Here is a 55,648-nt window from a genome sequence, read left to right on the forward strand (position 1 = left end):
GGTCGCCCTGCTTGTCGGCGACGGCGGTGTAGCCGGAGACGGCGCCGGTGGCCGAGGCGGCGCCGGGCACCTGGCCGGCCTGGTCCAGTAGGCGCTGGGTCAGCCGGGGCGCGGCGCCGGGGTTTCCGGCATCGTCGTCGGACTTGTGCGGCTTTATGGCGACATCAACGCCCGCGAAGCCCTTCTCGGAGCTCTTCTGGTAGGCGCTGGAAATGGTGTCGGTGAAGACCAAGGTGCCGGAGACGAAGGCCACGCCGAGCAGAACGGCGAGCACGGTCATCATCAGCCGGGCCTTGTGCGCGAGCACGTTGCGCAAGGCGGTACGGAGCATGGTCAGTCCAAGTGAGGGGGCGGCTTGGGGAGCGTCAAGGGGGTGTGTACGGGCGCGGTCGGGCCGACGGGTGCGGGTCAGGCCGACAGGTGTGGTCGGGCCGACAGGTGCGCCCGGCTCAGCTGGTACGGCCCTTGGCGTCGAAGCGCTTCATCCGGTCCAGGACCGCCTCGGCGGTCGGGTCGCGCAGCTCGTCGACGATCCGGCCGTCGGCGAGGAAGACCACCCGATCGGCGTAGGCGGCGGCGACCGGGTCATGGGTGACCATGACCACGGTCTGGCCCAGTTCGCGCACCGAGTTGCGCAGGAAGCCGAGGACCTCGGCGCCGGCGCGCGAGTCCAGGTTTCCGGTCGGCTCGTCGGCGAAGATGATTTCAGGCTTGCCGGCCAGCGCGCGGGCCACCGCGACGCGCTGCTGCTGGCCGCCGGAGAGCTGGGCGGGACGGTGCTTGAGCCGTTCGGACAGGCCCACGGTCTGCACCACCTGGTCCAGCCACGCCTTGTCGGGCTTGCGGCCGGCGATGTCCATCGGCAGCGTGATGTTCTCCAGGGCGTTGAGCGTGGGCAGCAGGTTGAACGCCTGGAAGATGAACCCGATCTTGTCGCGCCGCAGTTGGGTGAGCTTCTTGTCCTTGAGCGAGGTCAGCTCGACATCGCCGATACGGGCCGAGCCGCCGGAGACCGTGTCCAGGCCCGCCATGCAGTGCATGAGAGTCGACTTGCCCGAACCCGACGGGCCCATGATGGCGGTGAACTCGGCCTGCTGGAACTCGACGGAGACACCGTCGAGGGCGACGACCTGGGTCTCGCCCTGCCCGTAGACCTTGGTGAGGTCCGTGGCCCGCGCCGCGGCGGTGGCGCGGGCGGCGGCGGCCTGGACGCCGGAGGGGGTCGTGGTCACGGTGGGGGCTCCTGTCGTGCGGTCGGGGCTTCAAGGCGTTCCTCCCATGGTCCTCGACGTAAAGAGGGCCGGGATCCGTCCGCACTCCGGTTTCGGTACGGGACTCGGGGCGTATGCCCCGGCCCCCGCGTCCTCCTTGGGGAGGAGAAGGACCCCCGTCCGGGGGCGTCGAGATTGCGTCAATCCCCGCTGTGCGGGTGGTGCGGCATATGGGCAGGTCCGATGGACGCGGGTGTGTGCGGTTGCCCCGACCCGATGCTGATGCACCCTCAGTTGCCAATAAAATAAGACAACCTCGGTTCGTCGATCCGCTGTTCGGGGGCGTGCCCCCGGATAGGCTCGTGGTTGCTCTCCTATGGGGAGGGACGTACGCGCTCGTACGGCCCAGGGAGCCGCTGCCCGGATGGTGGAATGCAGACACGGCGAGCTTAAACCTCGCTGCCCCTCGCGGGCGTACCGGTTCAAGTCCGGTTCCGGGCACACCCAGACCTTGTTGCCGCACGCTGCGTGCGCACCCGGTCGCCCAACGTCTACCGCGCGGGGCCCGCATGGGCCTCGCGCCGCTCGCGCGCGCGTGGAAATATCCTCCCTGGGCACTAGGGTGCTTTCTTTGCTTACCTATTACTCTGTAGTCAAGGTCGCGCAGGGCGGCCATGGAGGAGTGAGATGAGGAGCAGCAACCCGGTCTTCTCGCGACGGGGGTTCAGCCGCGACGGCGGCTACGCGGGCTTCGGCGCGGCACCGCAGGCCGGGGGCCCCGCCGCAGTCCAGGGCAACCCGTACGCGCAGACACAAGCACCGACCAACCCTTACGCGGCCGGTAACCAGCAGAATCTGACGCCCGAGCAGCTGCAGCAGATGTACGGCGCGCCGCCGGCGGGCCCGCTGCAGACCGGCCGTATGACGATGGACGACGTCGTCATGCGCACCGGCATGACGCTGGGCACCGTCATCCTCGCCGCCGCGGCCGCCTGGATCATGGAGCTGCCCGTCGCCGTCGGCTTCGGTGCCGCGCTCGTGGCGATGGTGCTCGGCCTCGTCCAGTCGTTCAAGCGCAAGGCATCGCCCGCGCTGATCATGAGCTACGCCCTCTTCGAGGGCCTTTTCCTTGGCGTCATCAGCCAGGTGTACAACGAGCGCTGGTCCGGCATCCCGATGCAGGCCGTGCTCGGCACGATGGCCGTCTTCATCGGCGTGCTCGCCGCGTACAAGACCCGGCTCATCCGGGTGAACGCGCGATTCCAGCGCTTTGTGCTGGGCGCTGCCATCGGCTTCCTGCTGCTGATGTCGGTCAACCTGCTGTTCGCGGCCTTCGGCGGCGGTGACGGCCTCGGCTTCCGCAGCGGCGGCATGGGCATCCTGTTCGGCATCATCGGCGTGCTGCTCGGCGCCGCGTTCCTGGCGCTGGACTTCAAGCAGGTCGAGGACGGCGTCCGCTACGGCGCTCCGCGCGAGGAGTCCTGGCTGGCCGCGTTCGGTCTGACCCTGTCGCTGGTGTGGATCTACCTGGAGCTGCTGCGGCTGATCTCCATCTTCCGGGACTAGATCTTCGGGGTCTGGTCTTCGGGGATCCTGTCCTCGGGGACCACGTTCTCCGGATGACCAGTCTCCAGGTGATCAGGTCCTCCAGGTGATCACGAAGGGCCCGCGGGGCAAGTCGCCCCGCGGGCCCTTCGCCATGTTCCGTTGTGTCGGGGGAGGGGATGGGGGAGGTCAGAGCAGCTTGCGCGCGGCCCGCCTCAGATCGTGCTCATGAATGATCGCCTTGGCGTGGCCGTACGCGAGCTGGTGTTCACCGCGCAGCCAGCTGACCTTTTCCTCGAAGCGGAAGAGGGCAGGTCCTTCGTCTACGGTGCGCAACCAGTCGGCGACTTCACGGCCGGTGCATTGGGGGATTCGGGAGAGCAGGTTCCGGTGGGTCTCTTCGGAGAAGGATTGGGACATCGGCGCCTCCGACGCGTCCGTTATCCAGGCCGTTCTTCATGGCCCGGGTGCGGTCCTTCAGCTCACCGTGCCTGACTGTTCGGCCGTTGGCAACAGTCCGTGGGTGGCGCATAGGCTCGCGATGTGAATGATGTGACCCCTCTGCTGACCGCCGTCGACCGCCTCGCGGACCGCCTGCGCGCCCTTCCGCAGTCCCGTCTGGGCCGGGGCGTGGCGGCCGAAGGTCTGGCGCTGGCAAGGGAATTGTCGGTGCGGGCCCAGCGGATCGAGGAGCCCGGGAGCGGCTCGAGGATCATGCCGGACGCGGGGATGTTCGCGGTCGCGGACCAGGTGGCGGTGGCCGGTCATGATTTGGCGCATGCGCTGGAACGCGCGCCGGAGGGCGGTGGACGAGGCGGGGCCGGGGGCGCCGGGGAGGCGCTGGACTCCGCCGTGGCGCTGGTGGAGGCCACGGCCGGGCGCTGCGGCCTCTGAGCGGTAGCTGCCGCGGTCTCTCGGCGGTTCTTGGCGTCTCCCGGTGGCTCTCTGGGGGCCGAGAACGGGCCTGAAGCCCCCTGTGAGGGCTTTGTGAGGGGTTTGTGGGCCCGTCCGGGGGCCGTTCGGCCCGTCGGGGCCCCGGGGTCGGGCTCGGGGGCTGAGGGCGGCTTCGGGGACCGGGCCGGTGGGGCTACAGCGTGGGGCTACAGCGAGGCGATGACGCGGTCGGCGAGGACGTACACCTGCTCGTCCCCGCAGCCGAAGGTCAGCGCGTAGGCGCCGAGCACGCCGGAACTGCCCAGCAGCACCGGGGTGGGGCCTTCGAGCAGCGCGTCGGCCAGCCGCTCCGCCGTCTCGCGGTGGCCGGGGGTCATACAGACCGTGGTGCCGTCGGCGAAGACGTACACATCGAGGGTGCCCAGCGGGCCGGGGCGTACGTCGGCGAGCGGGATATGGGCGTCGGCCAGCGCGGTGAGCCGGGCGACGGTCCGGTCGTGGTCGGCGACGCCGGGGTGCGGCGAGAAGTCGGGGTGCGAGGGGTGGCGCCGGCGCGCGGCCGCCAGCTCGGCCGACTCCACGGCCTCGGCCGCGGGCTCCGCGTCCAGGCGCTCGGCGTCCAGGCGCTCCGTGCCCAGGCGCTCCGTGTCCAGGTCGAGGTCCACCTCGGTCTCCGTGCCGACCTCCGGCGCGGCCTCGGGCTGCCGGTCCGGCTCTCCGGCGGGGTCCAGGGTGTCGGGGCCGAGCGCGTCCAGGTCCAGCAGCGGCTCCACGCCGCCCGGGTCGGCCTGCCGGGGTACGTACGGGATGAGGTCCGTCTGGGGCTCCTCGCCGAGCCCTGCCAGCCTGCCGAGCAGCGGATGCGCGTCGGTGGCCGACGCGGTGTCCCGGGCCTCCTGTGCGGCCCAGAACGCCCGCGCCTCGGCCAGCTCGCGCTCCCGCTCCTCGGCGAGCGCGTCGGCGACGGCGGCGCGTATCTCGGCGGCGGGGGAGGCGGCGCGGGGCGCGGGGACCGCGACGGCGTCCGGCTCGCCCGCCCGGTCCGCCCCGCCGTCCCGGCAGGCGGTGGGAGTGTTCGCCGCGAGCTCGGCGCGCAGCTCGGCGATCTGTCGCCGTACGCCGCGGGCGGTGAGCAGGGCGGAGGTGCCCACGGCCGTGGCGGTGGCCGCGGCCAGGAGGGCGGCAAGAGTCATGGGGCTCACTGACTTAACTCCCGGTTCCGGTAGATCCCCCGAATTCCTACCTCAGCTTGGCCTGCGGTGCCGACCCGTGTCAGTGCATAACATCACCAAGTGGACGGAAATCGGGCTCGGCAGGTGCGGAGGATGCCCGGGATACCGCCGCTGAGCTGGGCTTACACCACTCCCCCAGGACGTTGGTCACATCCTGGGGGAGATTCGGTCACGACTCATCTGCTGGACTCAGCCGCTCCGCTCAGCTCAGGTTCAGCTCAATTCAGCCGCTCGTGCTCGTGGTCGCGCTTCGCTTCCGCCGCGGGCAGGTGCCGCCCTCGCGCGGCGGAGCCGCATATCGATAGGGGCCCTCGGGCGCCCCTGCCCTCCGCTCAGCTCAGCCGCTCCAGCACCATGGCCATGCCCTGGCCGCCGCCCACGCACATGGTCTCAAGACCGAACTGCTTGTCGTGGAACTGCAGGGAATTGATCAGCGTGCCGGTGATCCGGGCGCCCGTCATCCCGAAGGGGTGGCCCACGGCGATCGCGCCGCCGTTCACATTGAGCCGGTCCAGGTCGATGCCCAGGTCCCGGTAGGACGGGATGACCTGCGCGGCGAACGCCTCGTTGATCTCGACCAGGTCGATGTCGCCGATCGACATCCCGGCGCGGGCGAGCGCCTGCTTGGACGCTTCCACCGGCCCGTAGCCCATGATCTCCGGCGAGAGCCCCGAGACGCCGGTGGACACGATCCGCGCCAGCGGCGTCACGCCCAGCTCGCGCGCCTTGGTGTCCGACATGATCACCAGCGCCGCGGCGCCGTCGTTGAGCGGGCAGCAGTTGCCCGCGGTGACCAGCCCGTCGGGGCGGAAGACCGGCTTGAGGCCGCGTACGCCCTCCAGCGTGGTGCCCGCGCGCGGTCCGTCGTCCTTGCTGACGACGGTGCCGTCCGGGGTGGTCACAGGGGTGATCTCGCGCTCCCAGAAGCCGTTCTTGATGGCCTCCTCGGCGAGGTTCTGCGACCGTACGCCGAACTCGTCCATCTCCTCGCGAGTGATCCCCTTGAGCCGGGCCAGGTTCTCGGCGGTCTGGCCCATCGCGATGTACGCGTCGGGGATCAGGCCGTCTTCGCGCGGGTCGTGCCAGTCCGTGCCCTCCTGTTCGGCGCGCGCGGCGGTGCGGGCCTCGGCGTCCGCGAAGAGCGGGTTGTGGGTGTCCGGCAGCCCGTCCGAGGTGCCCTTCACCGAGCGGGAGACCATCTCGACGCCCGCCGAGATGAAGACGTCGCCCTCGCCCGCCTTGATCGCGTGCAGCGCCATCCGGGAGGTCTGGAGGGAGGAGGAGCAGTAGCGGGTGATGGTGCAGCCGGGGAGGTGGTCCATGCCCATCTGCACGGCCACGATCCGGCCCAGGTTGTGCCCCTGCTCACCGCCCGGCAGACCGCAGCCGAGCATGAGGTCGTCGATGTCGCGCGGGTCGAGCTCGGGGACCTTGGCGAGCGCCGCCTGGACGATCTCGGCGGTCAGGTCGTCCGGCCGCAGGTCCTTGAGGGAGCCCTTGAAGGCCCGGCCGATGGGGGAGCGGGCTGCAGAGACGATCACGGCTTCGGGCATCACGTGGCTCCAGGGGCGCGAGGGCTGGCGGGACTCTGAGGGAAGTTACCCGCACGTATCACGAGGGTCACGGCATCGGGGCTGTGATGCGGACCTCTTTTTCCAAGCGTATGCTCAGCGCCGTTTCGGGCCCTGGGCACCTGCACTGCCATGAGCGGCCTATCGGGCCGCCGGGGGCGGGCCCGTGGAGGACGGGGCCTCGGCCGCGCTCGGGGCCCCGGGCGCCCGCTCCCCCGAGGTGCGGCCGTCGCGGCGCAGCAGCCGCGCCCAGGGGCCGCGGGCCGCGGTGACCTCCGTGCCGCCCTCGGCCGCCGCCGCGGCCGCGGCCTTGGCCACCGGCAGGATGCCCACGTCACGGGTCTCCTCGGGCTCCTCGGGCCACAGGCCGAGCGCCCCGCACAGCGTCGGCAGCACGGCCATCGCGGCCGTGGCGTACCCCTCCGCCGAGGGGTGGTAGTTGTCAGGACCGAACAGCTCCCGCGGGTTGGCCGCGAACTCGGGCCCGAGCAGATCGCCCAGCGAGACCGTACGACCGCCCTGCTCGACCACCCCGATGGTCTGCGCGGCGGCCAGCTGGCGGCTGAGGCGGCGGGCGACCCAGCGCAGCGGCTGGTAGACGGGCTCGATGGTGCCGAGATCAGGGCAGGTGCCCACCACCACCTCACAGCCGCTGTCGCGCAGCCTGCGCACCGCCTCCGACAGCAGCCGTACGGACTGGGCGGGCGGCATGCGGTGGGTGACGTCATTGGCGCCGATCATGATCACGCAGATGTCGGGGCGGGCCGCCGGATCCTGGAGCACCAGCGTCACCTGGCGCTCCAGATCATTGGACTGGGCGCCGGGCTGGGCCACGTTGTGCAGGTCGACGGGGCGCTCGGCGACCGCCGCGAGCCCGGAGGCGAGCAGCGCGCCCGGGGTCTGGCTGGGCCGGTGCACGCCCTGCCCGGCGGCGGTGGAATCACCGAGGAAGGCCAGCCGCAGCGGCGGCCGGCCGGAGAGCAGGACGAAGTCGAAACCGTATCGGCCATCGGCACGCGGGGGCGGGTCCTCGGACCCGCCGACCACCCGCTTCGCGTGGGAGACCTCGGTGAGCAGCAGGACGGCGGCCACGCCGCCCAGCAGCCCGATGCCGCCGCCTCCGTATGCCGCCGCGGCGGCGATCCGCCGCGCGACCCTGGCTCTCGACATAGACATGGCTCCGGCCCACCTCCGTCCACGCGCCTTGCTCCTTTGTACCCTTTTTTGTACGACTTGCTAACCACTTGCCGCCCGGCTTGTTGCCGCGTTCGCGCCCGGGCGCGACGCGCCGGTCAAGCGGTCACGGTGCGCAATAAGCTGGGCAGCACGGGCCCGCGACAGCGGCCGCCCTGACCGCGGAGATCCCGCTGATATCGGACCTGGAGCAGGTGTGCAGTACTACGATTCGATGATTGAGCTGGTCGGCAACACCCCGCTGGTAAAGCTCAACAGCGTCACCGAGGGCATCCGGGCCACCGTTCTGGCCAAGGTCGAGTACTTCAACCCGGGCGGCTCGGTGAAGGACCGCATCGCCGTACGGATGATCGAGGCCGCCGAGCGCTCCGGCGCGCTGCAGCCGGGCGGCACGATCGTCGAGCCGACTTCCGGCAACACCGGTGTCGGGCTGGCCATGGTCGCCCAGCGCAAGGGCTACAAGTGCATCTTCGTCTGCCCCGACAAGGTGTCCACCGACAAGATCAATGTGCTGCGGGCGTACGGCGCCGAGGTCGTGGTCTGCCCGACGGCCGTGGACCCCGAGCACCCCGACTCGTACTACAACGTCTCGGACCGCCTGGTGCGCGAAACCCCGGGCGCCTGGAAGCCCGACCAGTACAGCAATCCCGACAACCCGCGCTCGCACTACGAGACGACCGGCCCCGAGCTGTGGGAGCAGACGGAGGGGAAGATCACCCACTTCGTCGCGGGCGTCGGCACCGGCGGCACGATCAGCGGCACCGGCCGCTACCTCAAGGAGGTCAGCGACGACCGGGTCCAGGTCATCGGCGCCGACCCCGAGGGCTCGGTGTACTCCGGCGGCAGCGGCCGCCCGTATCTGATCGAGGGCGTCGGCGAGGACTTCTGGCCGACGGCCTACGACCGGACCGTCGCCAACCGGATCGTCGCGGTCTCCGACAAGGACGCCTTCCAGATGACCCGGCGGCTCGCCCGCGAGGAGGGGCTGCTGGTCGGCGGATCGTGCGGGATGGCCGTGGTCGCGGCGCTGCGGGTGGCCGAAGAGCTCGGCCCCGACGATGTGGTGGTCGTGCTGCTCCCCGACAGTGGCCGCGGCTACCTTTCTAAAATTTTCAACGACGAGTGGATGGCGGACTACGGCTTCCTGGAGGAGGAGGGCCCGGCGGTGCGCGTCGGCGATGTCCTCCAGGGCAAGGAGGGCGGGCTGCCCTCGCTGGTCCATATGCACCCGGACGAGACGGTCGGTCAGGCGATCGAGGTGCTGCGGGAGTACGGCGTCTCGCAGATGCCCATCGTCAAGCCGGGCGCCGGGCACCCGGATGTGATGGCCGCCGAGGTCATCGGCTCCGTGGTGGAACGCGAGCTGCTGGACGCGCTGTTCGCGCAGCGCGCCGCGCTGACCGACCCGCTGGAGAAGCACATGAGCGCGCCGCTGCCGCACGTCGGCTCGGGCGAGCCGGTCGAGGACCTGATGGCGGTGCTGGGCGGGGCGGACGCGGCCATCGTGCTGGTGGAGGGGAAGCCGACCGGGGTGGTGAGCCGGCAGGACCTGCTGGCGTACCTGGCGAAGGGCCAGCGCTAGCCGCAGCTTCGGGGCGCAACTCCCGCTGTGGAAAAGGTCGTAGGCCCTTCCGGTAAGTGGTACGTGGGTGTCACGCGCTCGCAGCACGGGCTTAACACAGCTCCGGCAGATTAGCGGGTGTCGGAAAGGACGACACCGACACCCGAAAGCGGCGACAAGGACCTCCGGAGCGGCTCCCGGACCTCCATGGTCGCCCCGGACGTGGCAGCCAGGCCCTGACCCGGCCCGCGTCCCTCGCGGGGACCGCCGTCGTCCCGCCCTCGGTGCTCACACCGGGGTGCGGCGGTTCCCGCGACATATTCATCCCGTCGTTCACTCGGCTACTCGTCCCACTCGCTGTGCGACTTCTCGCGGCGCAGGCGGCGCAGCCAGGCGAACCCTCCGGACGCGTGCACCGCGTTGACCGCGACGATGCCGGCCCAGGTCACCACCAGCCCGGACAGTCCCGTATTGACCGCGGCGATCGCGGAGAGCGGGATGGCCAGCACGAGCGAGGTCGCGACGAAGGCGAAGCGCTCGCCGAACCCGATCCCGACACCGGCCCCCTGGCCGGGCCGGCCCGTCCCGTGGGGGCGGGTGCCGCGGGCGGCGGCCATCTGCTGCTCGGCCAGCTGCCGCCGCACATGGCGGTCCGCGGTGTCGTTGAACCGCTGCTCGACCTTCTCCATGAAGGAGTCGACCAGCTCCGTCTCGTACTCGGCCCCCAGCTCCTTGCGGGTCTGGAGGGTCGCGTCGAGTTCGCGCTTGAGATCGGCGTCCCGGCTGTCCATGCTCCGACGGTACGGTCTCAGGGACGTGTTGTCGGTGGGGCTAGCCCCCCGAAACGTGTGGGGGGACAGGTACCCGTACCTCCCGGCCCGCTGTGGAAGGAGCCAGTCCGTGTCCGCACCTCTGCTTACGTCCCTCGCCGAGCCGGGAGGCGAATCGGGAGGCGACCGCCCCGACGCGCTCACCGTGGGCGGCCGTGCCTGCTCCCGCGAGGAACTGCTCGGCGCCGCGGGCGCGGTCGCGGCCAGGATCGCCGGGGCGCCGGTCGTCGCCGTACGGGCGAGTCCGACGGCGGAGACGGTGACGGCCGTGGTGGGCGCGCTGCTCGCCGGGGTGCCCGTGGTGCCCGTACCGCCGGACTCGGGGCCCGCGGAACGGGACCACATCCTCCGGGACTCCAAGGCCGCGCTGCTGCTGACGGGTTCACCGACGGGTTCGCCGACGGAGGAGGACACCGGGCCCGCCGCCCCCGTCGAGACCGTCCCGGTGGACCTGGCCGAGCGCGCGGCGTGGAGCGGGCCGGAGCCGGACCCGGAGTCGACGGCGTTCGTCCTCTACACCTCCGGCACCACCGGCGCGCCCAAGGGCGCCCTGATCTCCCGGGGCGCGGTCGCCGCCGACCTGGACGCGCTGGCCGGGGCCTGGGCCTGGACGGCGGAGGACACGCTGGTCCACGGCCTGCCGCTGTTCCATGTGCACGGGCTGGTGCTCGGTGTGCTGGGCGCGCTGCGGGTGGGCAGCCGTCTGGTGCACACCGGCCGGCCGACCCCCGCGGCGTACGCGGCGGCGGGCGGCAGCCTGTACTTCGGCGTGCCGACGGTCTGGCACCGGGTCGTCCAGGACCCCGACGCGGCCCGCGCCCTGTCCGGCGCCCGGTTGTTGGTGTCCGGCAGCGCCCCGCTGCCCGCGCCCGTCTTCCGCGATCTGGAGCAGCTGACGGGGCACCGGCCCGTAGAGCGCTACGGCATGACCGAGACGCTGATCACCATCAGCACCCGCGCGGACGGCGAGCGCCGCCCCGGCTATGTCGGCACCCCGCTGTCGGGCATCCGTACCCGCGTGGCCGCCGAGGAGGGCGCGGAGATCGGCGAGTTGCAGCTCACCGGTCCGACCCTGTTCGACGGATACCTCAACCGCCCCGAGGCGACCGCGGGTTCCTACACCGAGGACGGCTGGTTCCGCACCGGCGATATCGCCGCCATCGAGCCGGACGGTTTCCACCGCATCGTCGGCCGGGCCTCCACCGACCTGATCAAGTCCGGTGGCTACCGCATCGGCGCGGGCGAGGTCGAGAACGCGCTGCTGGACCACCCGGCGGTGCGCGAGGCGGCGGTCGTGGGCGCCCCGCACGAGGACCTGGGCCAGCAGATCGTGGCGTATGTGGTCGCCGACGGGGTGAGCGAGGCGGAGCTCATCGACTTCGTGGCCGGACAGCTCTCCGTCCACAAGCGCCCCCGCAAGGTCCGCTTCCTGGAGGCGCTGCCGCGCAACGCCATGGGGAAGCCCCAGAAGAAGCTGCTGCCCCCGGCCTGATCCCGGCCTGAGGTACAGGGCTGGGCAGCGCGGTCCGGGTGGGGCCGCGCTGCCTTCGAGGCGGCGCTATCCCTTGGTGAGGCCGTTCCGCTTCGCCCAGTCCCCCGCCACGTCGTCCGGGTCCTTCTTCTCCACGTCGACCAGCTTGTTCAGCTTGGCCAGCTCCTGCGTGGTGAGCGCGCCGCCCAGCCGGGCCAGGGCCCTGCGGACCTTGGCGTCGGCCTTGGCGCTGCGGATGACGGGGACGATGTGCTGGGCGGGGATGAGCTGCTTGGGGTCGGCGAGCATGATCCAGCCGTTGGCCTGGATGTCGGGGTCGGTGCTGAAGAGGTTGGCGACGTCGACGTCGCCCTTCTTCAGGGCGCCCTTGACCAGCGGACCGGAGGCGTCCAGCGACTTGAACTCCTTGAAGGTGGTGCCGTAGACCTCCTTCAGGCCGACCAGGCCGACGACCCGCTTCTTGTCCTCCGCCGGGCCGCCGAAGACCAGCTTGCCGTCGAGCTTGTGGAGGTCGGCGAGGCTGCGCAGCCCGTGCTTGTCGGCCGTCTCCTTGGTGACGGCGAAGACGTCCTTGTCCTCGGCGGCGGCGTAGGGGAGGGCTTCCAGGGCGGTGGGGAGGGCGACGGCCAGGGCGTTCTGCAGATCGCCGGCCTCCGTCTGCTTCGCGGTGTCGTCGAAGTGCAGCAGCAGGTTGCCCTGGTATTCGGGGAGCAGGTCGATATCGCCCTGCTGGAGGGCGGGGATGACGATCTCGCGGGAGCCGAGGTTGGGGCGGACGCTCGCCTTGACGCCGGCGCCGCGCAGCGCCTCGGCGTAGAGGTAGCCGAGGATCTGGTTCTCGGTGAAGTTGGCGGTGCCGACGACCAGGCCGCCCGAGCTGCTGCCGCCGCCGGAGCCGCCACCGCCGGAGCCTCCGTCGAGCGAGGTGACGCCGCCGCAGGCGGCGAGGGTGGGGAGGGCCGCGGCGCCGAGGAGGCCGCCGAGCAGAGCCCTGCGGGTGGGGCGGGGAGTCCGGGAGGCCCGGGGGTCCAGGGAGGCCCGGGGGTTCAGGGAGGCCCGGGGGTTCAGGGAGGCCCGGGGGGTCAGGGAGGCCCGGGGGGTCATGGGGGTCATGCGGGACTACTCCTCAGTGCGAGTGGGCGTGCGAGGGCGCGGGGCGGTTGCGGAACAGCAGGCGCTGCACTCCGGCCAGCGCCAGGTCCAGGGCGATGGCCAGCACGGCGACCAGCACCGCCCCGCCCAGCACCTGCACCAGGTCGCGCTGGGCGAGCCCGTCGAAGACGTACCGGCCGAGCCCGCCGAAGCTGACGTACGCGGCGATGGTGGCGGTCGCCACCACCTGCACGGCGGCCAGCCGCAGCCCGGTCATGATCAGGGGGAGCGCGAGGGGGAGCTCGATCTGGAACAGGACCTGGTGGGCCCGCATGCCCTGGCCGCGCGCGGCGTCCTTGACCTCGGGGTCGACGGCGGCCATGCCCGCATAGGTGTTGGTGACGATGACCGGCACCGCGAGGGCGACCAGCGAGATGTACACCGGCCACATGCTCAGCCCGCTGGCCAGGAAGACCAGGGTGACCAGACCGACCGTCGGCAGCGCGCGCCCGAAGCCGGCGAGGTTGATGGCGAGGAAGGCGCCGCGGCCGGTGTGGCCGATGAGCAGGCCGACGGGGAGGGCGATGAGGGTGGCGACGAGGGTGGCCAGAAGCGAGTACTGGAGGTGTTCCAGGAGGCGGGTGGCGATGCCCTCGGGCCCGGACCACTGGGATCCGCTGGTGAGCCAGTGGACGAGGTTCTTCAGCAGCTCGATCATGTCAGGCACGCCTCCTCAGCCACGGGGTGCACAGCCACTGGACGGTCACCAGTACGGCGTCGGCGACCAGCGCGAGCAGCAGGGACAGGGCGACTCCGGCGACGACGGGGGTGGGGTAGTTGCGCTGGAAGCCGTCGGTGAAGAGCTGGCCGAGGCCGCCGTATCCGATGTAGCTGGCCACGCTGACCAGCGAGATCGCCATGACGGTGGCGACCCGGACGCCCGCCATGATCACCGGGAAGGCGAGCGGCAGCTCGACGGTGAGCAGGGTGCGCAGCGGGCGGGTGCCCATGGCCTTGGACGCCTCGCGGACCTTGGTGGGGACGCTGTCCAGGCCCTCGACGGTGTTCCGGAGCAGCACGACCAGCGTGTAGATGGTCAGGCCGGTGATCGCGGTGGTGCGGGTGAGGCCGGTGACCGGGAGCAGCAGCACGAAGATCGCGATGGACGGGATGGTGAACAGGACGTTGGACAGCCCCAGCAGCAGCCCCCGCAGCGGCCGTACCCGGTGCGCGATCACGGCCAGCGGCAGCGCGATCAGCAGCCCGAAGAGTACGGAGGGGATGGCGGTGGACAGATGGTCGACGGTGAGCCGGACGAGGTCGTCGCGGTGGTCGGGAAACCAGTCCCAGTCGATGGTCATGCCGTCACGCTCGCGTCGGCGTCCTGGGCGTCGGGGTCCTGGGGGTCCTGGGGGCCGGGGGTTTCCTGAGGCGCGGCCGTGGCGGCCGTGGCGGCCCGCGCGGCCGCGGCGTGGCGCCGCCCCGCGTGCTCATGGATCAGCTCGCGGTCGGTCACACCGGTCAGAACGCCGTCCGCGTCCACCCGGGCGACCAGCCCGGCCGGGGAGGCTATCGACTCGTCGAGGGCGGACAGCAGGGAGTCGCCGTCCCGCAGCGCGCGTACCGGCAGCAGCGGGGCCCGGTCGCCCTGCGGGCCCTCGGTGTCCCGCCAGCCCAGCGGCTCGCCGCGCTCGGAGGTCACCAGCAGCCAGCGCCCGCTGTCCTCGTGGGTCGGCGCGGGGCGCTGCGGTACGTCGGCGAGCGTGGAGAGCGAGAGCAGCTTGAGGCCGCGCTCGGCGCCGAGGAAGCCCGCGACGAAGTCGTCGGCGGGGTCCGCCAGCAGCTCGGCGGGCGGTGCGCACTGCACGAGGTGGCCGCCGGTGCGGAAGATCGCGATCCGGTCGCCGAGCCGCACCGCCTCGTCGATGTCGTGGGTGACGAAGACCACGGTCTTGCGCAGCTCGCTCTGCAGTCGCAACAGCTCGTTCTGGAGCTGCGTCCGTACGACCGGGTCGACCGCGCCGAACGGCTCGTCCATCAGCAGCACCGGCGGGTCGGCGGCCAGCGCGCGGGCGACGCCCACGCGCTGCTGCTGTCCTCCGGAGAGCTGATGCGGGTACCGCTTGCCGGCGTCGGCGGTCAGGCCCACCAGCTCCAGCAGTTCGGCGGCGCGCGCCCGCGCCTTGCGGCGGCCCCAGCCGAGCAGCAGCGGGACCGTGGCGATGTTGTCGAGCACCGTGCGGTGCGGGAACAGCCCGGCCTGCTGGATGACGTAGCCGATGCCGCGCCGCAGCTCGGCGGCGTCGGCCTTGCGTATGTCACGGCCGCCGACGCTGATCGTGCCGCTGCTCGGGTCGACCATCCGGTTGACCATCCGGAGGGTGGTGGTCTTACCGCAGCCGGAGGAGCCCACGAGGACGGTGATGTCGCCCTCGGGGAGTTCGAGATCGAGGTTGTCGACGGCAGTGGTGCCGTTCGGGTAGTGCTTGCTGACGTGCTTGAAGCTGATCATCCGCTTCCCCTTGCCCTGTCTGCATATAGTCATGCACAGTCATAGGCGAGTGAATAGAAGTCAAGAGTTTGGCGTTAATCAACGGTGACTTCTGCTCACAATGCGGGACGGAATGCATGTCTCCGTCCGATAAGGGTGCGGATGGAAGGGGCTCCTCTGGATGTTGTCTCAGATTCTGGACTCGGCGGGCACGGCGGGTGACGCCGCGCCGCGTATCGTGCTGGACGGGCGGACCCTGCGCGTGGTCGATGTCGTACGGCTCGCCGACCGTACGGGCCGCCCCGCGGCGCCCGATCCGGCCGCCCTCGCCCGCGCCGAGCACGCCTGGGAGACCGCGAGCCGGCTGGCCGCCGGCGGGCGCGTCTACGGCCGCAGCACCGGCGTCGGCGCCAACCGCACCGAGGACGTCGGGGCCGCCGATCAGGACCACGGCCTGCGCCTGCTGCGCAGCCACGCCGGGGCCATCGGCGCGCCGCTGCCCGCCCGCGAGGTCCGCGCCATGCTCGTCGTACGCGCCAACCAGCTCCTCGCGGGCGGCGCCGGGCTGCGCCCCGCCGTCGTCACCGCCCTCGTCGAGGCCCTGGCGCGCGGCGCCCACCCGGTCGTCAACGAACACGGCGCGGTCGGCACCGGCGACCTCGCCGCCCTCGCCCAGACCGGCCTCGCGCTCGTCGGCGAACACCCCTGGGACCTCACCGACGCCGCACCGGGCGGCGGCGCCCCCGCGCCCATCGAGCTCGACAGCAACGACGCCCTCGCCCTCATCAGCAGCAACGCCCTCACCCTCGGCCAGTCGGCGCTGGCCCTGGCCGAGCTGAGGCGACTGCTGGCCGCCTCGCTCACCGTCGCCGCGCTCTCGCTGATCGCGGTCGGCGGCTCACTGGAGGCATACGCCCAGCCCGTGCACGAGGCCCGGCCGCACCCCGGCTCCGTCGAGGCGGCCGCCCGGATGCGCGCCCTGCTCGGCGCCCCGGCCCGCCCGACGCCGCCGCTCGGCCGGATCCAGGACCCGTACGGCTTCCGCTGCCTGCCACAGATCCACGGCCCGGCGGCGGACGCGGCCGACGCGCTGGAGCGGGTGCTGACCGTCGAGTTCAACGCCGCCGCCGAGAACCCGCTGATCTGCCCCGACGACGAGGCCGCCTACCACCACGGCAACTTCTACGCCGCGCACACCGCCCTCGCCCTCGACCACTTCCGGCTCGCCGCCCTGCAGACCGCCCGGCTGTCCACCGCCCGGCTCGCCGCGCTCTCCGAACCGGAATTCACCCGGCTGCGCCCCTTCCTCGGCGACACCGCGCCCGCCAGCTCGGGCGTGATGATCCTGGAGTACGCGGCGGGGGCGGCCCTCGGCGAGATGCGGGCCGTCTCCCACCCGGCCTCCCTCGGCCACGCCGTGCTCTCGCGCGGCGTCGAGGAACAGGCCAGCTTCGCCTCGCTCGCCGCCCGGCAGACTCTGCGCGTGGTCGACAACTACCGGCAGGTGCTGGGCTGCGAACTGGTCGCGGCCGTACGGGCGCTGCGCCAGCGCGGTCTTGAACCGGACCCCGAGCTGCCGGTCGGCGCGGCCTACGCGTTGGCCGAGAAGGCGCTCGACCCGAGGATGGAGGACCGTCCGCTGACGCAGGATGTGGCGGTGGCCGCGGGCCTGTTGGACGGGCTGGCGGACATGAGCGGCATGAGCGCGGAAAGTTGAGCATCGGGGAGTGGGCCCGGGAGGGCCGAGAGGGGCAGGAGAGAACGATGAGTACGGATACGGGGGCGTCGGCGGAGGCCCGGCTGGCCGGCACGGCCGGTGCGGGCGACGCGGCCGGTGCGGGCGGTGCGGGCGACGAGGTCGGGGCGGTCGGTGCGGGCAGGGCGGGCGACGCGGTCGGGGCGGGCGGCGCGGTCGGGGCGGCCGGCGCGGTCGGTGCGGACGAGGTGGCCGGGGCGGGCGGCGCGGTCGGGGCGGGCGGCGCGGCCGGTGCGGCCGGTGCGGCCGGTGCGGACGAGGTGGCCGGGGCGGGCAATGGCGCCGCGCGGCTGCAGCAGCTCTTCGAGGGCCACCGCCTGACGCCCACCCAGCGGCGCATCGCCCACTGCATGGTGCGGCGGGCGGCCGACGCGCCGTTCCTGTCGAGCGTCGAACTCGCCGAACTGGCCGGCGTCAGCCAGCCGTCGGTGACCCGTTTCGCGGTCGCCCTCGGCTTCGACGGCTACCCGGCGCTGCGCAGACATCTGCGGGAGGTCGCCCCCGCCGCCGTCGCCGAGCGGGTCGCGGGCGAGGACGCGTACAACGAGTACCAGCAGGCGGTGCAGTCGGAGATCGACAACCTGCGCCATCTGGCGTCCCTCCTCGCCGACCCGGCCCCGGTCGCCCGGGCCGGGCGGCTGCTCGCCGAGTCCCGGCCGCTGCCGGTCCTCGGGCTGCGCGCGGCCTCCGCCCAGGCGGGCGGCTTCGCGTACTTCGCGCGCAAGGTCCACCCGGACGTACGCCTGCTGGACGAGGGCGGCACCATGCTCACCGACCGCGTCGACGCCGCCGTACGCGCGGGCGCGAGCGCCCTGCTGTGCTTCGCCCTGCCGCGCCATCCGCGCGAGGTCGTCGAGGGCCTGGAGTACGCCCGGTCCGCCGGGCTGACCGTGGTGACCGTCGCCGACAGCGCCTTCGCCCCGGTCGCCCGCCACAGCGATCTGCTGCTGCCCGCGGCCGTCGGCACCGGCCTCGCCTTCGACACGGCCTGCGCGCCGATGCTGCTGGGGCGGGTGCTGCTGGAGGCGATGTGCGACGCGCTGCCGGAGGCACAGGCGCGGCTGGAGGAGTTCGACGCGAAGGCCGCGGAGCGGGGGCTTTTCGTGGAGTAGGCGCGTGGAGTAGGCGCGTGGAGTAGGCGTGGAGTAGGCGCGTCTCACGGAATTCTCACACCTGGTGACTAGAGTCCGTCCCCGAACGGATGTATGTACGGCTTGAGCATGAGCCGAATTCGTTGACCAGGAGGAGGTCTGTCGTGGGGCGCGGGGCATATGCGCTGGCCCGGGTGGCCGTGGTCGTACGGGCGCCGGCGGGGTGGCTGTGGTGGCCGGGCGTACTGGCCGCCGGCGTCGGGGTGTTGGTGCCGGGGCTGACGGGCCGCCGGATCGGAGTGCTGGCCGGAGCGGCGCTGTTCCTGATCGCGGCGGCCGTGGCCTTCCTGGTGCGCCGGGGACGGTATCTGGAACTGGCGCGCGCCGCCTCCCGGGCGGGCAAGTCGGTGTTCCTCCAGGACCGCGCGGTGACCGTACGGGCCCGGCGGCGGGCACTGCGCTGGTGGCTGCTGCTGGCGTTCCTGGCCGCGGTGGGGTCGTCGTTCGCCGTACCCGCGGCCGCCGGGATGCTGCTGGCCGGGGTCGGCGCCGGCCTGTGGGCCAAGGCGCTGTGGCTGGGCCGCTGGGAGCAGGCCAACGACGTGCTGCTGTGGGTGCGCACGGAGTGGGTGGCCCGCGGCAAGCCGGCGGGCAAGGGCATTGGCGCCTACCAGACGACGGGAATCGTGGCCGGCGACGCGGGGCCGGGTGGCGCCCGGCGCGGTCGCGCGACGGCCGGGGCGGCGCGCTGAGGCGGCGCGCTGAGGCGGCGTATGCCGCGCTGGCGCGGTGGCGCGGTGGCGTGACGCCGACGGGCTCACGGGGCGCAGCCGCGCGTGCGCCGCGGTGGCGGTGTGCGCGTCGCGTCGGCGGTGCGCGTGTTGCGCCGATGCCGCGCCGGTGGCCACCGCCGCCCGGCTGGTGCGCGGCACTATGGGCGGGCGCCGCCATGGCTTGGTGAGGCACGTTCCGCGCCGCCCGTGCCCGAGGGGCAGGCCCGACGGCGCGCAGTGCCGTTGACGGCCGCCCTGCTGTGAGGTGTCGGAGGGCGGGTGCCGCTGGCTTTCCGCGTCCATCGGCGCCTTGCGATTCAGCCCGATGCGCGCGGCGCTGCTGACGGCCGCGCTGACGCTGTTCCCGTGGGCCTCACGCCGTGGGGGCGTTATGTGCGCCGCGCTGACGCGCTTGCGCCGCGCTGACGCGCAGGCGACGTACGGGACACGGGGGCCGGGGCGCGATGGGCCGGGCGTCACGCTCGCCCGCGCTGCCCGCGCTGCCCGCGCTGCCCGCGCTGCCCGCGCTGCCCGCGCCGCGCCGCGCCGCGCCGCGCCGCCCGCGCGTCCCGCACGCGCCGCCCGCACGCGCGCGGATCACAGCCCCGACAGCGCGCCCATGTGCTCGCCGCCGCTCTCGGCGACGATCTCGTCGAGGGACTGCGGCGAGCGTACGGGGGCGAAGCGCACGCGGCCGTTCTTGCCGCCGCCGGCGACCGAGAAGCCGTAGATCCCGGGGCGGGGCAGGCTGTTGTAGGCGAAGTGGTTGGAGACGTAGTACGCGCCCGTGTCGAGCAGCGCGACCAGGTCGCCCGCATTGAGTTCGGGCAGCGGCCGGTTCACGGCGACCAGGTCGCCCGCGAAGCAGCACGGCCCGGCGACGTCCTGGGCGACCGGGCCGTCGGGCCCGGTCGGCTTGGGCACGCCCTCCCCGTCGTAGGCCATCACCCGCAGCGGCCATGACTCCGGGGCGAACACGGTGCGCGTGGCCAGTTGGGCGCCCGCGTGGGTGATGGCGATCGGCCGGCCGCCGGCCGACTTGGCGTACTCCACACGCGCCAGCACCGTGCCGGACTTGGCGATCAGCGACCGCCCGAACTCGGTGACCAGCCCGTACCGGCCGTCGAACAGCCCGGGGACGGTGTCGAGCAGCAGCAGGGCGTAGTCGCGGTAGCCGGGGGTGATCTCGTCGGAGGCGAAGTTGACGGGCAGCCCGCCGCCGATGTCCAGCGTGTCGATCTGCTGTCGGCCGACCGTCCGGTTGATCTCCTCGGCGAGCTCGTACGCCGCCCGTACGCCCGCCGCCATCAGCTCCAGCGGGCAGCCCTGCGAGCCGACGTGTGCGTGCAGCCGGGTCAGCCAGGGCCGTTTGGTGAACGCGTTCACAACCCATTCGCGCGTCCCCGGGTCCAGCAGCGCCACCCCGAACTTCGAGGTCGCGGTGGCGGTGCTGAGCGCCCCGATGCTGCCGCCGCCCACCTGCGGATTGACCCGCAGCCCGAGCGGGCCGGGCGGCAGGGCGGGCCCGGGGCCCGTCCGCGGCCGTACGAGCGCGTCGAGGCGCGCCAGCTCCTGCGGGTTGTCGGCGTTGACCGCGATGCCGAGTTCGATGGCCTCGCGCAGCTCGGCGGTGGTCTTGGCGGGCGCGTCGAGCACGATGTGCTCGGGCCTGACGCCCGCGGCCCGGGCCAGGGCCAGCTCGCCGGGGCTGGCCACCTCGCAGCCGATCCCCTCGTCGGCCAGCAGCCGCAGTACGGGGACCAGCGAGGCGGCCTTGACGGCGAAGGCGTGCAGCACGGGTGTGCCCGGCGCGACGATCTCGTCGAAGGCGGTCCGCAGCTCGGCCGCGGCGGCCCGGATGCCGGCCACGTCCAGCAGCCCGACCACGGGCTGGTCGGGCCCGATCAGCCCCTGTTCCACGGCGGCCCGCACCGCTCGCTCCCGCCGGGCGGCCGCCTGCGCCGCCGCCCCTGCCCCTGCCCCCGCCACGACCGGATTCGACGTCATGCCCTCAGCCAACCACCACGCCGCCCGGCCGCCCACCCCGTCCGGCTCACGGTCCCGCGGTGAGAGACGTCAGAACGTGCCGGGTGTCGGCCGGTACACGCCGCCCGCGCAGGATTCCAGGGCGATGTGCAGCCGGAGCGCGCGAGCGTCGCGTACGGTTTTGTTCTCCGAGATGAGGTGGTACTCGACCTCGCGCGGGTCCCGCGAGCCGGAGGGCCGCAGCGGAGGGGGCACGGGCCCCGGTACATGGGGCTTGAGGAGGGCCCGCACGGTGAGGGTGCAGCCGGTCCGGGTGGGCGCGTAGGTCACATACGCCAGGTCCTGCCACGGGACGTCCCAGACGGCCTGGCCCAGTTGCAGCGTCAGCCGGTCGCGGCTCACCCGAATGGCGCTGCGGTGCAGGTACGTCAGCGCGTGGAACAGGCCGGTCAGCAGGCAGGCGGCCGCGAGGACGCCGCCGACGGCCAGCCCGATCGGCAGCCCGCCCGAGGACCCGGCCAAGGCCACCACCACCCCGAGGGCGAGCGCCGCCAGCAGCATCGGCCTGCGCATGCGACGCCTGAAGGCGGCCCGGCCGCCGTCCTCGGCGGCGAACGCGTCCGTGGCCGGTACGGGACCGGTGCCGGGGCGAGGCTGGTCGGGCCGGCCGGGCGGCTCGTGGGATGGGGACTGCGGGCCGGGCGGTGCGGCCGGTGCGGATGGCGCGCCCGGTGCGGCCGGTGCGGGGTGGGTCGGCTGGGCGTGCGGCGGGGTGGGCGTCCGCGGGTCGAGGGCCGTGGGGGTGCGGGCCGCGGCGGGGTCGAGCACCGTCGGTGCCCCGCCCGTCAGCGCCGCCGCCACCTCCGCCGCCCGCGGCCGGGACTCGGGTGACTTCGCCAGGCACGCCTCGACCAGCGTCCGCAGGCTCTGCGGCAGTCCGCCCAGGTCCGGCGGCTCGTGGACGACGCGGAACAGCAGCGCGTGCGTCGGGCCCTCGCCGAACGGGCCGCGCCCGGTGGCGGCGAAGTTCAGCACGCTGCCGAGGGAGAAGACATCCGTCGGCGGCCCGGCTTCCCGCCCGATCGCCTGCTCGGGCGACATGAAGCCGGGCGTGCCCATCACGGTTCCGGTCGCCGTGAGGGCCGTGCCTCCGCCGCCCTCGAGCGCCTTGGAGATGCCGAAGTCGATCACGCGCGGGCCGTCGTCGAGCAGCAGCACGTTCGAGGGCTTCAGGTCGCGGTGCACCAGCCCCATGCGGTGGAACGCGGTCAGGGCCTCGGCGAGTCCCGCGCCCAGCCGCCGCAGTGACGGCTCGTCGAACGGCCCCTGGCTCGCCAGGTGTTCCGCCAGCGAGGGGCCCGGCACGTACTGGCTGGCGACCCAGGGCGTCGGGCCGTCCGGGTCGGCGTCGACCACCGGCGCGGTCCAGAAGCCGCCCGCCTTCATGGCCAGCTCTATCTCCCGCCGGAAGCGCTGTCTGAACCCGGGATCGTCGGCGATCTCGGGCCGTACGAGCTTGACCGCGACCCGCCGCCCGGAACCGGACTCGCCCAGGAAGACCTGGCCCATCCCGCCCGCGCCGAGGCGGCCGGTCAGCCGGTAGGGACCGATGGCCGCAGGGTCGTCCGCCTGTAGTGGCTGTGGCAATGCTTCCCGCCCCCCGTGTTCGCTGCGCCCCACACCCTACTCACGCCGTCACGACCGGGTTCACAGCTCCACCGGCACCGCACCGACATGGCGCCCCTCGACCGGTTCGCTCAGCGCGCGCGGCGCCTTCGCCGCCTCGGGTGCACCACCGTGCGGAACTAGCCCGCCGCCTGGGTTCGCGTGGGGTCCAGGTCGCGGCCGAGGTCGCGCAGCGGCCCGCCGACCCGCTGCGCGAGCCCGTCGCGCAGCTCGGTCAGCCGCTCGATGCGCTCGTCGAGATACGCCAGCCGGCGCCGGACGATCATGTTGGGGAGGGTGCACAGGCCCGGCTCCCCGTCGGCCCGGGGCTCTCCGGGCGCGGGGCGGTCGCGGCGGTTCGCGGGGAGCGCTTCGATGGCCGCCACGAGGGCCCGTACGTCCTCGATGGTCAGGCCCGCGGTCAGCAGCTCGCGTACGGCGCGCAGATGCCGTACGTCCTCGGCCGTGTAGTCGCGGTGGCCGGAGGATGTGCGGCGCGCGGTGAGCAGTCCGCGCTGCTCGTAGTAGCGCAGCGCCCGCGGTGTCAGCCCGGCGGCAGCGGCCGCGTCCCCGATCCGCATGGGTCCCCCGTTCCCTCTGTGCCTTTCCGCCTCGGCGCCATTGTCGCGCCGAGCCGCCTACAACTCCACCAGCACCGCGCCCACATGGCGGCCCTCGACCAGTTCGCACAGCGCGCGCGGTGCCTGCTCGACGCCCCGCAGCCGGGTGTGCGGGTAGGTCATCGTGCCCTCGCTCAGCGCGCGGCCGAATTCGCGCTCGTACTGCGGATACGCGTCCATGTGGTCGAAGGCCGCGGTGCCGCGCAGCGTGATCCCCCGTGCGATCAGGTCGAAGGTGCTGATCGGGACGGTCGCCATGGCGTCGCCGGTGAGCTGCGCGGACAGCGCGCCGACGAGGGCGAAGCGGGCGCCACGGCGGGCCACGGCCAGTGCGGCCAGCAGTTGTTCGCCGCCGACGTTGTCGAAGAGTGCGTCGATGCCGTCCGGGGCCGCCTCGCGCAGCTGGTCCTCGATCGGTCCGGCGCCCCGGACCACGGCCGCGTCGTAGCCGAGCTCCTTGACCAGGTATTCGGCCTTGCGCGGGGAGCCGGTGGAGCCGATGACCCGGGCGGCGCCGTGCAGCCGGGCGAACTGCCCGGCCAGTGTGCCGACCCCGCCGGCCGCGCCGCTGACGAACACGGTGTCCCCGTCCCGCACCTCGGCCCCGCGCACCACCCCCAGCCAGGCGGCGAAGCCCTGCGACAGATACGCGGCGGGGTCGGGCAGCGCCCCCGGGCTCAGCCGCTCCGCCTCGGCGGCGTCCACGACCGCGTACTCGCGCCAGCCCAGCCGGTGCCGGACCAGTTCGCCGGGGGCGAGGTCGGTGCCGGGCGCGGCCGTGACCACTTCGCCGATGGCGGGGCCGTGCATCGGGTTGCCGGGCCGCTGCAGCAGCTGGGTCAGGGCGAAGCTGTCGGGGTCGGCGATGGTCAGGGGGCGCATCACAGCGGCGACGTTCATGAGCCGGTTGCGTACGAGCACCTGTCCGGGGCCGGGCTCGGGCACGGGGGCGGTGGTGACCTCGAAGTGGTCGGTGGTGAGCGTGTCCTCGGGCCGGGCGGCCAGCAGCACCTGGCGGTGGGTGGCGGGCACGGCGGCCGGGGTGGGCTCGGGCAGCGGCATGGAGCGCTCCTCGGTGTGGTGGGAGTGGCAGTGGCAGTGGAGCGGAACGCCGAGACGGTAAGACCTGACGTATACGTCAACCGCAAGCCCGTTCCCCGGAACACTCCGCGAGGCGGTATTGACTAGCTCTATTCATCAAGGTGAAGATGTGAATATCTCGATCCAGTCGACGGCAGGGAGGCACGGCCCATGTCAGGACCGCGACCCGTACGCGCACCGCGCGGCACCGAGCTCAGCGCCCGGGGATGGCAGCAGGAGGCCGCCCTCCGGATGCTGCAGAACAACCTCGACCCGGAGGTCGCCGAGCACCCGGAGAAGCTCGTGGTCTACGGCGGCACGGGCAAGGCGGCCCGCGACTGGCGCTCGTTCGACGCCATGGTCCGCACGCTGACCACGCTCAAGCAGGACGAGACGATGCTGGTCCAGTCGGGCCGGCCGGTCGGCGTGATGCAGACCCACGAATGGGCGCCGCGCGTGCTGATCGCCAACTCCAACCTGGTCGGCGACTGGGCCAACTGGGAGGAGTTCCGCCGCCTGGAGGCGCTGGGCCTGACCATGTACGGCCAGATGACCGCGGGCTCGTGGATCTACATCGGCACCCAGGGCATCCTCCAGGGGACGTACGAGACCTTCGCCGCGGTCGCCGCGAAGCTGCATTCAATGGGTAAAGGGGTCAACGGCACCCTGGCCGGGACCATCACCCTCACCGCCGGGCTCGGCGGCATGGGCGGCGCCCAGCCGCTCGCGGTCACCATGAACGACGGCGTCGCCATCTGCATCGACTGCGACCCGCGCGCCATCGAGCGCCGTATCGAACACCGCTACCTGGACGTACGGGCCGACAGCCTGGACCACGCCCTCCAGCTGGCGGTCGAGGCGCGCGACGCCAGGCGGCCCCTGTCCATCGGCGTCCTGGGCAACGCGGCCGAGCTGGTCCCCCAGCTGCTCGCGATGAACGCCCCCATCGACATCGTCACCGACCAGACCAGCGCCCACGACCCGCTGTCGTATCTGCCGCTGGGCGTGGACTTCGACGAGATGGCCTCGTACGCCGCCGAGAAGCCCGCCGACTTCACCCAGCGGGCCCGCGAGGCCATGGCGAAGCACGTCGAGGCCATGGTCGGCTTCATGGACGCGGGCGCCGAGGTCTTCGACTACGGCAACTCGATCCGCGGCGAGGCCCAGCTGGCCGGCTACGACCGCGCCTTCGCCTTCCCCGGCTTCGTACCCGCCTACATCCGCCCGCTCTTCTGCGAGGGCAAGGGCCCCTTCCGCTGGGCGGCGCTGTCCGGCGACCCCAAGGACATCGCGGCCACCGACAAGGCGATCCTCGACCTCTTCCCGGAGAACGAGTCGCTGGCCCGCTGGATCAAGCTGGCGGGGGAGCGGGTCCACTTCCAGGGCCTGCCCGCCCGGATCTGCTGGCTCGGCTACGGCGAGCGCGACAAGGCGGGCGAGCGCTTCAACGAGATGGTGGCCGACGGCACGCTCGCCGCACCGCTCGCGATCGGCCGCGACCACCTGGACTGCGGCTCGGTGGCCTCCCCGTACCGCGAGACCGAGGCGATGCTCGACGGCTCGGACGCGATCGCGGACTGGCCGCTGCTCAACGCCATGGTCAACGTCGCCTCGGGCGCGTCCTGGGTCTCCATCCACCACGGCGGCGGCGTCGGTATGGGCCGCTCCATCCACGCCGGCCAGGTCACCGTCGCCGACGGCACGCCGCTGGCGGGCGAGAAGATCCGCCGCGTGCTGACGAACGACCCGGGCATGGGCGTGATCCGCCACGTCGACGCGGGCTACGACCGCGCGGACGAGGTAGCGGCGGAACGGAACGTAAGGGTCCCCATGCGCGAGGGCGAAAGCGAATGAGTGTGGGCAATCGTTCCGCAGAGGGGGCACCTCCCAGCGGTAGCTGGGGGAGGGACGGGTGGGCACACCCCGCCCACCGGCCCGCACCCGCCCACGAAACGGAACCGCAGGCGGCGCCCAGCGCACCCGCCGGCTTCCACGAAATGTGGCGCGACCTCCTCCCCATCGGCCGCAACGCGTCAACCAACGGCTACCGCCGCTACGCCTGGACCCCCGCCGACGCCGACTGCCGCGCCTGGTTCCGCGCCCAGGCGGAATCCCGCAGCCTCGTCTACGAAGAGGACCGCAACGGCAACCAGTGGGCCTGGCTCGGCGACCCGACCGCCGGGGACGCCGTCGTCACGGGCTCGCACCTGGACTCCGTACCGGACGGCGGCGCCTTCGACGGCCCCCTCGGCGTCGTCTCGTCCTTCGCCGCGCTGGACGAGCTCCGCTCGCGCGGGGCGCGCCCCGCCAAGCCGCTCGCCATCGTCAACTTCGGTGACGAGGAGGGTGCCCGCTTCGGCCTGGCCTGCGTCGGCTCGCGGCTGTCCGCCGGGCAGCTGGGCGTCGAGCAGGCGCATGCGCTGCGCGACGGCGACGGGGTGAGCCTGGCGCAGGCCATGGAGCGGGCCGGGTACGACCCGGAGGCGATCGGCCCCGACCCGGAGCGGCTGGCCCGCATCGGCGCGTTCGTGGAGCTGCACGTCGAGCAGGGCCGCGCCCTCGCGGAGACATTGCACCCCGTCGGCGTCGCCTCCGCGATCTGGCCGCACGGCCGCTGGCGGTTCGACTTCCACGGCGAGGCCAACCACGCCGGGACGACCCGGCTGGACGACCGCCGCGACCCGATGCTGACCTACGCGAACACGGTCCTGGCCGCCCGTAAGAAGGCCCGGCTCGCCGGGGCGCTGGCGACCTTCGGCAAGGTCGGCGTGGAGCCGAACGGGGTCAACGCCATCGCCTCGCTGGTGCGGGGCTGGCTGGACTCGCGCGCCCCCGACGAGGAGACGCTTGCGGCGGTCGTCGGCGAGATCGAGCGCGCGGCCGTCGAGCGCGGGCAGCGGGACGGCGTGGACGTCAAGGTCACGCGGGAGTCGTTCACGCCGGTGGTGGAGTTCGCCCATGGCCTCCGTGACGAGCTGGTACGGCTGCTCGGCGGCGCTCCGGTGCTGCCCACGGGCGCGGGACACGACGCGGGCATTTTGTCCGCGTCCGTGCCGACCGCCATGCTGTTTATAAGGAACCCCACAGGCGTGTCGCACTCACCCGCCGAGACGGCGGCCGAGGATGACTGCCTCGCCGGGGTGACGGCACTCGCCGACGTACTGGAGGGCCTGGCGTGTCGCTGACGGCGCAGACCTACTGGGCGGAGCATGCCTGGCTGGGCGGGAGCGTGCAGCCGAACGTGCTCATCGTGACGGCGGTCGACGGCCGGATAAAGGCGGTGCGGGCGAACACGCCCGTGCCGCCGGCCGGGGCCGTCTGGCTGCGCGGTCTGACCCTCCCGGGCCTGGCCAACGCGCACAGCCACGCCTTTCACCGCGCCCTGCGCGGCATCGTCCAGGCCGGCAGCGGCACGTTCTGGACCTGGCGCGAGGTGATGTACGGCGTCGCGGACAAGCTCACCCCCGAGCGCTACTTCGAGCTCGCCCGCGCCGTCTACGCCGAGATGACCATGGCGGGCATCACCTGCGTCGGTGAGTTCCACTACCTCCACCACGCGCCCGGCGGCACCCGCTACGACAACCCCAACGCGATGGGGGAGGCCCTGATCGCGGCCGCCGCCGACGCCGGGATCAGGATCACCCTCCTCGACACCTGCTATCTCTCCTCCGGCTTCGGCGCCGACCCCAACACCCACCAGCTGCGCTTCTCCGACGGCTCGGCGGAGGCATGGGCGGAGCGGGTGTCCGCGCTCAAGGGCGATGGCAACACTCGGATCGGCGCGGCCATCCACTCGGTGCGGGCGGTGCCCGTGGACCAGATCGGGACCGTCTCCGGCTGGGCCGACCACCATGCGGCGCCCCTGCATGTCCACCTCTCCGAGCAGACCGCCGAGAACGACGCCTGTGTCGAGGCACACGGCTTCACCCCGACCCGGCTGCTCGCCGACCACGGCGTGCTGGGCCCGCGCACCACGGCCGTGCACGCCACCCACCTCACCCCCGGCGACATCCGGCTGCTGGGCCACTCGGCCACGGGTGTGTGCATGTGCCCGACCACCGAGCGCGACCTCGCCGACGGCATCGGCCCCGCCGCCCAGCTCCAGCAGGCGGGCTCACCGCTCTCGCTGGGCAGCGACAGCCACGCTGTGATCGACATCCTGGAAGAGGCGCGCGCCATGGAGATGGACGAGCGGCTGCACACCCGCACCCGGGGTCACTGGAGCGCGGCCCGGCTGCTGCGTGCCGCCACGGTCGACGGCCACGCCGCCCTCGGCTGGGGGGACGACGCGGGCCGGATCGAGCCCGGCGCGCTCGCCGACCTCACGACGATCGCGCTGGATTCCGTCCGCACCGCGGGACCCCCGCCCGCCCTCGGGGCCGAGACGGCCGTATTCGCGGCGACCAACGCGGATGTCCTGCACACCGTCGTCGGCGGGCGCCATGTCGTACGGGACGGGGCTCATCAGCTCGTCCCGCGCGTCCCCGAGGCCCTGGCCGAGTCCATCGCAGCCCTGCGGGACTGAGCCGGGGCCCAATAGAAGGGCTGAAAGGCCCGTACGGCCCGAACGGCCTCGCGCACGGCCCAGAGCGCGACCGCCCCACGCAAGGCCCTATCAAGGAGAACGCCCCCGCGATGACGACCGCGACAGCCATCATCGACATCTCCACCCTCGTCACCAACGACCCCTCCCTCGGCGAAGGCCCCCTCGGTCTGCTCCAGAACGCGGCCGTCGTCATCGACGGCGACCGCATCGTCTGGGTCGGTGAGTCAAGCGAAGCACCCGCCACTGACAATCAGGTCGACGCGGGCGGCCGGGCGCTCCTCCCCGGCTTCGTCGACTCCCACTCCCACCTGGTCTTCGCGGGCGATCGGACGGCGGAGTTCAACGCCCGGATGTCCGGCCGCCCCTACAGCGCGGGCGGCATCCGCACCACCGTCGCCGCCACCCGCGCCGCCTCCGACCAGGACCTGGAGGAGAACGTGGCGCGCTACGTCCGCGAGGCGCGCCGCCAGGGCACCACGACGCTGGAGATCAAGTCCGGCTACGGCCTCACCTCCCAGGACGAGGCCCGCTCGCTGGAGGTCGCCTCCGCGTTCACCGACGAGGTCACCTACCTGGGCGCGCATGTGGTGGCGCCCGAGTTCGCCGACGACCCCGCCGCGTATGTGGACCTGGTCACCGGCCCGATGCTGGACCTGTGCGCCCCGCACGCCCGCTGGATCGACGTGTTCTGCGAGCAGGGCGCCTTCGACGGCGACCAGGCCCGTACGATCCTCACCGCCGGAGCGCAGCGCGGTCTGACCCCGCGTGTGCACGCCAACCAGCTGACCCAGGGCCCCGGCGTCCAGCTGGCCGTCGAGCTCGGCGCCGCCTCCGCCGACCACTGCACGCATCTCTCCGACGCCGACGTCGACGCCCTGGCCCAGGGCGACACGGTCGCCACCCTGCTGCCGGGCGCGGAGTTCTCCACCCGCTCGCGGTACCCCGACGCGCGGCGCCTGCTGGACGCGGGCGTGACCGTGGCGCTCTCGCCCGACTGCAACCCGGGCTCGTCCTTCACCAGCTCCATGCCCTTCTGCGTGGCGCTGGCCGTCCGCGAGATGGGGATGACCCCGGACGAGGCCGTCTGGGCGGCCACGGCGGGCGGGGCGCGGGCCCTGCGCCGTACCGACGTGGGCCGGGTCGCCCCCGGCGCCCGCGCCGATCTGACCCTGCTGGACGCCCCCTCGCACGTCCACCTCGCCTACCGCCCCGGCGTCCCCCTCGCCGCGGCGGTCTGGCACGGCGGCACGCTGGTCTGATCGGCACCCTGGTCTGATCGGCACCCTGGTCGGATCAGGGCCCCGGGTACGGCCGCCCCGGTCCGACCCGGGCCAGGCCGGGCTACGCCGGCACCTCCAGGACCGCCTTTCCGCGCACCCGGCGGCCGAGCAGCGCCTCGGCCGCCTCGGCGGCCCTCGACCAGTCGCCCCGCCAGGCGATCTGCGGGTCGAGCTCGCCGCGCGCCAGGAGCCCGGCCAGCCACGACAGGTCCGCGGCCAGCCCGTCCGCGTCGTCCAGCAGGTAGTACGTGGTGATGGACCGGTTGTGCCGGCCCTCGTTGCCGAAGAAGGTCCCGTACTCGAAGCTCTCGCCGTCGCCGCCGCTGTGTCCCATGGCGATCAGCGTCCCGTGCGGGGCCAGCGCCTCGTACGCGGCGACCAGCGCCGCGCCGCCGAGCAGCTCGATCACGCCGTGCACCGGCTCGGACGGCTTCACCGCGGCCGAAGCTCCGGCACCCACCAGGACCTCGTGCGCCCCCAGGGCCCGCAGCTCGTCCTCCTTCGACGGATCCGACGTGGCCGCTACGACGTGCGCGCCGCCCCGGGCCGCGAGCTGTACGGCGAAGCGCCCGACCCCGCCGCCCGCGCCCGTCACCAGCACCCGCCGGCCCAGGATCGGCCCGAGGCGGCGCAGCCCGCGCAGCGCGGAGCCGGCGGCCACCGGCAGGGTGCTGACCGCGCCGAGGTCGCTGCCGGGCGGGACGGCGGCGAGCATGGCGGTGTCCACCGCGCGCAGCTGGGCCCAGGCCCCGTCGGTGCCGAGGGAGACCACGGGCGTGCCGACGGCCGGCCCCGAGCCGTCCGCCGCCGCCCGGACCACCACGCCCGCCGCGTCCCAGCCGGGCACGTCCCCGTCGGCGCCGCCGGGAACGACATAGAAGGCCTCACCGTAGTTGAGCGAGAAGGCCTCGACCCGCACCAGCGCCTGGTGGGGCGCGGGTTCGGGGTCCGGGACCTCTGCCAGGGACAGATGGCCGGGGGCCGCATGGTCGATCGTCAGTGCGCGCAACGTCGCCTCCGCTGTTCACGGGTGGTGATCAAGGAATCGCCATGGTGCCACTCAGTGGCATAAGCCTACAAGCGGCAAAAGCTCCGTCGGTGCGCCGGGAGGTAGGCTGCCGGGCGTGGTGAACGAACTGCCGCTGCGCGAGCGCAAGAAGCTGCGCACCCGCGAGGCCCTGGCCGAGACCGCCCTGGAGCTCTTCTCGGACAAGGGATTCTGCGAGGTCACGCTCGATGAGCTGGTGGGCGCGGTGGAGGTGTCCAAGCGGACGTTCTTCCGTACGTTCGCCTCCAAAGAGGACGTCGCGCTCGCGCCCGAGAAGGAGCTGTGGGCCGCGTACACCGCGCGTATCGAGGCGCATCCGCTGAACGGCCCGCTGCTGACGGTGCTCGAGGACACGCTCTTCGCCGCCGTGGCGGACATGGCGGACGGCTGGGAGCGCCGCTTCCGCACCAGCCGCGCCCTCGCCGACCGCTACCCGGTGCTGACCGCGCACAGCCTCGGACACTGCGCGGAGGTCACCGACGCCCTCGTGCGCTCGCTCGTGGACCGCCGGCCCAACTCGTCGACCGACGAGCTGCGGACGCGGCTGCTGCTGGAACTGATGCTGGCGGCGTGGCGCTGCGCGCTCAAGGAGTGGGTGTCGACGCCGGGCGCCCCCGGGCGCGACGAGCTGCGGGCGCGGACACGGGCGGCGCTGGACGCGATCCCGGACGTCGCGAAGCTGGTCTCCAGCGGGACCGGGACAGGGACCGGAACAGGGACCGGAACAGGGACCGGGACCGGGGCAGGGACAGGGACCGGGGCCGGGTCCGGTGCAGCGGAATGAGCGGGGGTCAGAAGTGATGCGGATACGGCGGGGAGTCGCGGTGTGCGCCGCGCTGGTCGCGGCCGGGCTGCCGGCCGCGGGCTGCGGCTCCGGCACCGAGGACGAGCGGGGCGGCACCGTCGGCGAGGCCAACGAGAGTGGCAGGGGCCGGCCGGGCGCGGAGGCAAAGCCCCCCACGAGCGCCCCACGCGTCCCCGGGGTCGACGCATCCGCCGACCCGAACCGTCTGTTCACCGAGACTCAGCTGGAGAAGGCGCTGCTGGACGGCGACGAACTCCCCGGCGGAGGGCGGGAGGTGTGGAGCGCGCGGGGCACCTTCAACCAGGTGGCCCGGGTGCCAGACGGCGGCGACCTGTGGGCGGACTGCCCGGCCGCGGTCACGGGCGATATCGCGGAGCTGTGGGCCTTCCGCGCGCCGAGCGTCGTACGGCATCTGATCCCCGACGACAGGAAGGCGGCCGCGGGCGGTGGCGGGATCAGGCCCGAAGTCCTGCTCTCGATGACCCGGGAGCGCGCCGACCGCTACCTCGACCTCACGCGCGCTCTCTACAAGAGCTGCCCCCGGACGGCGGTCGACGCCGAGGCGGGCCCGCCGCACACCTACCGCTACACCGCGGACGACGTGGAGCTGGGCGACGACGCCTTCGTCGAGACGTCGCAGTCGAAGGACGCCGACGCCGAGCAGGAGAACGTGGCCGACCAGGGTCCGTCGTACCGGGTCTATGTCCGCCTGGGCGGTGTGATCGTGACGTCCGGTGACTGGAAGGACCGCGCCGCCGCGCTCGCCGCGGCCGCGAAGGCGGCGGAGAAGGTCCGCACGCAGCTGTACGCAAAGCCCTGAACGGGCGCGGAGCTGAACGGGCAGGCAGCTGAACGGGCGCGGTCCTGAATGGGCGCGGATAAGGGCCCGTCCCAAGCGGGGGCGGGCCCTTATCCGTCTGCGGAGAGCGCTTATTCCTCGACCATCAGCCCTCTGCGGAGCCGGACGAGGGTGCGCGACAGCAGCCGGGAGACATGCATCTGGGAAATGCCCAGCTCATCACCGATCTCCGATTGCGTCATATTCGCCACAAAACGCAGCGAGAGAATCTTCCGATCGCGCGGCGCGAGATCCGCGATGAGGGGTTTGAGGGATTCGACATATTCGATGCCCTCAAGTCCGTGGTCCTCATAGCCGATGCGGTCCGCCAGCGCGCCCTCGGTGTCGTCCTCCTCCGGCTGGGCGTCCAGCGAGCTCGCGGTGTACGCGTTGCTCGCGGCCATGCCCTCGATGACCTCGGCGGTGGTGAGGCCCAGCCGCTCGGCCAGCTCGGTGGCGGTCGGGGCGCGGTCCAGCCGCTGGGCCAGTTCGTCACCGGCCTTGGCCAGGTCGAGCCGGAGCTCCTGGAGCCGCCTGGGCACCCGCACCGACCAACTGGTGTCCCGGAAGAAGCGCTTGATCTCGCCGACGATGGTCGGCATGGCGAAGGTGGGGAATTCGACGCCCCGGCTGAGCTGGAAGCGGTCGATGGCCTTGATCAGGCCGATGGTCCCGACCTGGACGATGTCCTCCATGGGCTCGCTGCGGGAGCGAAAGCGGGAGGCGGCGAACTTGACCAGGGCCAAGTTGAGCTCGACCAGGGTGTTGCGCACATACGCGTACTCGTGTGTGCCTTCTTCGAGGATTTCGAGCCGCTCGAAGAGCGTCTTGGACAGCGCCCGCGCGTCCACCGGGCCCACCGTCTCGTACGGCGGAATCTCCGGTAGGTCTGCCAGTTCGGGCAGATCCTCGAAAGAATGGCCGGTGGCCACGGGGCCATCCGGACCGGATGTGAGCTGCTGTGACGACGTCATTGTCGACGATGCGTTGATCCGAGTGTCCTGAGTGGCCGATGTGTTCACAGAGGAATCGGGGCGCGATTCGTCGAGCCGGGGTGACATAAGTCTCCTCCCTCATTCTCGGCATATGGCTGCCGATGCCATTACGTGCTGCTGCGGTTTGCGGCGCCTCCAAAGCCGGCCGTGGTGGATGTGTCTCTCTACGCCTACCCGCAATCACCCGCAAGTGGCAAGTCCATCTTGTCCATATTTGGCGAGTTATGTGGAATGTTCAGCTACCGGAGGGCGTGGAGAAGGCGTAATGTTCGATGCGCGCAATCGAAAGCAACGAGACGCCAGAAGAGGTGCGCACATGGACCGCCAGATGGTCGGCAGCGCAAGCAAGGGCCGACTGCGGGTCGAGGTTCGGCACCATGGGTCGAGCGCGGTCGTGACACCGGCGGGTGAGCTGGATCACCACACCGCCGAGGCGTTGCGCGAACCGCTTGAGGCCTGCGTGGAGGAGGGGCATGCGCGGCTGGTCGTGGACTGTTCCAGGCTGGAGTTCTGCGATTCCACCGGGCTCAACGTCCTCCTCGGCGCCCGTCTGAAAGCCGAGGCCGAGGGCGGCGCGGTCCATCTGGTCGCGATGCGGCCGGTCGTGGCGCGCGTGTTCGAGATCACAGGCGCGGAGGCCGTCTTCACGGTCCATGACTCTCTGGACACGGCGCTCGTCGAGTAGCGGTCGCCCTTCTGTTCCCGGTGCTTTCCGGGTGCGTCTTCGGCGCGTCAGCGGTGCGTAGTCCTCGTCACACGAGACGTTCGGGGGAAGTGGGTGTTCTCGCGCTTTCGCCGGGCAGGAGACAGGCTGAAACTGTTGAAAAGATCAGGTATTCCTTGTCCCTGAATCGGTGAATCGGTGAGGTGAAGCCGCTGATGAGCACCACCCGGCCGTACCCGCCGGGCGACCGTGGCCCGGAGCCGGACGGCCCCGCCGCTTCGGCCACCCCAGCGGTGACCCCACCCGTCGGGCATATCCGTCAGATCCGCAGGCTCCACCTGATCGGGGCCAGCGGCGCCGTGCCGCGCGCCCGCGACTTCACCCGCGAGGCGCTGCGCGACTGGGGCTGGCTGCCGGCCGTGACGGCCGACCAGCGGGCCGCCGCCGAGGATGTCCTGCTCGTCGTCTCCGAGCTCGTGACCAACGCCTGTCTGCACGCCGACGGGCCCGAAGAGCTGCGCGTCAGCTGCTCGGCGAAGGTGCTCCGGCTCGAAGTGGTGGACCTCGGCTCGGGCACCCCCGCCCCCCGCACCCCGCACCGCGCGGGCCGCCCCGGGGGCCACGGCATGTTTATCGTGCAGCGGCTGTGCCTCGACTGGGGGGTCGTACGGAACCCCGACGGCACCGGCAAGACGGTCTGGGCCGAACTGGCCGCTCCCTCCTGACGTTTGAGGGCGCCATCCCTCGTTCACCCCTCGTCCACACCTGACAATCCGGCGGACACGGGCTCGCGGAGAGACCCGGTTTCCGTATCTTCACCCGCTTCGCGCCGAACCGGCGCGCACTTTGTCTTCCCTCGACAAGGTCCCCGGCGTACTGTCAGCGCCCGATCTGATGTGTCGTCAGTAACATTCGGCTGCGGCACTTGACGAGAGGGGATCTCGAGGTGTCCCACACAGAACGCCACGTGGTCGGCCGTGGCGCAGCCCTCGCGCTCGCCGCCGCCATGGCCGGTTCGGCGGTACTCCTCACCGCCCCGGCCGCGCAGGCCGCCACCGTGGACGTCGACTACAAATGCAAGACGCCGATCGGTGACAAGAGCGCCGTGTCGCCCATCGACATCAAATCCGTGAAGAGCGGCAGCGCGTACAAGCTCACCATGTCCTTCCAGAAGGGCGTCTCCTCCAGCCCCGTCGAACTGGGCAAGGGCGCGATGCATCCGAGCGCGCTCATCAAGCTCGGCGGCGCGGAGACCGGCACGCTCCAGGTCTCCGGACCCCCCAACGCCGAGGCCATCCCCGCCAACACCCCCATCAAGATCACCGATCTGACGGGTACGTACACCCCGAAGAAGACCGGGAAGGTCACCTTCACCGCCTCGACCCTCACCATCAAGGCGCTGGGCACCACCACGACCTGCACCCCGGGCAACAACCCGGGGCCCTCGCTGACCCTGGACGTCGCGGGTGCGGGCGGCTCCGGCGGCAGCGGCGGTTCGGGCGGCTCCGACAGTACGGGAGGGAGCGGTACGAGCGGATCCGGCACCAGCGGCACCAGCGGTGCGCAGACCTCCTCAGGCGGCAGCCTCCCGCAGACCGGACCGGCCGACTCCGCGGTCGCCCTCGGCACGCTCGGCGCCACCGTGGTCCTCGCTGGTGCGGCCGGAACGCTCTGGCTGACCCGCCGCAGGCGCCCGCACCGCGCCTAGGCCGGCGGGCCGCGGGGCCGTCGGACGCACACGTACGTACGGACGCACGGGCGCTCGGGCACACCAGCGCACGGGCGCCCGGAAGCGAAGGACGCGCGGTCCGCCTCGGGCGGCGGGCCGGTCCTTCGCCGCCCCGCGGCCACGCACGAGCACGAGCACCAGCACCCAAGGAGCCGCCGATGCCGTCTCGTATCCGCGCAGCATGGACGGTCGCCGCCGTGCCCGCCGTCGCCGCCGCGCTGCTCACCGCGCCCGCCACGGCCGCCGGTCCTGACTGGTCCGCGAGGCCCGCGGCCGGTGGTACGGCCGGGCCGGGCGCGGGCGACCGGACGTACTTCTATCTGGAGGGCGGGCCGGGCAGCGCGCTCCAGGACCGGCTCTCGATCGTCAACCGCGGCAAGCGGCCCCGTACCGTCCAGCTCCGGGCTGCGGACACCGCCCCTGACGCCCCATCGGCGGCCCGGGGCAGCGGCGCGTGGATCTCGCTCGCCGCCAAGCGGGTCACGGTCCCGGCCCGCACCCGTGCCGACGTCCCCTTCACCCTCACCGTCCCGTCCGAGACGCCGCCCGGCGACCACCCCGGCGCCATCGTCGTGACCGGCGGCGGCCGGGAGGCCCGGGTGCCGGTGCATCTGCGGGTCAGCGGGCGGGCGCTGGCGGCGATCTCCGTCGAGGACGTGAAGGTGGTCAAGGCCGGTGGCGGGGCCGCCATTCACTACGCGCTCGTCAACCGCGGCAACACCGTGCTGACGCCCCGGCTGGCGGTACGCGCCGACGGGCTCTTCGGCGAGGTGCTGCGCCGGGACGCCCGCGCCCTGCCCGTCGAACTGGCGCCGGGCCGCCGGATGCGGCTCACCGAGAAGTGGCCGGACGCGCCCGCCCTCGACTCGGTGGACGTCACCCTCACCGTCACCGCGGCGGGCGGCGCCCACGCGGTCGGCTCCGCCGGTTACACCGCCGCGCCCTGGGGCGTTCTGGCCGGGGCGGCGGCCCTGGCGCTGGGCGCGGTCGCGGGCGGCGGCGCCTGGCTGCTGCGGTGGCGGCGCGGCCGCCACCGCGCGGGAGACGGGGACGGCGACGCGCCCGCGGAATCGGCGCGGGAGGCACGGGAGGCACGGGAACCAGCAGGCACGGGGTCAGGAGCTACGACGTGACAGGCCGTACGGACACCCAGCCGACCCCGCGCTCGGCACCCACACCAGCGCACATAGCAGCACACATACCAGCGACACCCGTGCCCGCCGCCACCCGCGTACGCCGCCCGCTCGCCGCGCTGTTGGCCGTGTTCACGCTCGTCGGGCTCGCGCTGGGCGCACCGCCGCAGGTCCCGGAGGCCGCCGCGGCCGACGGCCCGACCGCGACGGTGTCCAAGGAAGAGGCGGGCGCGGGCGGCACGGTCACCGTGAGCGGCCAGGGATGGCGGCCCCGCGCCCTGCTCATGATGCTCATCTGCGGACAGAACATGATCGGCGGCACCAACTCCTGCGCCAACTCCGACGGCAGAGCGGTCACCACCGACTCGAAGGGCGCCTTCCACAAGAAGCTGCCGGTCGCCGAGCCGCCCAAGCCCTGCCCGTGCGTCATCCATGTGGCGACCGTCACCGGCGAAGCCGCCTACGACGATGTGCCGTTCCGGGTCGCGGGGCATCCGGTCGCGCCGCTGCCCAAGCAGGAGGGGACCGGGGGCGAGCGGCTGCGGGCGCTGTCGGCGCGGCTCGACGGGTCGAGCGGGCTGCTCACCTGGTTCGGCGCGCCCCCGCAGCGCCGCCTGGTGGTCACCATCGCCAACCTCGGCTCCACCCCGGCCCGCGACCCGGTCTTCCAAGTCGGCACCTCGCACGGTGTGTTCGCCCCCTCCTGGGAGGAGCAGCAGTGGCGGGGGACCATAGCGGCAGGGAAGAAGGCGCAGGTCAAGCTCCCCGTCGAACTGTCCGCGGGCGCGCACGGCGACTATCAGGTGTCGCTCAGGTACGGCAAGAAGGTGCTGGTCGAACAGCCGTGGACGGTGGGGCGGCCGTGGGGCGTCACCCTCTTCTGGATTCTGCTGTGCGTGGTGGTCCCGGCGGCGGTCTTCCGCATCGGCATGGCCGTCGTGGACAAGGTGCGGCCACGTACGGCGGTGGTCGCGGCGCGCGGCGGCGGCGAGGACGGCGGCGGCGCGCTGCCCTGGTTCACCCCGGACACCCTGCCGGACGGCGCGCTGCCGCAGACACAGACACAGACACTGACGCAGAGCGCGCAGAGCGCACAGGGCACACAGACGCAACACCTTTCCGCACCGTCCCAGGAGAACCGACCGACCCCGAAAGGATCGACGTGAGTACGCAACGAAGAGTGGGCGCGGCAGCGGCCGCGCTGCTGCTCGGCGGTGCGGGCGTGCTGATGGGCGCGGGCACCGCACGGGCGGCCGAGGTCTCGTACGCGACCGAGTGTCTGCCGCCGCCGATCTCCGGCCTGCCTCCGGTGGAGGGCACCACCACGGTGGATGTACAGGCCCCGGCGACGGCGAAGGTCGGCGACGAGGTCGAAGTGGTCTGGAAGACCGTGCAGGCCGCCTCCAAGAACCCGCCGATCCTCGACCTCGAGGAGAACACCGTCAAGCCGACCGGCACCATCACGGTGGGTGGAGCGCAGACGGGCGAACTGGCCATGGAGGGGCCGCGGGAGAACCCCTCGATCCCCAAGGACAGCCCGATGAAGCTGTCCGATATGAAGGGCAAGCTCAAGCTGACACAGGCGGGGGAGGTGACGCTGACTCCGGGCGCGTACAACATCAACGTCAGCAAGCCGCTGTCCACGGACACCAAGTGTTCGGCGAAGGAGGCGGTCAAGGCCGCGGCCACCATCAAGGTGACGGGCAGCGGCGGCACCACGACGGGCGGCTCGACGACCGGCGGCAACACCACAGGCGGTAACACCACGGGTGGCAACACCACCGGCGGTAACACCACCGGAGGGAACACGACGGGCGGCACCACCACCGGCACCACCACGGGCGGTACGACGACCGGGGGGAACACGACCGGAGGGAACACGACCGGCGGCGGTGGCGGTGGCGACTCGTACACCGGCAAGGAGGTCCAGGTCGCCTACGCCTGCAAGACCCCCATCGGCGACAAGAACGCCACCTCCCCGGTCCAGATCAACGCCGTCAAGAACGGTGGGAGCTTCGACCTGACCGTCAAGTTCGGCAAGTCCGTCATGGACAGCCCGGCCGACATCCCCGCGGACTCGGTCAAGCCGTCGATGGACGTCAAGGTCGGCGGCGCGGACAAGGGCATGGTCGCGGTGACGGGCCCGACCAACAAGGGGCCGATCAAGTCCGGCGACCCGATCGAGATCCCCGACCTCACCGGCACCTACAAGCCCGGCGCGAGCGGCAAGTCGACGCTCACTCCCGGGGTGCTCACGGTCAAGGCGCTCGGTACGACGACCACCTGCACCCCTGCCAAGGACACCCAGGTCTCGCTGGAGCTGGACACCACGGCCCAGTCCAACGGCACCTCGGGCGGCAACAGCAGCGGCGGCAACGGTTCCAGCGGCAGCGGTTCCAGCGGTGGAGGCACCACGTCCAGTGGCGCCTCCACCAGCGGCGGGCTGGCCGAGACCGGCGCCAGTGACCACGGCGGCCTCAAGGCCCTCGGGCTGGTGGCCGGTACGGCCATCCTGCTCGGTGCCGCCGTCTTCACCCTGACCCCCTGGCGCAAACTGCGCGGCACACGCTGACACTCGGCGCATAAGCGAGGCGCGTACGCGAGGCGCATAAGCGAGGCGCGTACGCGAGGCGCATAAGCGAGGCGCGTACGCGAGGGGCCCGGCGCGATCACCCGCGCCGGGCCCCTCAATGCGCCGCCTCAGCGGACGTCGGCCATCAGCCGTACGACCTTCTTGCGGTACACGTAGATCGCGACACCGGCCACCGCGGCCACCGCCGCCTCCAGCGCGATGATCCCCACACCGCTCAGATCGACCCCCGCGATGGACAGCAGACCCGTGGTGCAGTCACCCGCGGTGACGGCCAGGAACCACACGCCCATCATCTGGCTCGCGTACTTCGCGGGCGCCATCTTGGTGGTCACCGAGAGCCCCACCGGCGACAGGCACAGCTCGCCCATGGTCTGGATCAGATAGATCGACACCAGCCACATCGGGCTGACCGTCGTACCGTCCGAGGCCATCCCCATCGGGATCACGAAGACGAAGAACGACGCGCCGATCAGCATCAGGGCCAGGGAGAACTTCGCCATCGTGCCCGGCTCCCGGCTGCGCCGGGCCAGGGCCAGCCAGGCCCAGGCGAAGACCGGTGCCAGCGCCATCACCATCAGCGGGTTCACGGACTGGAACCAGGAGGACGGGAAGTGCAGGCCGAAGATGGTGTCGGCGGTCTTGGTCTCGCCGAAGGCGGACATCGTCGAGCCGCCCTGGTCGTAGATCATCCAGAAGACGGCCGCGGCCACGAAGAACCAGATGTAGCCGCTGACCTTGGTCTGCTCGACCGGGGTGAGCTCCTTGTCGCGCTTGATGCGGACCAGCACACCGGTCGGGATGATCAGGCCGAGGATGGTGATCGGCACCAGCGCCCAGTTGAGCGTCCAGTGGCCGGTGGCCACCACCACAGAGTAGAAGACCGCGGCGACGACCAGCCAGATCAGGCCCTTGCGCAGCCAGGCGGTGCGCTCCGCGACCGCCAGCGGGGTCGGCACCACGCTGCTGCGCGGGCTCAGGTGGCGGGTGCCGACCAGGAACTGGACCAGGCCAAGCGCCATGCCGAGCGCGGCGAGCGCGAAGCCCAGGTGCCAGCTGTAGCTCTGGCCGATGGTGCCGATGACCAGGGGCGCGGCGAAGGCACCGAGGTTGATGCCCATGTAGAAGATCGTGAAGCCGCCGTCCCGGCGCGGGTCGGAGGGTCCGTCGTAGAGGTGGCCGACCATCGTGGAGATGTTGGCCTTCAGCAGGCCAGAGCCGAGGGCGACCAGCGCCAGACCGGCGAAGAACGTCGCCTGACCGGGCACGGCGAGCGCCAGGTGGCCGGCCATGATGATGCCGGCCGCGATGGCGACCGTCTTGCGCGGGCCCCAGACGCGGTCGCCGAACCAGCCGCCCGGCATGGCGAGCAGATAGACCATGGCCAGGTACACCGAGTAGATGGCCACCGCGTTGCCCTCGGACAGCCCGAGGCCGCCGCCCTGGCTGCCGTGCTTGGCGTCCGGGCCCCCGGCGATCAGATACAGCACGAGCAGGGCGCGCATGCCGTAGAAGCTGAAGCGCTCCCACATCTCGGTCATGAAGAGGGTGGCCAGACCGCGGGGGTGGCCGAAGAAGGTCTTGCCGCCGTCGGCAGGGGTTCCCTGCCCGGCCGCGTCCTTCGTCAGGCTGGACGCCATGGTGGTTCCTTGTATGTGCTCATGCCCGGGCATGACCGCCCGAAGGCACGCCCGGTGGGGGTGGCGGCCGCGTGCCGGGCCGGCAGAGCTGGTGGCTGCTGCCGCGGGGCACACGACGAGGACCTTCGGCGCTGGTTTGCGGCCAAAGGTCCCGGAAAGTTGCTACGGACTCGATGTCACCATACGACACGCCATGCTCGACAATGACCGGATTGAGAGATAGCTCACGCATGGCGTGTGCAACCTTTTGCGCTCCGTCCGTAGTCCTGTGCGCGCCCCGTGCGCGAACCTGGTCGGACTACCATCACCCCATGACCCGAGTACTGCTCGCAGAGGATGACGCATCCATCTCGGAGCCGCTCGCCCGCGCCCTGCGCCGCGAGGGGTACGAGGTGGAGGTGCGGGAAGACGGACCGACCGCGCTCGACGCCGGTCTGCAGGGAGGCGTCGATCTGCTCGTCCTCGACCTGGGCCTGCCGGGCATGGACGGCCTGGAGGTCTGCCGCCGGCTGCGTACGGAGGGCCATGGCTTCCCCGTACTCGTGCTCACCGCGCGCGCGGACGAGGTGGACACGGTGGTCGGCCTGGACGCCGGCGCCGACGACTATGTCACCAAGCCGTTCCGCCTCGCCGAGCTGCTGGCCCGGGTGCGGGCCCTGCTGCGGCGCGGCGCCGTCGAGACCCAGGCGCAGCAGCCGGCCACCCATGGGGTGCGTATCGACGTCGAGTCGCACCGCGCCTGGATGGGGGACGAGGAGCTTCAGCTGACCGCCAAGGAATTCGATCTGCTGCGGGTCCTGGTCCGGGACGCGGGGCGGGTCGTCACCCGTGACCAGCTGATGCGCGAGGTGTGGGACACCACGTGGTGGTCGTCGACCAAGACGCTCGACATGCATATCTCCTGGCTCCGCAAGAAGCTCGGCGATGATGCGGCCAACCCCCGGTACATCGCCACCGTGCGCGGGGTCGGGTTCCGGTTCGAGAAAAGCTGAGAGAAGCTGAGAGACATCTCAGCGTGACACGGTAGGACCATGCGCCGTCGCTTGATCAATTCCACGCTCGCCGTGGTGCTCGTCGTCATCGCCGTCTTCGGCCTCTCACTGGTCATCGTGGAGACCCGGACCATCGAGGACAGCGCCCAGGAGAGCGTCGACTCGGACGCGGTGCGCCTGGTCAGCATCGTCGACAGCCGGCTGCTGGGTGGCGAGGGGGTGACCCCCGCGGTGCTGCGCGAGCAGATCGAGCCCGGTCGCTACGCCGTGATCAAGATCCCGAACCGGGATGTTCTGGAGATCGGCAAGCGTCCGACCGGCAGCGTGATCTCCTCGCAGGAGCGGGGCGAGCAGGGCGAGACGGTACGGGTCGAGGCGTCGCGCTCGACGGTCAGCCGGGAGATCGGCCGCACCATGCTGATCATCCTGGCGGTGGCGCTGCTCGCCGTGCTCGCGGCCGTCTTCCTCGCCGTACGGCAGGCACACCGGCTCTCCGCCCCGCTCACCGACCTCGCCGAGACCGCCGAGCGGCTGGGTTCGGGGGACCCGCGCCCCCGCCACCGGCGCTACGGGGTGCCGGAGCTGGACCGGGTCGCCGATGTGCTCGACTCGAGCGCGGAGCGGATCGCCCGGATGCTCACCGCGGAGCGCCGACTGGCGGCCGACGCCTCCCATCAGCTCCGTACGCCGCTGACCGCGCTGTCCATGCGGCTGGAGGAGATCACGCTCACCGACGACCCGGAGACGGTCAAGGAGGAGGCCACGATCGCGCTGGCCCAGGTGGAGCGGCTGACCGACGTGGTCCAGCGGCTGCTGACCAACTCGCGGGACCCGCGGACCGGCTCCGCCGTGGCCTTCGACCTGGACGAGGTGGTCAAGCAGCAGATCGAGGAGTGGCGCCCGGCCTCGCGCAGCGAGGGCCGCGCCATCGTGCGGTCGGGGAAGAAGGGGCTGCGGGCGGTCGGCACCCCGGGGGCCGTCGCCCAGGTGCTCGCCACGCTGATCGAGAACTCGCTGATGCACGGTGACGGCACGGTCGCGCTGCGCACCCGCGTCACCGGCAACCAGGCGGTGGTCGAGGTGTCCGACGAGGGGCCCGGGGTGCCGCCCGACCTCGGCGCGCGGGTCTTCGAGCGCACGGTCAGCGGGCGCAACTCCACGGGCCTCGGGCTCGCCGTCGCCCGCGATCTCGCGGAGGCGGACGGCGGCCGTCTGGAGCTGCTGCAGCAGCATCCGCCGGTCTTCGCGCTCTTCCTGAGCCGGGAGGGCGACCCGGGCCGCGAGGCCGGTCGGGGCCGCGAGACCGACCCGGGAGTCGGCTCCGACACCGGCTCCGACACTGCCTGAAGCCCTTACGGGCCGGGGCTACTTCCGGGCCGTCGGCTGGTCGTGCGCCTCGGACAGGAAGGACTCGGCGGTCTCCACCGCCTCACGGGCGGGCAGCGCACGGAACACCCAGGTGCGGTAGGACCAGAACCGGAAGAGCGTGGCGATCCCGATGCCGACGAACTTGAACACGTTGTTCTGCAGCTGGCTGTCCCAGCCGAAACCGTACGTCGCCGTGTAGAGCACGCCGTTCTCGATGATCAGGCCGACCGCGCTGAACAGCAGAAAGAGCGTGAGCTCCTTCGTACGCCCCTGCTTGTCGCGGTCCCGGTAGGTGAAATACCGGAACCCCACGTAGTTGAAGGCGATGGCGACGATGGTCGCCGCGATACTGGCCCGCACCGTGGGCAGCTCGGTGAAATGGCTGATCAGGTTGAAAACGCCCAGGTTGACCAGGACACCGGCACCGCCGACGGCGCCGAACTTGAGGATCTCATGGGCGAGTTGATCCACTCGTGCGCGCAGCCTGCCGATCGTGCGCTGTTCACTCATGGCAACTACTCAGCCCCGTCCGATCGGCGTCAACAACTCCGACCATGCTAACCAGCGGCCGGAGCGCCCGCCCGTCGGTGTTGCAGAACCGGCCTTTTATCACCGAACTGTCACAGGCCGCGCACTGTCACAGGCTGCGCACTGTCACAGGCCGCCACGGGTGCGCAGCCGCAGCTCCAGCACCGCGGCCACCGCCTCCAGCCACCGCGCCACGACCTCGTCCTCCGCCACGCCCTTCACCATGGGCGCGGCCGTCCCCAGCCACTCGCGCGCCAGCGCGCCCGCCTCGGGCCCGGGCAGCGGTTCCGGCAGCTCCGAGGCCATCCGGGTGCCCCCGCGCCGTACCACCTCAGCGAGGTACGCCACCGAGCGCGGCTGCACCTCCAGCCGCTCGGCCCCGAGCGCCGCGGCGATCGTCCCGTCCCCGAAGAGCGCGGCGCGGTGTGCGCCGCCGAACATCATCCCGTAGCGGATCATCAGGGGGACGTCGAGGGCGATCAGCTCCTCGTCGGTCATGTTCTGGTGTGTCATGAGGTCTCGCTCAGGGTGGTGCTGGTCACTTCGGCAGGTTGTATTGGTAGGCCCCCGGCAGGCGCTTGTCCGAGGCCTTGTCCATGTGGTTGTTGATGAAGTCGTCCTCGCTGACCCAGGTGGTGAACCCCCAGGGGTTGTAGACCTCCAGTTTGTCGCCCTCGTGGCCCACGATCATCATCGCGTGCCCCACCCGGACCCGCTCTCCGTCGACGGTGTCGAACCCCTCAACGCCGATCGGGACGGGTTTGCCCTCGTCCACCGCCTCCTCGATCAGCGGCAGGGCCTCGCGCCGGGAGTCCGGGGTGCGTACTTCGCGCTGCTCATAGGCGGAGCCGGTGTGCGGTGCGATCTCGTCGTTGATGACCTCGTCCTTGCCGATCAGGTCCATGCCGCCGTCCGGGAGGGGACCGCCGTCGCCCTCCTTGTGGACCCGGATCTGCTCGTCGAGCAGCCGCTTCTTGAACGCGGCAGGGTTGTCGTACGCCGGGTCGCCGGGGTGTCCGCCGGTGGTCAGCCGCAGCGTGTAGACGGGGTCGACCAGGGCGCGGGCGGCGACGGTGGACGAGGACACACAGGTCCCGTTGTCACCCTGCGTCCACTGCGCCCCCTTGGCGCCGGGGACGTCGAACTCGGACGCCAACTCGAGGCCGACCTTGGTGTTCCCGCTGGTGTGGAACGGCGCGAGGTGTTCGCGCAGCCAGGTCGTGTCCCGGCCGTGGATGTCCTCGCCGAAGGACCGCAGCGTCTTGATGTCGTACCCGGCGGCCAGGGCCTTCATCAGATACGCGCTCTCCTGCGGGGACTTGGCGCGGGAGATCAGCCGGTCGAACTCGGCCTGGTCCTGCGCGCTCATCTTGTCCCTGAACTGCGCGGAGCGCTTGAGTTCGTTGGCGCTGAGGATTTCGTTGAGGTTCGCGGGGCCGCCCGGATCGGCCGCGTCGGCGATGACCAGCCGGTCCGCGTCGGTGAGGCCCTCCGCGGTGACCCTCCGGGTCCGGGCCTGTGCGGCCAGCTTGTTGAGCTTGTCCGCCGCCTTCTTCCCGCCCTCCTTGGCCCGGTCGTCCGCCTCGATCAGGAACGTGATGCCGTCGAGGGCGGCCTTCTTGGCTTCCCGGAGCTGTTCGCGATCGCTGAACATGCCGCACAGCGACTTCCCGTAGTCCAGCGCGACGCGCGCGTATTCGTCCGTCGCCTGCGCCGCCCCGATATCGATGGCCAGCTGCTTCAGCACCGGTACGGCCTCCCGGAGCTTTTCGGCCGTCTCGTCGGTGGTGCGCGAGGCGGCGCCCACGACCTCGCTCGCCTTCTCCCCGGCCGTGCCCACCCACACCGCGGGCAGTCCGGCCTTCGCCACCTTGCCCAGGTCGCCCTGCGCGGACTCCAAGAGGTCCGCGGCCCGCGTGCAGCTCGCCGCGACGCCGTCGATATGGTCCGAGTCACCGACGGGCTTCGGAGTGTCCCGTGCCTTGCCGATCGCGTCGGACAGATCCGAGCAGAACCCGATCGCCGCGAAGCCCGTGTCCTCGACCTTCAGGGACTGTACGTGCTTGTGCAGCGCCTCCAGCTTCTGCCGCTTGGTCTGATCCTGCGGCTTCTGCTGTGTTTTATCGTGCCCGGCCATGTACGCCTTGCCCCTCAGGAGTTCTGCGAGTAGCGGTGGATAGCGCTGAAGTCGCTCTCTCTGGCGTGGTCGGTTCCGCGATACGCCTTCGAACTGACCCCGATCTTCTTCTGCAGCTCGCGCACCGCGCCCTCAAGGGTCTTGCACTCGGCGATCCAGGCGTCGGAGAAATCGTTGAAGGCGGGCGCGGCCCCGTACTCGCCGAAGTGCATCAGGGAGGAGGGCAGTTCGAGGAGTCCACCGAATCCGGGGAACCCGCCGCCCTCGTCACCCTTCTCCAGCAGCCCCTTGGCCGCCTTGATGTCGTCGGCGGCGAGCCCCAGGCGCTCCCCTTGGCTGAGCGCGCCGCCGTGCTGGATGCCGAGGGCCTTGTCCTGTCCCATGAATGCCTCCCCCGAGGAAGTGGACGCGGTGGGCCCGCGCCAAATACGGCCGAATCCTAACCATCGTGACTGAGACCGGGACGGGCGGGCCGGACCGGCGGGCCATGGGCGTCGTCCCGAAACGCCGGATCAGCGCACGGTCACCCGGTAGGTGACGGTGCGGGGAAGGTCGGGGGAGTAGCCGCCGGCGGACTTGTCCGTGCCGAAGGAGTTGGCGAGGACGATCCGGGTCTCTCCGGCCTTCAGCGCCTCGAAGGTGAAGTACTTGGTGTGGCCCCCGCCGATGAGTTCCTTCTCCCGGGCGGTCTGGTACGAGCTCTCGCCGACCTTGCGCAGCACCGCCGCCGACGGGCCGGGCTTGGCCACGCTCCAGTCGGCGCGCGCGGAGATGTTCTGCCGCATGGCGATCGAGAACCGCTCGCCGCGCTTGACGGTGATCGGGCCCTCGGTGCGGTCCAGGTCCTTGGAGTCGGCCCGGTCCTGGTGGACCGTGCCGAGGCCGGTGGGTTTCGGGTCGGAGGACGGCGAGGGGGAGGACGAAGGCGAGGTCGAGGATGAGGACGAGGCCGGTTTGGCGTGCCCGCTGGGGGTGGCCGTGTCCTGGCAGCCCGCGGCGCAGAGCGCGAGGCCGGTCAGGAGCAGAGTGGAGAGGCGGCGAGTGACTGTATTCATGATCATTTCGGTAGGGTGAGGGAGTAGGCCTCTGGGAAGTAGCCGTTGTTCGAGTAGCCCATCCTGTTGTTGACGAAGTCGTCCTCGCTGACCCAGGTGGTGGTGCCCCACGGGTTGTAGACCTGCAGTCTGTCGCCCTCGTGTCCGACGATCATCATCGCGTGGGAGCCGGTGGAGCCCCTGACAGCGACCTGGACAGGCACGCCGTTGTCGAGCTGCCTCTCGACGTCGACCAGGGACGCGCGACGGTCGTCGGCGTTGTGCAGCTGCCGCGTGGAGTACTCCGTGCCGGTGCGGTCGCCCAACTCGGGGTTGTCGAGATATTTTTCCCGTTCGGCCCAGGATATGCCGCCGCCATAAGGGAGCGGATCGCCGCCGGCGGCGTAGTGGGCGCGGTGCTGCTCATCCCGCAGGCGCTCGCTGAACGCGGTGGGGTTGTCGTATTCGGGGTCGCCGGGATGGCCGCCGGTCGTGAGCTGGAGGGCGTACAAGGGGTCGATCATCGCCCGGGCGTTGAGGGTGGACGAGGCGACGCAGGTCCCGTCCCCGCCCTGGGTCCACTTGGCGCCCTGGTAGGTCACCTCGTTGGTACCGGCGTCGGTGCTCTGGATGACGACAGGGGTGAGGCGGTCGCTCAGCCACTGCGGGGACCGGCCGTGGATCTGCTGGGCGAAGCGGTCGATCTGTTTCAGATCGTGCCCCGCGGCCAGGGCCTTCATCAGATACGCCCGCTCCTGCGGGGACTTGGCGGAGGAGACCAGCCGGTTGAACTCCGCCCTGTCGTGCGCGCTCATCTTGTCCATGAACTCGGAGGAGCGCTTGAGCTCGTTGGCGGTGAGGATTTCGTTGAGTTCGGCGGGGCCGCCGGGGGCGGCGGCGTCGGCGAGAACGAGCTGGTCGGCGTCGGTGAGCCCGTCGGCGGTGACCTTCCGGGCCCGGGCCTCGGACGCCAGCTTGGTGAGCGCCTTCTGCGCCTCGACGCCGGCCGCCTTGGCCTGGCCGGCGGCCTCGCTCATGTAGGAGACGCCGTCGAGGATGGCGGTCTTGGCCTCGCGCAGCTCGTCAGGCGGCATGATGAGGTCGCCGTTGTTCAGGATCGACCCCGCGACTTCGAGCGCGGTGAGCCCGTAGTCGTGCCTCGCCTGGGCCTTGCCGATGCCCATGGAGAGGGCCTTCAGTACGGGTACGGCCTCCTGGAGCTTCTGGGCCATCTGATCGGCGGAGTACGAGGCGGCGTTGATGACCTCGCTCGCTTTCGCCCCGGCGGTGCCCACCCACACGGCGGGCAGCCCGTCCTTGGCGACCTTCCGCAGATCGCCCTGGGCTCTGTCCACGATCGCGGCCGCTTTTCCGTAGCCCGCCGCGACGCCGTCGATGTGGTCCGGGCTGCCGTGCGGGGCGGAGAACTCCCGCGCCTCGGCGATCGCGCCGGCCAGGTCGTTGCGGACCTTCATCTGATCGTCGAATGAATCGGGGTCCACCTGGATCGCCTGGACGCGCTTGTGCAGCTTGTTCAGCCCGTCCTGGTTGTCGGTGAACTTCTCTCTCAGCCTGCCCGTCGTCATTCGGCTTCCCCCTGTAGGACGCGCGCGGCAGGTCCACGTCAAACCATGCCCGGCAGGTCCATGTCGAATGCACGGAGATCATAACGTCGTGGAGGAACATCGAATAGGTCTGCCGAGGTCAGGGCCATCGCCATGCGCCCCGGGGCCCGTCTGGCCGGGAAGCTACCCTTGGGGGCGTGACATTCCCGGTAGTCGGCATGGTCGGCGGCGGCCAGCTCGCCCGTATGACCCACGAAGCGGGCATCCCGCTCGGCATCAGATTCAAACTGCTCAGTGACACCCGCCAGGACTCGGCGGCCCAGGTGGTCAGCGACGTCGTGGTGGGCGACTACCGCGACCTGGAGACCCTTCGTGCTTTCGCACAAGGCTGTGATGTGGTCACCTTCGATCACGAACATGTCCCGGCTGAGCATCTGCGCGTCCTGGAGGCGGACGGCGTCGTCATCCGCCCCGGCGTCGAGGCGCTGCTGCACGCTCAGGACAAGGGCGTGATGCGGGAGCGGCTGCGCACGGCCGGGGTGTCCTGCCCCCGCCACCGCATCGTGGCGGACCCCGCGGACGTGGAGCGGTTCGCCGCGGAAGGGCTGGGCGGGGCGGCGGGAGAAGGCACAGGCTTCCCGGTCGTACTGAAGACGGTCCGCGGCGGCTACGACGGCAAGGGGGTGTGGGTCGTCGGCGACGCCGAGGAGGCGGCCGAGCCCTTCCGCGCCGGGGTGCCGGTGCTCGCCGAGGAGAAGGTCGACTTCGCCCGCGAGCTCGCCGCCAATGTCGTACGGTCCCCGCACGGCCAGGCCGTCGCCTACCCGGTCGTCGAGTCGATCCAGGTGAACGGGGTCTGCGACACGGTCATCGCCCCGGCCCCCGGGCTCAGCGAGGAGCTGTCCGGCCAGGCCCAGGAGATGGCAATCAAGATCGCGGCGGAGCTCGGGGTCGTCGGCCACCTCGCGGTCGAGCTCTTCGAGACCCGGGACGGGCGGCTGCTGGTCAACGAGCTGGCGATGCGCCCGCACAATTCCGGCCACTGGACCCAGGACGGCGCCGTCACCTCCCAGTTCGCCAACCATGTGCGCGCCGTGCTCGACCTGCCGCTCGGCGACCCGCGCCCGCGCGCCACCTGGACCGTGATGACCAATGTGCTCGGCGGCGACTTCCCCGATATGTACACCGCCTATCTGCACTGCATGGCCCGTGACCCGGCCCTGAAGATCCATATGTACGGCAAGGACGTGAAGCCCGGCCGCAAGGTCGGCCACGTCAACACTTACGGCGACGACCTGGCCGACGTGCGTGAGCGCGGCCGCCATGCCGCCGACTACCTCCGAGGGACCATCACCGAATGAGCAGCCCCAGCGCCCCCGTCGTCGGCATCGTCATGGGCTCCGACTCCGACTGGCCCGTGATGGAGGAGGCGGCGAAGGCCCTCGACGAGTTCGAGATCCCGTACGAGGTGGATGTCGTCTCCGCCCACCGCATGCCGCGCGAGATGGTCGCGTACGGCGAGAACGCGGCGCCCCGCGGCCTCAAGGCGATCATCGCGGGCGCCGGCGGCGCCGCCCACCTCCCGGGCATGCTGGCCTCCGTCACCCCGCTGCCGGTGATCGGCGTGCCGGTCCCGCTCAAGTACCTGGACGGGATGGACTCGCTGCTGTCGATCGTCCAGATGCCCGCGGGCGTGCCCGTGGCCACCGTCTCCGTCGGCGGTGCCCGTAACGCCGGGCTGCTGGCTGCCCGCATGCTGGCCGCCCACGACCCCGAACTGCTCGCCCGGATGCGCGACTTCCAGGAGGAGCTGAACGAGCAGGCCACGCAGAAGGGCAAGCGGCTGCGGGCCAAGGTGGAGAGCGCGGGGTCGTTCGGCTTCGGGAAGTAGCGGACTTCAGGAAGTAGCGGACTTCAGGAAGTGACGGACTTCGCGAAGTAACGAGAGGGGCACACGGGGCGCGGCTGCCCGTGGCCCCGTGACTTGGCGCGGGCCTCGTAAGAGGATGGGGCAATGACCGACCGACTCGCGCAAGCCCGTGCCCTGCTGGCCGCCCACCCCGTCGTCGACGGCCATAACGACCTCCCGTGGGCCCTGCGCGAGCAGGTCCGCTACGACCTGAACCAGCGCGATATCGCCCTCGACCAGGGCGCCCACCTCCACACCGACATCCCGCGGCTGCGGGCGGGCGGCGTGGGCGCGCAGTTCTGGTCCGTCTACGTACCCTCGCGCCTCAGCGGCGACGCCGCGGTCAGCGCCACCCTCGAACAGATCGACGTGGTGCGGCAGCTGGCCGACCGCTACGGCTCCGATCTGCGGCTCGCCCGCACTGCCGACGACATGGAGGCGGCGCGGGCCGAGGGCCGGATCGCCTCCCTCATGGGGGCGGAGGGCGGCCACAGCATCAACTGCTCGCTCGCCACCCTGCGCGCGCTGTACGAACTCGGCGTGCGCTATATGACGCTCACGCACAACGACAACATCCCCTGGGCGGACTCGGCGACCGACGAGCCGCGCGCGGGCGGCCTCACCCGCTTCGGCGAGGAGGTCGTCCGGGAGATGAACCGGCTCGGCATGCTCGTCGACCTCTCGCATGTCTCGGCGGACACCATGCGGGACGCGCTGCGGGTGTCCGACGCCCCCGTCGTCTTCTCGCACTCCTCGGCGCGCGCCGTATGCGACCACCCGCGCAACATCCCCGACGATGTGCTGGCCCAGCTGCCCGCCAACGGCGGTGTGGCGATGGTCACGTTCGTCCCGAAGTTCGTCCTGCCACAGGCCGTGGCGTGGACGCGGGCGGCGGAGGAGAACCTGCGCGCCCACGGCCTGGACCCGCTGGCCACCACGCCCGAGGCGATCAAGGTCCACCAGGCGTACGAGGAGGCCAACCCCCGCCCGGTGGCCACGGCCGCCACCGTCGCCGACCACCTCGACCATATGCGGGACGTGGCGGGCATCGACCACCTCGGCATCGGCGGCGACTACGACGGCACGCCCTTCGTTCCCGTGGACCTCGCCGATGTCGCGGGCTATCCGAACCTGATCGCCGAACTGCTGGAGCGCCGCTGGTCCGAGGCCGACCTGGCCAAGCTGACTTGGCAGAACGCGGTACGGGTGGTGCGCGACGCGGAGGCGGTGGCGCGCGACCTCGGCACCCACCGGGGGCCTTCCCTCGCGACCATCGAGGAGCTGGACGCGGCGGGTGCCTGACGCGGCGGGTGCCTGACGCGGCGGGCGCGTGACGGCGGCGGGCGCCCGAGGGCGCCCGCGCGGTTGAGCGGGTGCGCGGCGGGGGCTACGCAGGGGAGGCAGGCGAGGGCCGCGCGGCGGGGACGGCTATACGGTGGGGCGGCCCAGCGCCCGGTAGGTCCAGCCGGCCTCGCGCCACCGCTCCGGGTCGAGCGCGTTGCGCCCGTCCAGGATCCGGCGCTCCGCGACCGCCCCGCCCAGCGCCGCCGGGTCCAGCTCGCGGAACTCGGCCCACTCGGTCAGATGCAGCACCGCGTGCGCGCCCTGCGCGGCCTCCAGCGCGCTGGGCGCGTAGGCGAGGGTCGGGAAGAGGGCGCGCGCGTTGTCCATGCCCTTGGGGTCGAAGACCGTGACCTGGGCGCCCTGGAGGTAGATCTGGCCCGCGACATTGAGCGCGGGGGAGTCCCGTACGTCGTCCGAGTCCGGCTTGAAGGTCGCCCCCAGCACCGCGACGCGCTTGCCGAGGAAGCTGCCGCCGACGGCCTCGCGGGCCAGCTCGACCATGTGGCCGCGCCGCCGCATGTTGATCGAGTCGACCTCGCGCAGAAAGGTCAGCGCCTGGTCGGCGCCGAGCTCGCCGGCGCGCGCCATGAAGGCCCGGATGTCCTTGGGCAGACAGCCGCCGCCGAAGCCGATCCCGGCCCGCAGGAACTTCTTTCCGATCCGCTCGTCATGGCCGATGGCCTCGGCCAGCTTGACCACATCGCCGTCCGACGCCTCGCAGACCTCGGCCATGGCGTTGATGAACGAGATCTTGGTGGCGAGGAAGGAGTTCGCCGCGGTCTTCACCAGCTCGGCGGTCGGGTAGTCGGTGACGACGAACGGCGAGCCTTCAGCGAGCGGCGTCTCGTAAACCTCACGCAGCAGCTTTTCCGCACGGTCACTCGTCACGCCGACCACGATGCGGTCCGGGTGCAGGGTGTCCTGTACGGCGAAGCCCTCGCGCAGAAACTCCGGGTTCCAGGCCAGCTCGGCGTCCGCCCCCGCCGGGGCCAGCTCCGCCAGCCGGGCCGCGAGCCGGACCGCGCTGCCGACCGGGACGGTGGACTTGCCCACGACCAGGGCCGGGCGGCGCAGATGCGGGGCGAGCGAGTCGATGGCGGCGTCGACGTAACTCATGTCACAGGCGTACTCGCCGTGCTTCTGCGGAGTGTTCACACAGACGAAGTGGATATCGCCGAACTCGCCGACCTCATCGTAGGAGGTGGTGAAGCGCAGCCGCCCGGTCGATCCCTCGAACCCCGGGACATGCCGCCGCAGCAGTTCCTCCAGGCCCGGTTCGTACATCGGGGCCTTGCCGGCCGCGAGCGTCTCGATCTTCTCCGGGACCACGTCCAGGCCAAGCACCTCGAAGCCGAGCTCAGCCATGGCCGCGGCGTGTGTGGCGCCCAGGTAGCCGGTGCCGATCACGGTGATCTTGAGGGCCATGCGTGCTCCTGTAGGCGTGCGGGCGGGATGCGCTGCCTGAGCATAGTCGCGCCCGCGCGCGAGCTCCGATCCGCTGTCCCCTTCCCGCGCCGCTCCCTGCCGTCCGCTGTCGGCAAAGTCACCTGTACCTGATCAGGACGGCGCTCTAGAATTCAGTTACTTAACGGTAGTTAGCACTCAGGGGAGTGAGAAGATCTTGGCGAGTTCCGTGGACTTCGACCTGTACCGGCCGTTGGAGGAGCACGACATGCTCCGCGAATCGGTGCGCTCGCTCGCCGAGGCGAAGATCGCCCCCCACGCCGCAGAGGTCGACGAGGAGGCACGCTTCCCTCAGGAGGCGCTGGAGGCCCTCGTCGCCAACGACCTGCACGCGGTGCACGTACCCGAGTCGTACGGCGGCGCGGGCGCGGACGCCCTGGCGACCGTGATCGTCATCGAGGAGGTCGCCCGCGTCTGCGCGTCGTCCTCCCTGATCCCCGCCGTCAACAAGCTGGGCTCCCTCCCGGTGATCCTCTCCGGCTCCGAGGAGCTGAAGAAGAAGTACCTGGCGCCGCTGGCCAAGGGCGACGCGATGTTCTCGTACTGTCTGAGCGAGCCGGACGCGGGCTCCGACGCGGCCGGTATGAAGACCAAGGCCGTGCGCGACGGCGACCACTACGTCCTCAACGGCGTCAAGCGCTGGATCACCAACGCCGGGGTCTCCGAGTACTACACCGTCATGGCCGTGACCGACCCCGACAAGCGCTCCAAGGGCATATCCGCCTTCGTCGTCGAGAAGTCCGATGAGGGCGTGTCCTTCGGCGCCCCCGAGAAGAAGCTCGGTATCAAGGGCTCCCCGACCCGCGAGGTCTACCTCGACAACGTCCGGATCCCCGCCGACCGCATGATCGGCGCCGAGGGCACCGGCTTCGCCACCGCCATGAAGACCCTCGACCACACCCGTATCACCATCGCAGCCCAGGCCCTCGGCATCGCCCAGGGCGCCCTGGACTACGCCAAGGGCTACGTCCAGGAGCGCAAGCAGTTCGGCAAGCCGATCGCCGACTTCCAGGGCATCCAGTTCATGCTCGCCGACATGGCCATGAAGCTCGAGGCCGCCCGCCAGCTCACCTACGCGGCCGCCGCCAGGTCCGAGCGCGTCGCCGCCGGAGCCGGGAAGGAAGATCTCACCTTCTTCGGCGCCGCCGCCAAGTGCTACGCCTCCGACGCCGCCATGGAGATCACCACCGACGCGGTCCAGCTCCTCGGCGGCTACGGCTACACCCGCGACTACCCGGTCGAGCGCATGATGCGCGATGCCAAGATCACGCAGATTTACGAGGGTACGAACCAGGTCCAGCGGATCGTGATGGCCAGGAACCTGCCGTAACTGCTCGACAGCAGCCGAGAGAACACCTCTGCCGATCGTCATAGATGGCAGGGGTGTTCAGGTCCGTGCTGGAAGATCAGTGTTTTACGCCGCGCACGATCAGGGTTCCGATGTGTCCCTCTGTCGGAGCCTCCAGGACGGTCGTATCAATGTCCCGGAAGCCACTCCTGGTGAGAAGTGCGGTCCACTTGCGAGGCGTATAGCTGTAGCGGTAGGTGAACATGGCCTTTCCCGCGAAACCGCCCTTGTACATGCCCTGGGGGCCGTACGCCCTCGGGATGGCCGGGAGCGGGCTACCGGGAGCGGTGGCAGTAGCCCGCCCTTCAGGGTGGAGGTGCAGCCGCCTTTCCCGCGTAGTGGGGCAGGAAAAGACGAACCGCCGTCAGGGCGGTTCGTCGTCTCCAACCATAGTGATGTGCCAGGCGACTTCGTATGTTGGAGGTGACTGTCGTACTGGGCGGCTAGTGTTTTGCTCGGTGCGAGGGGGAGGTGCGCTCGATATGTCCAAGGCCGATAGGGGCTGTAGGTACCGGCTCTACCCGGAGCCCGGGACGGCAGCTCGGCTGGAGTCATGGGGGCACACCGCCCGGGCCTTGTGGAGTATGGCGCTGTACCAGCGCATCTA

51 protein-coding genes, 1 tRNA gene and 1 pseudogene (2 of these 53 running past the window's edge) are annotated in these 55,648 nt (G+C 71.7%); 27 read left to right on the plus strand and 26 right to left on the minus strand.

Going from position 1 to position 55,648, the window contains the following annotated elements; translation table 11 throughout:
- Together ACH4U7_RS45335 and ACH4U7_RS45340 are read right to left on the minus strand one after the other, a co-directional pair.
- Positions 1–331: the beginning of an ABC transporter permease gene (locus ACH4U7_RS45335; RefSeq protein ID WP_398533624.1), read on the minus strand. The gene continues 2,213 nt to the left of window position 1, outside the view; only the first 331 of its 2,544 coding nucleotides appear in the window; it begins with the start codon at positions 329–331; the stop codon falls past the left edge of the window.
- 118 nt (positions 332–449) lie between these two features.
- Positions 450–1,232: an ABC transporter ATP-binding protein gene (locus ACH4U7_RS45340; protein WP_398533625.1), complete on the minus strand. Its 783-nt coding sequence runs from the start codon at positions 1,230–1,232 to the stop codon at positions 450–452.
- Positions 1,233–1,629: 397 nt separating this feature from the next.
- Here ACH4U7_RS45340 and ACH4U7_RS45345 point away from each other — a divergent pair.
- Both ACH4U7_RS45345 and ACH4U7_RS45350 read left to right on the plus strand, forming a co-directional pair.
- Positions 1,630–1,712 (plus strand) — tRNA-Leu (locus ACH4U7_RS45345).
- Positions 1,713–1,898: 186 nt separating this feature from the next.
- On the plus strand, positions 1,899–2,777 hold the full coding sequence (locus ACH4U7_RS45350; RefSeq protein ID WP_398533626.1) for a Bax inhibitor-1/YccA family protein: 879 nt from the start codon (positions 1,899–1,901) through the stop codon (positions 2,775–2,777).
- A gap of 168 nt (positions 2,778–2,945) precedes the next feature.
- On the opposite strand, the gene ACH4U7_RS45355 is transcribed toward ACH4U7_RS45350, so the two are convergent.
- Entirely contained in the window at positions 2,946–3,176 is a 231-nt protein-coding gene (locus ACH4U7_RS45355; RefSeq protein WP_353594382.1) for a DUF4287 domain-containing protein, read from the minus strand.
- Between the two features lie 123 nt (positions 3,177–3,299).
- On the opposite strand from ACH4U7_RS45355, the gene ACH4U7_RS45360 reads away from it, so the two are divergent.
- Positions 3,300–3,650 carry a hypothetical protein gene (locus ACH4U7_RS45360; protein WP_089507097.1) on the plus strand — a complete coding sequence of 117 codons (351 nt, stop codon included), beginning with the start codon at positions 3,300–3,302 and terminating at the stop codon, positions 3,648–3,650.
- Positions 3,651–3,856: 206 nt separating this feature from the next.
- Here the strand turns inward: ACH4U7_RS45360 and ACH4U7_RS45365 are convergent, their stop codons facing one another.
- The 3 genes from ACH4U7_RS45365 to ACH4U7_RS45375 all read right to left on the minus strand — a co-directional run bounded on the left by ACH4U7_RS45365 (position 3,857) and on the right by ACH4U7_RS45375 (position 7,623).
- Entirely contained in the window at positions 3,857–4,843 is a 987-nt protein-coding gene (locus tag ACH4U7_RS45365; RefSeq protein WP_398533627.1) for a hypothetical protein, read from the minus strand.
- Positions 4,844–5,214: 371 nt separating this feature from the next.
- The gene (locus tag ACH4U7_RS45370; RefSeq protein WP_398533628.1) at positions 5,215–6,435 is read right to left on the minus strand and encodes an acetyl-CoA C-acetyltransferase; all 1,221 of its coding nucleotides are present in this window, start codon (positions 6,433–6,435) and stop codon (positions 5,215–5,217) included.
- Positions 6,436–6,594: 159 nt separating this feature from the next.
- Positions 6,595–7,623, minus strand: coding sequence for an SGNH/GDSL hydrolase family protein (locus tag ACH4U7_RS45375; protein WP_398533720.1), 1,029 nt, complete (start codon positions 7,621–7,623; stop codon positions 6,595–6,597).
- 220 nt (positions 7,624–7,843) lie between these two features.
- Between ACH4U7_RS45375 and ACH4U7_RS45380 the strand changes: the two genes are divergently transcribed.
- On the plus strand, positions 7,844–9,229 hold the full coding sequence (locus tag ACH4U7_RS45380; RefSeq protein WP_398533629.1) for a cystathionine beta-synthase: 1,386 nt from the start codon (positions 7,844–7,846) through the stop codon (positions 9,227–9,229).
- A gap of 320 nt (positions 9,230–9,549) precedes the next feature.
- Here ACH4U7_RS45380 and ACH4U7_RS45385 read toward each other — a convergent pair whose 3' ends face one another.
- A complete protein-coding gene (locus ACH4U7_RS45385; protein ID WP_398533630.1) occupies positions 9,550–9,999 on the minus strand; it encodes a hypothetical protein in 450 nt (149 codons plus the stop codon).
- A 109-nt stretch (positions 10,000–10,108) separates the two neighbouring features.
- Between ACH4U7_RS45385 and ACH4U7_RS45390 the strand changes: the two genes are divergently transcribed.
- Positions 10,109–11,530 carry an acyl-CoA synthetase gene (locus ACH4U7_RS45390; protein WP_398533631.1) on the plus strand — a complete coding sequence of 474 codons (1,422 nt, stop codon included), beginning with the start codon at positions 10,109–10,111 and terminating at the stop codon, positions 11,528–11,530.
- A 66-nt stretch (positions 11,531–11,596) separates the two neighbouring features.
- Here ACH4U7_RS45390 and ACH4U7_RS45395 read toward each other — a convergent pair whose 3' ends face one another.
- The 4 genes from ACH4U7_RS45395 to ACH4U7_RS45410 are packed head-to-tail and all read right to left on the minus strand — an operon-like array spanning position 11,597 to position 15,134.
- Positions 11,597–12,634, minus strand: a complete 1,038-nt coding sequence (locus tag ACH4U7_RS45395; protein WP_398533721.1) for an ABC transporter substrate-binding protein — start codon at positions 12,632–12,634, stop codon at positions 11,597–11,599.
- Between the two features lie 22 nt (positions 12,635–12,656).
- Positions 12,657–13,340: an ABC transporter permease gene (locus tag ACH4U7_RS45400; protein WP_398533632.1), complete on the minus strand. Its 684-nt coding sequence runs from the start codon at positions 13,338–13,340 to the stop codon at positions 12,657–12,659.
- Position 13,341: 1 nt separating this feature from the next.
- Positions 13,342–13,983, minus strand: coding sequence for an ABC transporter permease (locus ACH4U7_RS45405; protein ID WP_398533633.1), 642 nt, complete (start codon positions 13,981–13,983; stop codon positions 13,342–13,344).
- A complete protein-coding gene (locus ACH4U7_RS45410; RefSeq protein WP_398533634.1) occupies positions 13,980–15,134 on the minus strand; it encodes an ABC transporter ATP-binding protein in 1,155 nt (384 codons plus the stop codon). The genes ACH4U7_RS45405 and ACH4U7_RS45410 overlap by 4 nt, the downstream gene beginning before the upstream one ends.
- A 160-nt stretch (positions 15,135–15,294) precedes the next feature.
- Here ACH4U7_RS45410 and ACH4U7_RS45415 point away from each other — a divergent pair, with 160 nt between their 5' ends.
- The 3 genes from ACH4U7_RS45415 (at position 15,295) to ACH4U7_RS45425 (ending at position 18,712) form a co-directional block, all read left to right on the plus strand.
- Entirely contained in the window at positions 15,295–16,830 is a 1,536-nt protein-coding gene (locus ACH4U7_RS45415) for an aromatic amino acid ammonia-lyase (RefSeq protein ID WP_398533635.1), read from the plus strand.
- A gap of 47 nt (positions 16,831–16,877) precedes the next feature.
- On the plus strand, positions 16,878–17,981 hold the full coding sequence (locus ACH4U7_RS45420; RefSeq protein ID WP_398533636.1) for a MurR/RpiR family transcriptional regulator: 1,104 nt from the start codon (positions 16,878–16,880) through the stop codon (positions 17,979–17,981).
- A 143-nt stretch (positions 17,982–18,124) separates the two neighbouring features.
- Complete coding sequence (locus ACH4U7_RS45425; protein WP_398533637.1) at positions 18,125–18,712, plus strand: hypothetical protein; 588 nt, start codon at positions 18,125–18,127, stop codon at positions 18,710–18,712.
- 618 nt (positions 18,713–19,330) lie between these two features.
- Here ACH4U7_RS45425 and ACH4U7_RS45430 read toward each other — a convergent pair.
- From ACH4U7_RS45430 to ACH4U7_RS45445, 4 genes are all read right to left on the minus strand, one after another.
- The gene (locus ACH4U7_RS45430) at positions 19,331–20,740 is read right to left on the minus strand and encodes a diaminopimelate decarboxylase (protein WP_398533638.1); all 1,410 of its coding nucleotides are present in this window, start codon (positions 20,738–20,740) and stop codon (positions 19,331–19,333) included.
- A gap of 69 nt (positions 20,741–20,809) precedes the next feature.
- Entirely contained in the window at positions 20,810–22,366 is a 1,557-nt protein-coding gene (locus tag ACH4U7_RS45435; RefSeq protein ID WP_398533639.1) for a serine/threonine-protein kinase, read from the minus strand.
- A 158-nt stretch (positions 22,367–22,524) separates the two neighbouring features.
- Positions 22,525–22,965, minus strand: a complete 441-nt coding sequence (locus ACH4U7_RS45440; RefSeq protein ID WP_398533640.1) for a MerR family transcriptional regulator — start codon at positions 22,963–22,965, stop codon at positions 22,525–22,527.
- Positions 22,966–23,022: 57 nt separating this feature from the next.
- Positions 23,023–24,066: an MDR family NADP-dependent oxidoreductase gene (locus tag ACH4U7_RS45445; protein WP_398533641.1), complete on the minus strand. Its 1,044-nt coding sequence runs from the start codon at positions 24,064–24,066 to the stop codon at positions 23,023–23,025.
- 189 nt (positions 24,067–24,255) lie between these two features.
- On the opposite strand from ACH4U7_RS45445, the gene hutU reads away from it, so the two are divergent.
- From hutU to hutI, 4 genes are all read left to right on the plus strand, one after another.
- Positions 24,256–25,938: a urocanate hydratase gene (gene hutU, locus ACH4U7_RS45450; RefSeq protein WP_398533642.1), complete on the plus strand. Its 1,683-nt coding sequence runs from the start codon at positions 24,256–24,258 to the stop codon at positions 25,936–25,938.
- 143 nt (positions 25,939–26,081) lie between these two features.
- A complete protein-coding gene (locus ACH4U7_RS45455) occupies positions 26,082–27,269 on the plus strand; it encodes an allantoate amidohydrolase (RefSeq protein WP_398533643.1) in 1,188 nt (395 codons plus the stop codon).
- Positions 27,266–28,609: a formimidoylglutamate deiminase gene (locus tag ACH4U7_RS45460; RefSeq protein ID WP_398533722.1), complete on the plus strand. Its 1,344-nt coding sequence runs from the start codon at positions 27,266–27,268 to the stop codon at positions 28,607–28,609. Before ACH4U7_RS45455 ends, ACH4U7_RS45460 begins: the two co-directional genes overlap by 4 nt.
- Positions 28,610–28,719: 110 nt before the next feature.
- Entirely contained in the window at positions 28,720–29,889 is a 1,170-nt protein-coding gene (hutI, locus tag ACH4U7_RS45465; RefSeq protein ID WP_398533644.1) for an imidazolonepropionase, read from the plus strand.
- A gap of 82 nt (positions 29,890–29,971) precedes the next feature.
- On the opposite strand, the gene ACH4U7_RS45470 is transcribed toward hutI, so the two are convergent.
- Positions 29,972–30,919, minus strand: a complete 948-nt coding sequence (locus ACH4U7_RS45470) for a zinc-binding dehydrogenase (RefSeq protein ID WP_398533645.1) — start codon at positions 30,917–30,919, stop codon at positions 29,972–29,974.
- Positions 30,920–31,034: 115 nt separating this feature from the next.
- Between ACH4U7_RS45470 and ACH4U7_RS45475 the strand changes: the two genes are divergently transcribed.
- Together ACH4U7_RS45475 and ACH4U7_RS45480 are read left to right on the plus strand one after the other, a co-directional pair.
- Entirely contained in the window at positions 31,035–31,742 is a 708-nt protein-coding gene (locus tag ACH4U7_RS45475; RefSeq protein WP_398533646.1) for a TetR/AcrR family transcriptional regulator, read from the plus strand.
- A 16-nt stretch (positions 31,743–31,758) separates the two neighbouring features.
- A complete protein-coding gene (locus ACH4U7_RS45480; protein ID WP_398533647.1) occupies positions 31,759–32,583 on the plus strand; it encodes a hypothetical protein in 825 nt (274 codons plus the stop codon).
- A 110-nt stretch (positions 32,584–32,693) separates the two neighbouring features.
- Here the strand turns inward: ACH4U7_RS45480 and ACH4U7_RS45485 are convergent, their stop codons facing one another.
- Positions 32,694–33,662 (minus strand): RNA polymerase sigma factor SigF, encoded by a 969-nt coding sequence (locus tag ACH4U7_RS45485; protein ID WP_398533648.1) that lies wholly within the window; start codon positions 33,660–33,662, stop codon positions 32,694–32,696.
- A 250-nt stretch (positions 33,663–33,912) separates the two neighbouring features.
- Here ACH4U7_RS45485 and ACH4U7_RS45490 point away from each other — a divergent pair, with 250 nt between their 5' ends.
- The 6 genes from ACH4U7_RS45490 to ACH4U7_RS45515 all read left to right on the plus strand — a co-directional run bounded on the left by ACH4U7_RS45490 (position 33,913) and on the right by ACH4U7_RS45515 (position 39,694).
- Complete coding sequence (locus ACH4U7_RS45490) at positions 33,913–34,281, plus strand: STAS domain-containing protein (protein WP_398533649.1); 369 nt, start codon at positions 33,913–33,915, stop codon at positions 34,279–34,281.
- A 194-nt stretch (positions 34,282–34,475) separates the two neighbouring features.
- Positions 34,476–34,985 (plus strand): ATP-binding protein, encoded by a 510-nt coding sequence (locus ACH4U7_RS45495; protein WP_398533650.1) that lies wholly within the window; start codon positions 34,476–34,478, stop codon positions 34,983–34,985.
- 281 nt (positions 34,986–35,266) lie between these two features.
- Complete coding sequence (locus ACH4U7_RS45500; protein WP_398533723.1) at positions 35,267–35,968, plus strand: LPXTG cell wall anchor domain-containing protein; 702 nt, start codon at positions 35,267–35,269, stop codon at positions 35,966–35,968.
- A 179-nt stretch (positions 35,969–36,147) separates the two neighbouring features.
- Positions 36,148–37,122: a hypothetical protein gene (locus tag ACH4U7_RS45505; protein WP_398533651.1), complete on the plus strand. Its 975-nt coding sequence runs from the start codon at positions 36,148–36,150 to the stop codon at positions 37,120–37,122.
- A gap of 80 nt (positions 37,123–37,202) precedes the next feature.
- Positions 37,203–38,288 carry a hypothetical protein gene (locus tag ACH4U7_RS45510; RefSeq protein WP_398533652.1) on the plus strand — a complete coding sequence of 362 codons (1,086 nt, stop codon included), beginning with the start codon at positions 37,203–37,205 and terminating at the stop codon, positions 38,286–38,288.
- Positions 38,289–38,350: 62 nt separating this feature from the next.
- A complete protein-coding gene (locus ACH4U7_RS45515) occupies positions 38,351–39,694 on the plus strand; it encodes a hypothetical protein (protein ID WP_398533724.1) in 1,344 nt (447 codons plus the stop codon).
- Positions 39,695–39,822: 128 nt separating this feature from the next.
- Here the strand turns inward: ACH4U7_RS45515 and ACH4U7_RS45520 are convergent, their stop codons facing one another.
- Positions 39,823–41,352 carry a peptide MFS transporter gene (locus ACH4U7_RS45520; RefSeq protein WP_398533653.1) on the minus strand — a complete coding sequence of 510 codons (1,530 nt, stop codon included), beginning with the start codon at positions 41,350–41,352 and terminating at the stop codon, positions 39,823–39,825.
- Positions 41,353–41,663: 311 nt separating this feature from the next.
- Here ACH4U7_RS45520 and ACH4U7_RS45525 point away from each other — a divergent pair, with 311 nt between their 5' ends.
- Together ACH4U7_RS45525 and ACH4U7_RS45530 are read left to right on the plus strand one after the other, a co-directional pair.
- Positions 41,664–42,344: a response regulator transcription factor gene (locus ACH4U7_RS45525; RefSeq protein ID WP_014177112.1), complete on the plus strand. Its 681-nt coding sequence runs from the start codon at positions 41,664–41,666 to the stop codon at positions 42,342–42,344.
- Between the two features lie 39 nt (positions 42,345–42,383).
- Positions 42,384–43,691 carry an ATP-binding protein gene (locus tag ACH4U7_RS45530; RefSeq protein ID WP_398533654.1) on the plus strand — a complete coding sequence of 436 codons (1,308 nt, stop codon included), beginning with the start codon at positions 42,384–42,386 and terminating at the stop codon, positions 43,689–43,691.
- Positions 43,692–43,709: 18 nt separating this feature from the next.
- On the opposite strand, the gene ACH4U7_RS45535 is transcribed toward ACH4U7_RS45530, so the two are convergent.
- The 6 genes from ACH4U7_RS45535 to ACH4U7_RS45560 form a co-directional block, all read right to left on the minus strand.
- Positions 43,710–44,222: a GtrA family protein gene (locus ACH4U7_RS45535; protein WP_398533655.1), complete on the minus strand. Its 513-nt coding sequence runs from the start codon at positions 44,220–44,222 to the stop codon at positions 43,710–43,712.
- 144 nt (positions 44,223–44,366) lie between these two features.
- Positions 44,367–44,753 carry a hypothetical protein gene (locus tag ACH4U7_RS45540; RefSeq protein WP_398533656.1) on the minus strand — a complete coding sequence of 129 codons (387 nt, stop codon included), beginning with the start codon at positions 44,751–44,753 and terminating at the stop codon, positions 44,367–44,369.
- Positions 44,754–44,778: 25 nt separating this feature from the next.
- On the minus strand, positions 44,779–46,377 hold the full coding sequence (locus ACH4U7_RS45545; RefSeq protein ID WP_398533657.1) for a peptidoglycan-binding protein: 1,599 nt from the start codon (positions 46,375–46,377) through the stop codon (positions 44,779–44,781).
- 14 nt (positions 46,378–46,391) lie between these two features.
- Complete coding sequence (locus ACH4U7_RS45550; protein WP_398533658.1) at positions 46,392–46,760, minus strand: hypothetical protein; 369 nt, start codon at positions 46,758–46,760, stop codon at positions 46,392–46,394.
- A 129-nt stretch (positions 46,761–46,889) separates the two neighbouring features.
- Positions 46,890–47,432, minus strand: coding sequence for a protease inhibitor I42 family protein (locus tag ACH4U7_RS45555; protein WP_398533659.1), 543 nt, complete (start codon positions 47,430–47,432; stop codon positions 46,890–46,892).
- 2 nt (positions 47,433–47,434) lie between these two features.
- Positions 47,435–48,997, minus strand: a complete 1,563-nt coding sequence (locus tag ACH4U7_RS45560) for a peptidoglycan-binding protein (RefSeq protein WP_398533660.1) — start codon at positions 48,995–48,997, stop codon at positions 47,435–47,437.
- Between the two features lie 197 nt (positions 48,998–49,194).
- On the opposite strand from ACH4U7_RS45560, the gene ACH4U7_RS45565 reads away from it, so the two are divergent.
- The 3 genes from ACH4U7_RS45565 to ACH4U7_RS45575 all read left to right on the plus strand — a co-directional run bounded on the left by ACH4U7_RS45565 (position 49,195) and on the right by ACH4U7_RS45575 (position 52,187).
- A complete protein-coding gene (locus ACH4U7_RS45565) occupies positions 49,195–50,337 on the plus strand; it encodes a 5-(carboxyamino)imidazole ribonucleotide synthase (protein ID WP_398533725.1) in 1,143 nt (380 codons plus the stop codon).
- The gene (gene purE, locus ACH4U7_RS45570) at positions 50,334–50,867 is read left to right on the plus strand and encodes a 5-(carboxyamino)imidazole ribonucleotide mutase (protein ID WP_014177103.1); all 534 of its coding nucleotides are present in this window, start codon (positions 50,334–50,336) and stop codon (positions 50,865–50,867) included. The genes ACH4U7_RS45565 and purE overlap by 4 nt, the downstream gene beginning before the upstream one ends.
- A gap of 123 nt (positions 50,868–50,990) precedes the next feature.
- On the plus strand, positions 50,991–52,187 hold the full coding sequence (locus ACH4U7_RS45575) for a dipeptidase (RefSeq protein WP_398533661.1): 1,197 nt from the start codon (positions 50,991–50,993) through the stop codon (positions 52,185–52,187).
- Between the two features lie 126 nt (positions 52,188–52,313).
- On the opposite strand, the gene ACH4U7_RS45580 is transcribed toward ACH4U7_RS45575, so the two are convergent.
- Complete coding sequence (locus ACH4U7_RS45580) at positions 52,314–53,654, minus strand: UDP-glucose dehydrogenase family protein (protein WP_398533662.1); 1,341 nt, start codon at positions 53,652–53,654, stop codon at positions 52,314–52,316.
- A gap of 196 nt (positions 53,655–53,850) precedes the next feature.
- On the opposite strand from ACH4U7_RS45580, the gene ACH4U7_RS45585 reads away from it, so the two are divergent.
- The gene (locus ACH4U7_RS45585; protein WP_398533663.1) at positions 53,851–55,023 is read left to right on the plus strand and encodes an acyl-CoA dehydrogenase; all 1,173 of its coding nucleotides are present in this window, start codon (positions 53,851–53,853) and stop codon (positions 55,021–55,023) included.
- A 76-nt stretch (positions 55,024–55,099) separates the two neighbouring features.
- Here ACH4U7_RS45585 and ACH4U7_RS45590 read toward each other — a convergent pair.
- Positions 55,100–55,360 (minus strand): annotated as a pseudogene (locus ACH4U7_RS45590) (SAM-dependent methyltransferase); the annotation flags it as partial.
- 163 nt (positions 55,361–55,523) lie between these two features.
- On the opposite strand from ACH4U7_RS45590, the gene ACH4U7_RS45595 reads away from it, so the two are divergent.
- Positions 55,524–55,648: the 5' end (the start) of an RNA-guided endonuclease InsQ/TnpB family protein gene (locus ACH4U7_RS45595; RefSeq protein WP_398533664.1), read on the plus strand. It continues 1,159 nt past the right edge of the window; only the first 125 of its 1,284 coding nucleotides appear in the window; its start codon is at positions 55,524–55,526; its stop codon lies off the right edge, out of view.

This window comes from Streptomyces sp. NPDC020845, from assembly GCF_044334165.1.
Classification (GTDB): Bacteria; Actinomycetota; Actinomycetes; order Streptomycetales; family Streptomycetaceae; genus Streptomyces.

Coding starts and splice junctions, on each gene's coding strand:
- ACH4U7_RS45530 (WP_398533654.1), top strand. CDS start 42,384: ATGCGCCGTCGCTTGATCAATTCCACGCTCGCCGTGGTGCTCGTCGTC.
- ACH4U7_RS45455 (WP_398533643.1), top strand. CDS start 26,082: ATGTGGCGCGACCTCCTCCCCATCGGCCGCAACGCGTCAACCAACGGC.
- ACH4U7_RS45350 (WP_398533626.1), top strand. CDS start 1,899: ATGAGGAGCAGCAACCCGGTCTTCTCGCGACGGGGGTTCAGCCGCGAC.
- hutU (WP_398533642.1), top strand. CDS start 24,256: ATGTCAGGACCGCGACCCGTACGCGCACCGCGCGGCACCGAGCTCAGC.
- ACH4U7_RS45535 (WP_398533655.1), bottom strand. CDS start 44,222: ATGAGTGAACAGCGCACGATCGGCAGGCTGCGCGCACGAGTGGATCAA.
- ACH4U7_RS45500 (WP_398533723.1), top strand. CDS start 35,267: ATGGCCGGTTCGGCGGTACTCCTCACCGCCCCGGCCGCGCAGGCCGCC.
- ACH4U7_RS45365 (WP_398533627.1), bottom strand. CDS start 4,843: ATGACTCTTGCCGCCCTCCTGGCCGCGGCCACCGCCACGGCCGTGGGC.
- ACH4U7_RS45550 (WP_398533658.1), bottom strand. CDS start 46,760: ATGGGACAGGACAAGGCCCTCGGCATCCAGCACGGCGGCGCGCTCAGC.
- ACH4U7_RS45525 (WP_014177112.1), top strand. CDS start 41,664: ATGACCCGAGTACTGCTCGCAGAGGATGACGCATCCATCTCGGAGCCG.
- ACH4U7_RS45410 (WP_398533634.1), bottom strand. CDS start 15,134: ATGATCAGCTTCAAGCACGTCAGCAAGCACTACCCGAACGGCACCACT.
- ACH4U7_RS45440 (WP_398533640.1), bottom strand. CDS start 22,965: ATGCGGATCGGGGACGCGGCCGCTGCCGCCGGGCTGACACCGCGGGCG.
- ACH4U7_RS45490 (WP_398533649.1), top strand. CDS start 33,913: ATGGACCGCCAGATGGTCGGCAGCGCAAGCAAGGGCCGACTGCGGGTC.
- ACH4U7_RS45430 (WP_398533638.1), bottom strand. CDS start 20,740: ATGACGTCGAATCCGGTCGTGGCGGGGGCAGGGGCAGGGGCGGCGGCG.
- ACH4U7_RS45560 (WP_398533660.1), bottom strand. CDS start 48,997: ATGACGACGGGCAGGCTGAGAGAGAAGTTCACCGACAACCAGGACGGG.
- ACH4U7_RS45415 (WP_398533635.1), top strand. CDS start 15,295: ATGTTGTCTCAGATTCTGGACTCGGCGGGCACGGCGGGTGACGCCGCG.
- ACH4U7_RS45555 (WP_398533659.1), bottom strand. CDS start 47,432: ATGAATACAGTCACTCGCCGCCTCTCCACTCTGCTCCTGACCGGCCTC.
- ACH4U7_RS45355 (WP_353594382.1), bottom strand. CDS start 3,176: ATGTCCCAATCCTTCTCCGAAGAGACCCACCGGAACCTGCTCTCCCGA.
- ACH4U7_RS45485 (WP_398533648.1), bottom strand. CDS start 33,662: ATGTCACCCCGGCTCGACGAATCGCGCCCCGATTCCTCTGTGAACACA.
- ACH4U7_RS45505 (WP_398533651.1), top strand. CDS start 36,148: ATGCCGTCTCGTATCCGCGCAGCATGGACGGTCGCCGCCGTGCCCGCC.
- ACH4U7_RS45405 (WP_398533633.1), bottom strand. CDS start 13,983: ATGACCATCGACTGGGACTGGTTTCCCGACCACCGCGACGACCTCGTC.
- ACH4U7_RS45515 (WP_398533724.1), top strand. CDS start 38,351: ATGGGCGCGGGCACCGCACGGGCGGCCGAGGTCTCGTACGCGACCGAG.
- ACH4U7_RS45375 (WP_398533720.1), bottom strand. CDS start 7,623: ATGTCGAGAGCCAGGGTCGCGCGGCGGATCGCCGCCGCGGCGGCATAC.
- ACH4U7_RS45400 (WP_398533632.1), bottom strand. CDS start 13,340: ATGATCGAGCTGCTGAAGAACCTCGTCCACTGGCTCACCAGCGGATCC.
- ACH4U7_RS45580 (WP_398533662.1), bottom strand. CDS start 53,654: ATGGCCCTCAAGATCACCGTGATCGGCACCGGCTACCTGGGCGCCACA.
- hutI (WP_398533644.1), top strand. CDS start 28,720: ATGACGACCGCGACAGCCATCATCGACATCTCCACCCTCGTCACCAAC.
- ACH4U7_RS45575 (WP_398533661.1), top strand. CDS start 50,991: ATGACCGACCGACTCGCGCAAGCCCGTGCCCTGCTGGCCGCCCACCCC.
- ACH4U7_RS45420 (WP_398533636.1), top strand. CDS start 16,878: ATGAGTACGGATACGGGGGCGTCGGCGGAGGCCCGGCTGGCCGGCACG.
- ACH4U7_RS45385 (WP_398533630.1), bottom strand. CDS start 9,999: ATGGACAGCCGGGACGCCGATCTCAAGCGCGAACTCGACGCGACCCTC.
- purE (WP_014177103.1), top strand. CDS start 50,334: ATGAGCAGCCCCAGCGCCCCCGTCGTCGGCATCGTCATGGGCTCCGAC.
- ACH4U7_RS45565 (WP_398533725.1), top strand. CDS start 49,195: ATGGTCGGCGGCGGCCAGCTCGCCCGTATGACCCACGAAGCGGGCATC.
- ACH4U7_RS45545 (WP_398533657.1), bottom strand. CDS start 46,377: ATGGCCGGGCACGATAAAACACAGCAGAAGCCGCAGGATCAGACCAAG.
- ACH4U7_RS45540 (WP_398533656.1), bottom strand. CDS start 44,753: ATGACACACCAGAACATGACCGACGAGGAGCTGATCGCCCTCGACGTC.
- ACH4U7_RS45395 (WP_398533721.1), bottom strand. CDS start 12,634: ATGACCCCCCGGGCCTCCCTGACCCCCCGGGCCTCCCTGAACCCCCGG.
- ACH4U7_RS45480 (WP_398533647.1), top strand. CDS start 31,759: ATGCGGATACGGCGGGGAGTCGCGGTGTGCGCCGCGCTGGTCGCGGCC.
- ACH4U7_RS45370 (WP_398533628.1), bottom strand. CDS start 6,435: ATGCCCGAAGCCGTGATCGTCTCTGCAGCCCGCTCCCCCATCGGCCGG.
- ACH4U7_RS45520 (WP_398533653.1), bottom strand. CDS start 41,352: ATGGCGTCCAGCCTGACGAAGGACGCGGCCGGGCAGGGAACCCCTGCC.
- ACH4U7_RS45445 (WP_398533641.1), bottom strand. CDS start 24,066: ATGCCGCTGCCCGAGCCCACCCCGGCCGCCGTGCCCGCCACCCACCGC.
- ACH4U7_RS45495 (WP_398533650.1), top strand. CDS start 34,476: ATGAGCACCACCCGGCCGTACCCGCCGGGCGACCGTGGCCCGGAGCCG.